Origin of the sequence: Microbacterium luticocti DSM 19459, assembly GCF_000422405.1 — a bacterium.
In the GTDB taxonomy this organism is placed as follows: Bacteria; Actinomycetota; Actinomycetes; order Actinomycetales; family Microbacteriaceae; genus Microbacterium; species Microbacterium luticocti.
In genome coordinates this window covers 1-57,671 of the sequence record NZ_AULS01000004.1, presented here as the reverse complement: position 1 = coordinate 57,671, position 57,671 = coordinate 1, and the positions used below count along the sequence as shown (strand labels likewise).

Sequence of the window (57,671 nt, the reverse complement as noted above, 5' to 3'; positions counted from 1 at the left end):
GGCCGCCTCGGCGGCACCGCGGCCCCACCGGAACGGCGACACCGTGCGGTCCCCGGGAATCCAGAACCGCCAGGGAAAGGCATCCGTGCCCGCCACGCCCGCGATGCCGACCCGCGGACCCGACGCCACCGGGTCGACCGGCTCGTCGCGCAGCAGCAGCCGCGCCACGGCGCCGCCGTGCGGCACCGGCTCGACGATGTCGATGCCATCGTGCAGCGCGTGCCGCAGCCCGAGCGCGTCGCCGAGCCGTCCCGGCCCGCGCGCGAGCTCGCGATCGGTGCGCGCGGCGATCCGGCGCGTGCGCGCGATCTCCACCCCCTCGACGATCTCGCCGGCGCGCAGCAGCACCCCGCCGGCCTCGCCCTCGGGCCCGCACACCACATTGGCGCACGAATGGATGCCGTGGCTCAGGTACACGTACAGATGGCCCGGCTCGCCCCACATTGTCGCGTTGCGGCGGGTGTATCCCATGCGGGCGTGCGAGCCGGGGTCGGGCACCGGCCCGGTGCCCTTGCCGTGGTACGCCTCGACCTCGGTGATCCGCACGGCGACGGTCGCGGCATCCACCGTCACGAAGAGCACACCGCCGAGCAGCCGGGGCGCGACGAGCAGGGGCAGGTCGTGCAGCTCGGCGCGGGTGGCGGGGCGCAGGGATGCCGCGGGCGCAGCGTCGGTGTGAATCTGGGTCATGGCGTGCTCGGGCGGGGCGCCCGGCATCCACGATACGCGCGCGGGGCATACCGCGGCGCGCGGATAGACTCGCGCCATGCCGCTGGTCTACCTGTGCGTGCGCCCCGAAGCCGACGCCGCGCGCGCCGAGCATGCATCGTTCCGCGCCGAGACCGGGCTCGGCGACGACCTCGACGTGCACGATCTGACCCGCGCGCCGCTGCCGGGCGATGCGATCGACCGGTGGTCGGGGTTCGTGGTGGGCGGCAGCCCGTTCAACGTGTCGGACCCCGAATCGGCCAAGTCCGACCTGCAGCGGCGCGTCGAGGCCGACCTCGAACGCGTGGCCGCCGCGGCGGCCGATGCCGAGACGGCGGCGCTGTTCACCTGCTACGGCATCGGTGTGGTGACGCGGATGCTGGGCGGTGAGGTCTCGCGCGCGTTCCCCGAGCCGACCGGCCCGGCCACGGTGGGACTCACCGCCCACGGCGAGCGCGACGCGGTGACCGGCGGCCTCGCGCACACGTTCACGGCCCTGTCCGCGCACAAGGAGGGCGCGGGCGCGGTACCGCCGGGCGCGGTGCTGCTGGCGACGAACGAGGCGTGCCCGGTGCAGGCGTACCGCGTCGGCGAGCGGCTGTATGCGACGCAGTTCCACCCCGAGTCGACGCCGCTGTCGTTCGTGGAGCGCATCACGATCTACCGCGACGGCGGCTACTTCGATCCGGCGGAGTACGACGCCATCGCCGATCGGGTGCGGGCGACGCCGGTGACCGAACCGGGGCGGATGCTGCGGGCCTTCGCCCGGCTCGTCACCGAGGCCTGATCGGCCGGGGCCAGGGCCGAGGCATGATCGGCCGGAACCTCGGCCGGGGCCAGGCCGAGGCATCCGTCACCCACGCCGTGCAGCCCGAGCCGTGCACAACGGCGGGGATTTTCCGCGACACGCCGCGCCAGCGGCGGCCAGGCCCGGCGTGTCGCCCGAAATCTCCGCAGTTGTGTACACGACCCGCGGCCAGGCCGCTTCGTCTCGCGGGCACGCCGCGCGGGCACGAGGCCAGACCGAACCCCCCCTCACTGCGAGGGCGGCGTGGGCACCTGGCACCACGAGATGCCGAATCCGTGGAAGCTGCCCACCTCGCGGGCATCGCCCAAGTCGACCACGTGGGTGATGACGGTGTGGGGCATGGGCAGCAGGTAGTCGTCGTAGTCGTTGTGCACGGTGTCGGGGGCGACGGCCACGGCGGCGTAGCGGCCACTGGGTGACACGCACGTCTGCAGCACCGCGTCGGTGGGCGGGATCTCGAGCACCGCCCGGGCGGTGCCGTCGGCGGCGACCCGGTAGATGCGGGTGCCCTCGGGCACACCCTGGCCGGCACCCGTGCCCCCCGCGACATCGAGCACGGTGTACGGACGCACCGATCCGCCCGCCTCACCGGCGACCGGCACCACGACCCCCATCCGCCCAGGCACGTCCCGTCCGTCGGCGCGGGCGCCGGGCAGCGGCTTCTGCGTACCGTCGGTGAGGTCGACCATGCTCATGCCGTCCGCCTTCTCGACGACGGCGACCGACGAGCCGCGGGCGATGCCGTCGATGGCCGCGCCGGTACCCAGGTCGGCGGCATCCTCACCGCCTGCCGCGGTCAGCAGCATCCGCCCGTCGTAGGTGAGGATCAGGATGCTGTCGCTGTCGGGCACGAATCGCCAGTCGACGACGCGCTTCTCGTTTCCGGGCACGTCGACCGGTTGCGGTGGAGTGTGTGCGGCGGCGTCCTTCAGCGACGCCGTGTACAGCCGGCTCTCGCGCGCACCCGCCGTGCCGAGGTCGGCGTCGGAGTAGGTGTAGCCGATCAGCTCACCGCGGTCGGCGGTCTGCAGCGTCGACACGGTACCGTCTCCGGGCAGTGGCAGGTCGCGGCGGTGGCGCCCGTCGAGGTCGGTGACCACCAGTGCGGCCTTGCCCTTGCCGTCGAGGGTCGAGACCACCAGGTGCGAACCGGTGGCGCGGAAGTCCTCGATGTGCGGATCGGTGAACACCGGCTGCGGGTCGCGGCCGGCCAGGTCGGTGCGCAGGATGCGGTCTTGTCCGTCGCCGCGCTGCAGCAGGTAGACCGCCAGCTGCGGCGTGCGGAACCGCTCGGTGACGGTCGTCACCGGTCCCCCGCCGAGACCTGTCACGTCGCGGAACCGCACCGTGTACTCGGTGTCGTCGTGCAACGGCAGGGTGAACCGCACGCCCATGGCGCGTCCCGACGTGTCGACCGTGAACGCGGCGGCGGGGCTGACCGTCACCTGGGCGGGAGTCAGCTCATGCAGCGACTGGTTCATCGTGACGATGAGTCGCGCGCCCGACGCGTTGGCCGCGGCATCCGGATCGATCTGCACCGCGGTGACCCGCGGGCCCTGCGCGGTTCCGGCCGCGGCACCGGCCAGCCCGAGCACCGCGAGCACGCCGAGGACCGCCGCGAAGGTGCCCGCGAACGCCCGCCCGCGCCGGCGCCGCGACGCGGCGCGCCGGGTGCGCGGCTCAGTACTCATACGGGTCCTTGGGCTCGGGGATCGGGGACACCTGGGTGGCGGCGATCTGCAGGGTTCCGGATGCCGTGGACCGCACCGTTCCGGTGACGGTGACCCACTGCCCGGTCGCGGGGGCGTGGCCGGCGGCGGCGATCGGCACGCGCGCCGGCTGCGCGTCGATCACGCAGTGGGTGATCACGAGCCGGGTGAGGTCGAAGGTGCCGTCCTTCGCGGGAGTGACGAACCCGGTCAGGGTGACCTTGTCACCTTCGAACGCGGCCGGGTCGGTCGCCGTGGCGAACACGCTGGCCCAGTCGCCGACCCCGAACTTCGCGGTGTCGCCGTGGGTGGCGAGGGTGACGATGTCGGCTCCGGCGAACAACGGCGCCGCACCGACGTCGCGGGTCTGCGCGATCTCGGCCGAGAGGGCGGCCGGCGGCAGCAGCAGCACCGACAGCATGACGGCGGATGCCACGGCCCCGCCCGCGATCGCGACCGCCGCCGACACCGGCCGACGTGGCCCGGAGTGAGCGTCGTGCGGAACGGGGCGTGCACGACCCGACCGACGCGGCCGGGCTGCCGGGGGCCGGGCGTTGCGCGCCGCGGGGCGTCCACGACCCGGCCGACGCGGCCCGTTGGGAACGGGGCGTGCATAACTGCGGGGATCTTCCGCGACACGCCGGTCTTGCGCCTCCGTGCCCGGCGTGTCGAAGAGAATCCCCGCAGTTGTGCTCACCTGTGCGCGGTCGCCGCCGTGGTCGTGGCCGTCGCCGTGGTCGTGGCCGTCGCCGTGGTCGTGGCCGTGGTCGGCCTCGGCGCCGAGTGGCAGCAGAAAGCTCAGCACCGCGCCGATCAGCAGCAGCACCGCCATCGGGACCGCGAACCAGTTCGACGACGGGTTGATGTACAGCGCGAGCCGACCGGTGGCCGCCAGTCCGAGGGTCACGACGGCCAGGCATGAGGCGAGCCCCGCGCCGAGCCAGCGGTTCCACACCGCCGCGCTACGCGACAAGGTTCACCCCCACCGCGATCGCGAACGCCGCCAGCACCACGGTGACGACCATGCCGGCGAGCACCCTGGTGGTGAACGTGGTGCGCAGCAGCACGAGCATCTTGACGTCGACCAGCGGCCCGACCAGCAGGAACGCGACGATCGACCCCGGCGTGAACGTCGACGCGAACGACAGCGCGAAGAACGAGTCGACGTTCGAGCAGATCGACACGATCATCGCGAGCATCACCATCGCCACGATCGACAGCACCGGATTCGATCCGATCGCCAGCAGTGCGTTGCGCGGCACCAGTACCTGCACCGCTCCGGCCACCGCCGACCCGATCACCAGGGCAGGCATCACGGCGCGCAGTTCGACGAGGAACTGCGCGAGGCTGCGCCGCCACCGGCTGCCGGGCTCGTGCACGACCAGCTCGCAGGTGTCGCGGAAGCGGTCGGTGAGAAGACCGTCGGGGTCGGGATGCCGGCTGTAGATCCAGCCGATGAGGTTCGCGATCAGGTACCCGGCCACGAGCCGGGCGACGAGGATGCCGTCGCCGAACCCGAATGCCTGGTGCGTGGTGATGATGACGATCGGGTTGACGATCGGCGCGGCGATCAGGAACGTGAGGGTCTCGGGCACGGTGAACCCGCGCATCAGCAGGCCGCGCGCGAACGGCACGTTGCCGCATTCGCACACCGGGATCACCATGCCCAGCAGCGACAGCACCGCCCGCCGCGCCCAGGCCCGCCGAGGCATCCATCGTTCGATGGCGCCGGGCGGGATCCACACCTGCACGACGATCGAGAGCACCACACCGAGCACGACGAACGGCAGCGACTCGATGAGCACGCTGATCGCGAGGGTGAGTCCGTCCTGCGCGCGGGTCGGGATGCCGGGCATCAGCGCGGGTGCGAGGGCGTTCAGCGCGAACAGCACCGCGATGACGGCGAGCCCGACGCCGAGCGCAAGGGGGCCGCGCCGGGCCGCGAGCCGGCCGGAGCGGCGGGTGGCGGTCGTCGCTCCGGTCGCGGCATCCGTCCGGGTCACGTCAGCGGGAGTCCTGTGCGTCGGCCGCGCGGTCGGTGCAGTCGGGGCAGAGGCCGAAGATGTCGACGACGTGCTCGGCCTGGGTGAAGCCGTGGGCGGCGGCGGTGGCGTGTGCCCACTGCTCGACGTCGGTGGCGGCGATCTCGACGGTGCGGCCGCACCCGCGGCAGATGAGGTGGTGGTGGTGGCCGGGGCTGGTGCACGCGCGGTACAGGCTCTCGCCCTCGGGGCTCTGCAGCGAGTCGGCGTCGCCGGCCGAGGCCATGTCGGCCAGCGCCCGGTAGACGGTGGCCAGGCCGATGCCGGTGTTTTCGTCGCGGAGGGTGGCGTGCAGCGACTGCGCACTGACGAAGCCGGATGCGTCGGCCAGGGCCTCACGCACGCGCTCCCGCTGCCAGGTGTTCCGCTGGGCCATGCTCAGAGTCTAGGCCGGGCGACCTCCCGGCGGCCTGGGAGAGGGCGCGGGCAGGCCGGGCGGCCGCGGGCAGGCCGGGCGGGCGGCCGGTCGTTGACACGGCGCGCCGGGCCGTCCTACAGTCGGACGCGCAACGGGTACGGCGCGATCGGGGGGTGAGGCCGCACCATGATCGGACGACGACACGGGCGTCGCGCGCGGTTTCTCGCGGTGACGGCGCTGGCCGGGGCGGCGCTGCTTCTCGCCGGGTGCACGGCCACCGCATCCGAGACTCATCCGGGTCTGCTCGACGCGAAGGACATGCCCTTCGAGGCCACGCACGCGGGCGACATCGACCGGCCCGACATCCTGACGCAGCTCGGATCGCAGTCCTGCCTCGGCATCGAGCAGGGCGTGCTGTACGACGCCGGCTGGAGGGTCGCGGCCCGCGACTTCTACAACTCGACCGAGGACTGGCACGTGCAGTCGGCCGAGTTCACCCCGAAGACGCAGGGGGATGCCGCGGGTCTGACGAAGGTCGCCTCCGCCGCGACGGACTGCATCGGCCGCAGCACCGACGTCGACGTCGAGACGCTGACGCTCGCAGACGGCGAGTACGGCTATCTCGTGCGCGCCGCCGACGGCTCGTTCGACGCGGCACGCGGATACCGTTCGCTCTCGGACGGCCGGCTCGCCCAGGTGAGCATCACCAAGATGCCCGCGGACGCCGGCGACCCGGGCGACGTGCTGGAGCGGCTGCTCGAGAAGACCTCGTAGCCAGACGATGCCGACCGTGAGGCAGGCTCCGACGCATGGTGTCGGGGTGGAGCAGGTTTGGGAACCCTGCTCCACCCCGACGGGTCCACCCGCAGTCCTCAGCCGGTGGTCTTACGGCGTCCGGCCAGCAGCAGCGAACCGCCGCCGATCAGCAGCGCGAGCGCGGCGGCGACGGCGCCGTACGCGATGGTGCCGCCAGTACGCGGAAGCATGTCGGCCGGCTCACCAGGGGTCTGGCCGCCCGGGTCGGTGGCCACAGGCTGCTCGACGATCACCACGCCGGCGTCCCACGTCGGGTCGATACCTTCGGTGGCGGCGATCTCGCGGTAGGCGTAGTCGCCGGTCAGCGCCTGGTTCGTGTCGTCGAGCACAATGGTGCGGGTCAGCCCGTCGGCCGGGTTCGCGTCCGAGTCGACCGCATCGTCCGATCCCGTGTCGCGGGGGGTGAACTCATACATCGTGCGCTGCCGGTCGGTCAGCGTGAACCGCACCTGGTAGGTGCCCGCCGGCAGCCCGTCGAACACGTACCGGCCGTGCGCGTCGGTGGTCGTCGTGCCGACGACCTCGCCGTCCTGCAGCAGGTCGACTCTCACCCCCGCCAGGGGCTTCTCGCCCGCGTCCTGCACGCCGTCCTCGTCGGCGTCGATCCACACCACGTCGCCGATGGCGTAGGTCTTGGTCACGAACCCGAAGTCCAGCGTCGGGTCGCGGTCTCCGTCCTCGTGCAGGTCGCCCGGCTCGGTCGCCGCCTGCCAGCTCGACGAGTCACCGGCACGATCGCCCTGCGCCGCCGTGGTCGGCACGTACGGCCGCAGCGCCTCGGCCGAGGCATCCCGGTCGATGCGCACCGTGTAGGTCTGCCCGTCGGCGAGCGCCGGCAGGTTCTCGAACGTGTACTCGCCGTGCGCGCCGGTGGTCACCGGACCGACGGGGGTGCCGTCCACATCCGTGACCGGCTGCCCGTCGGGGCCGACCAGGGTCAGCACGACGCCGGGGATGCCGGGCTCATCGGCATCCTGCCGCCCGTCGCGGTTCGTGTCGACCCAGACGTAGTCGCCGACCGACACCGACTTCTGCGGCACGATGGTCGCCGTGGTGTCGCCGATGCGATTCACGATCGGGGCCGACGCGTCGGTGATCCGCACCGCGATGTAGGCGGCGATGGGTGCGCCCGCCTCGAGTACGGTGCCGTCCTTCTGGTGCAACGTCACGGTGCCGGCGGCGGCGTCGTAGGATGCCTCGATGTTGCCGCCGATCTCGACCGGCCCGTTCGTCGGGTCGGCCGCGGTGGCGGCGTTCTGCTCGGTCACGAAGCCGAGGAACTCGGCCGCGGCGGGCAGCACGTCGGTGACCGGCACGATCACGACGTGGTTGTACGAGCCGTGGGGGATGAACTCGACGCGGTACACGTAGGTGTCCTGCACGAGATGGCCGGCGCCGTCCATCCTGGCCTTGAGGGTGTCGACCCACTCCTTTGCCGCACGGTCGTAGACGCGCTTGCGCACCTCGGCCTCGTCGCCGTACGAGGTGGCTTCGGCGGTCGTGTCCGACCAGTACAGCGGCGTGTCGTCGGCACCGAACAACGTGGCCTTGTTGGTGATGGTCTTGGTCTGTTTGCCCTCGAACGGCACGGTGGTCAGCGCGAGTCGCGCCTGGAACGCCTTGTCGGCCCCGCGGGCGGTGACCACGGCTTTGCCGGCCTCGCTGAGTGCGATCACCAGGTTGCCGTCGGTGTCCGTGCTCAGTGCGAAGTCCGCGGCATCCAGCGCCTGACCGTCGTAGCTGCCCGTGATGGCGACCGTCGCCGGGTCGGTGAGGTCGAAGACGTCGGTGTCGACATAGTCGACGATGCGGCTGGTGCGCATGTCGATGCCCTTGTCGGCGGCGACGGCCAGCGTGTAGTGCACGGTGACGGTGTCGCCGGGGTCGACGGTGGTCGTCTCGGCGGCGCCGGTCTTGGTGAACACGGTCGAGTCGTTGAGACCGCCCGCGGTGTCGGGCAGCTGCACGAGGGTGACGTCGCGGGTGGCGGTGTAGGGTCCGCCGTCGCGGTAGGCGAAGGCCGCCTGGTTGCGCAACCGGTAGGGGGTGGCATCCTCGATCGAGGTGCTTCCGGCTTGGTCGAGGCCGGCGACGGTGTGCACGAGCGCCTTCGCGTGGATCGTCGCGTTCGTCGCGCTGCTGCGACCGACGTTCACGAGCAGCTGCTGCCCGTTCACGCAGAACTGTCCGACGTAGGCGTCACCGGCGAACGCGGCGGCGTCAGGGCAGGTGGTGGCCTCGGTCAGGGTGAGGCCATCGGCGGTGACGGCATCGTCGGCCGCGGTGTTCCACGTCGCCTGCGTGGGCAGGCTGTCGCTGATCACGACGTTGCGGTCCAGTGTGAAGGCCGCGTTGTGCCCGTCCCACTGGCGCAGGTCGGCCTTCAGCGTGTAGGTGATCTCGGCCGGTGGCGTGAGCGTGCCGTCCTCGGCGGTGGTGACGTTGCGGCCGGCCCAGTCCGAGGTCTTGCCGAACGCCTGGCCGATGTTCACACCGGCGACGGTGCCGCGCACCCGGATGGATGCCGTCCGCTCGGTGCCGTCGAAGGTCGCGGTGTTGGTCAGCTGGATCTCGAAGCTGCCGGTGCCTCCGTTCAGCGCGTCGTACTTCGCCTGCAGGGCGTTCCGCAGCGCGGCGACGTCGGTGACCTTGGCCGTGTAGGTGAGGGTGAGCATGGACGGGCCGGGCACGTCGACGGTGCCGGCGAAGGAGGAACCGGTCACGGTGGGGGCGAACGCGTACGGCGCGGTGGTGCGGTTCAGGCCGTCGGCATCCCAGCTGACCAGCTGGCCGGCGAACGAGCCGGCGACATACCCCAGGCCGGCGGGCAGCGTGTCGGTGATCGGGACGTCGGTGCGGGCCGCGGCGGAGTTCAACTGCAGCGTGTAGCCGAGCTCCTGGTCGGCGATGGCGGGGTCGAGCACGACGGTGCCGTCGGCGTCGACGCTCACGAACCGGTCGAGGTTGCCGGGCGTCGCGCCCTTGCCCGACCCGTCGGTGACGTCCGCGAACCGGTCGCCGTCGTTGCGGACGATGACGTCGACCGAGTTCTCGTCGCCGTCGATGCTCCAGGTCAGCTGGTCCTTGGTGCTCTTGCCGACGGGGTTCACCACGAAGTCGAGGTCGAACACACCCTGGTTCACGTCACTCGGCCACGGGTCCCGGAAGGTGACCGAGACCCGGTTGCCGTCCTGCGCGACCTGCGCGATCGCGGTGTTGGCGGCGGGCACGCCGGTGACGGTCACGTTCGCGCCCAGGTCGAACACGACGGTCGAGCCGGGGGTGACGTCATTGTTGTACTGCACCCGCAGGGCGAGGGTGTCGCCCTCGTCGACGACCTGCGTGCCGTCGTAGGTCTCGCCGTTCAGCAGGACGCTCGAGGTGATGCCGGTGGTCGCGGCCTGGGCCGCCTGGCCGAGGCCGATGACCGAGGCGATCGCCACCAGCAGGGCCAGGCAAACGGCCAGCGGCCGTTTCAGCGGTGAATCGGGACGACGCCGAACGTCGCGTGTGGCAGTGGACAAGAGTTCCCCCTCTGATGTCGTCTGACCTGGCCATGCTGGTGCAGGCGAGGGGGCCGGGATGCCGCGGGCAGCGGATTTCACCCCGGATGCCGCGGAATCTGGTCCCGGGGTTAGTACCGCTGCGCGTCGTCGCCGGAGCCGGGCCCGTCGAGCAGCCCCAGCTCGACGGCGACGGCGACGGCCGCATGTCGGGACGACACGCCGAGCTTGCGGTAGATGCCCTGCAGCTGCGTCTTGACGGTGTGGGGCGACACTACGAGAGACCGGGCGACGTCACGGATGCTGCCGGGCCCGTCGAGCGCCGCCAGCACGACGCGTTCGCGCGGGGTGAGCGTCACCGACGGGGTGCCGACGGCCTGGCGGGCGCCGGCTGGAACACCGAGGTACCCGTGCAGGGCGCGCGGGTCGCGCTCGCGGGCGAAATCCGACAGCATCCGTCTGTCGCGTGCCGGCAGCAGCGCGACGTGCAGCCTCGGGCCGTAGTTCTCCCAGGCCAGCGCCGCCGCGGTCAGCCACGACCACGCCCAGTCGGTCTCGCCGCGTCGCAGTGCGGCGACCGCGCCCACCGTCCAGAGGTCGGCACGGGTGCGGATGGTGTGCCCGCCCAGCCCGAGCTCGGCATCCGTCTGCGCCAGCGCGTCGCCGTCACGGCCTTCGGCCAGCAGCCGGGCGACCCGCGCCGCCGACAGTTGCTCGCGCTGCGGCGGCAGCTCGTCGAGCAGCCGGGCAGCCGCCGGGATGTCGCCGACGACGATCCAGGAACGGGCGAGGGCGGCGTGCAGGTGGTCGGTGGCGATGTTGTCGCCGATCGACGGCGGCCGAGGGCCGGCCAGCTCGCGGGTCACCCGTTCGGCTTCGGCGCCGGCCTGGCCCAGGCCGTGACGGCTCAGCACCGAGAGCGCGGTGAGGAACGGCCAGAACTCGGTGGTCGGCGTGCAGCAGTCGGTGTCGCGCAGCACGTCGAGCGCTCCCGCGAAGTCGAGGGCGTCGAGCCGCTCGAACACGTCCGCGATGACGCCGAACGCGTTCAGATAGGTCGCCTTGAGCGCGGGGGGCCAGGCGTCCTCGTCCACCGAGCGACAGTAGGAGCGAGCGCGCACGAGGTCGCCCGCGAAGGCGCTGGCCCCCGCGGCGTAGACGATCGAGTAGTTGCGCGAGGCCGGATCGGTGCACATCCCGGCCGACCGGCCGCTGACGGCGATCGCCTCTTCGATACGACCGCCCAGCAGCAACGAGTACCCGAGCTGGCGCAGGATCGTGCCCAGGTGCTCGCCGTACCGCGTGACGAGGTCACCGCTGAGTTCGTCGAGTGAGTGCACCACCTCGGCGCAGGCCCGGGTGGACTCGGGGAACTCGAACGCCAGCCGGTGCGAGATCGCCCGCATCGCGGCGAGCGAGAACGCGTCGATCTCGGGGTCGAGGTATGAGGCGTTCACCGGGGAGGTGATCGCGATGCGGAACACGCGTGGTGCCTCCAGGCGCAGGCCGGTGTTCGTCGCGAGCGCGAGCCCCAGCCCGAACGCGAGCATCGGGTAGGCCGACAGCGCCTCGGCCGGCACCCGGCGCAGCGGCGCCAGGAACCGGTCGGTGATGTAGCAGTCGGGGTTGCCGACCACGAGCGAGACATACACGCGGTCGGCGAACGCGTAATCGCCGCCATCGATGGCCGATTGCAGCGCCTGGTCGATGTCGTCGTGTTCGAACAGCCAGCGGGCCGTGTCGGCGCACAGCCGCCGGAACCTGTCGGGGTCTTGGGCGGCACGGGCCCGGAAGGTGTCGCGGATGGTCTCGACGTACTGGAAGACGGGATGCCGGCGGGCGTACGGCACCCATCTGCCGAAGCCGTTGCGTTCGAGCGTCTGCAGCAGCGGCTCGGCCTCGACCTGTCCGCTCAGCCGCTCGGCGAGCTCGACGTCGACGTAGGGCGCGACGGCGGTGTCGGCCACGAACTGCGCGGCGACGGCATCCGGCAGCATCGACTCGAGCCGCGCCGCGACGATGGCGTCCCACTCCATCGAATCGACCTGCGGGATGCGCCCGAGCTGTGCCAGCGCGAGCGCGACGGCGCACACGGTGAGCGGGAAGCCCTTGGTCGCGGCGGTCACCGAGCGCGCCAGTCGCACGTCGTCGAGACCCGCCCGCGCCGCGATCAGCAGGCGGACCTCATCGGAGGTGAGCGCCAGCTCGGCGAGCGAGACGACGCGGACCACGCCTTCGCCACCGGCGTCGAACTCGGCCAGTGCGGTGCCGGCGCGGGTGGTGACCAGCACGCGCAGGTCGGGCACGGTCCGCACCAGGCGGGCGATGTCGGCGTCGACGTCGGCCTGTGCCGGGCCGAGATGTTCGTATGCGTCGAGCACGAGCGTCACCGGCCCCGTCTGCGACAGCAGCGGCGCGACGACCCGCACCGGGTCGGCGGCGGCGTTGAGCTGTTCGACGATGCGGGCGAGGGTCTCGGGCCGGCGGCTGAGCCGGCGCCCGCTGGCCACGGCGTGCTGCCAGAACGCGTATCGGCTGGTCACGCCCGGGCTCAGCGAGACCCAGACGACGCGGGCGTCGCTGTGGGCGCATGCGGCCCAGCTGCGCAGCAGCGTCGTCTTGCCGCTGCCGCTCGGCCCCTGCACGATGCACACCCGCACCGCCGGCGCGTCGAGGATGCGGTACAACCGTGGTCGGTCGATGACCCCGGCGATCGCGGCGGCATCTTCCGCCATCGCGGTCGGGGGGCGTGCGGCGGTCGCGACGTCCCCAGTGTTGGCACGAGCGTCGGTGCGAGTGTCGGCGACCATGTCGCCGCGATGGACCATCCTCGGTTCCCTCCCCCAGTGCGCAGGATGCGCCCGGGCGCGGCCCGCGGCATCCCTGGGTCGAGTCTGGCACAGGCGCGCGGTGCCCGTCCCAGCACGGGGGGCCCGCGCTACGCGAGCACGCGGGTGGTGCGGTCGCGGGCGGCGCCGATGCCGCGGCAGATCAGGTAGATCACGAACGAGATCGTGGTGATGTAGGGGCTCACCGGCAGCTGACCCATCACCGCGAGCAGGATGCCGCCGACGGCCGAGACGAAACCGAAGACCGCGGCCAGCACCGGCACCGCAAGCGGCCCCGCGGCCACCCGCATCGCGGCGGCGGCCGGGGTGACCACGAGCGCCATCACCAGCAGCGCCCCGATGATGTGCACGGCGACGGCGACGATCAGTCCGAGCAGCAGCATGAACCCGAGCGACACCCACCGGGTCGGCACACCACGCGCGGCGGCGGCCTGTGGGTCGAGCGAGTCGAAGCGCAGCGGGCGCCACATCAGCAGCATCCCGACCAGCACCACCGCGCTGATCGCGACGAGCCACCCCAGCTGCGCGTTCTGCACGGTGACGATCTGGCCGGTGAGCAGGCTGAACCGGTTGGCGCTGCGCCCCGGGTACAGCGACAGGAACAGGATGCCCAGGCCCAGGCCGAACGGCATGAGCACGCCGATGATCGAATTGCGCTCGCGGGCGCGCGCGCCCAGCCACCCGATGAGCGCCGCGGCGATCAGCGATCCGACGATGGAGCCGGTGACCACATCCACCCCGAGCAGCAGGGCGGCGGCGGCGCCCGCGAACGACAGCTCACTGATGCCGTGCACGGCGAACGCCATGTCGCGCTGCATCACGAACACGCCGATGAGCCCACCGACCAGGCCCAGCAGCGCCCCCGCCCACAGCGAGTTCGCCACCAGTGCGAGGATCGCGCCGTAGTCGGGCAGGCCGCCGAACATCGCGTCGCCGATGTCGGACCAGTTCATGCCGGCTCCCCGTCGTGATGGTGGTGGGATGCCTCGGCGTCGGGCGCGCCGACCACGACCAGCCGGTTGCCGGCCCGCAGCACGAACACCGCCGCGCCGTACAGGTCGGTGAGCACGTCGCTGCGCAGCACATCGCGCGGGGCGCCGAGGGTGAACCGGCCGCCGGCCAGGTACAGGATGCGGTCGACCTTCTCGAGCACCGGATTGATGTCGTGGGTGACCAGCAGCACCGCGGCCTCGTTCTCGCGGCGGTGCCGGTCGATCATGCGCACCACGGCCTCTTGGTTGGCCAGGTCGAGGCTGGTCAGCGGCTCGTCGCACAGCAGCAGCTTGGGGTCGTCGGCGAGCGCCTGCGCGACGCGCAGCCGTTGCTGTTCGCCGCCGCTGAGCCTGCCCACCGGGCGGTCGGCGTACGCGGTCGCCCCGGCGGCCTGCAGCAGTGCGTCGACGCGGGCGCGGTCGCCGTGGCGCGGGATCGGCAGGCCGAACCGGTGCCCGTCGATGCCCAGCTTCACCAGGTCGCGGGCGCGCATGGCGGTGTCGGGCGGCAGCGGTCGCTGCTGCGGGATGTAGCCGATGGCACGGTTTCCGGCACGTCGCACCGGTTCACCGAGTGCGGTGATGCGGCCGGCGCTCAGCCGCTCCAGCCCGAGGACGGCCCGCAGCAGCGTGGTCTTGCCCGACCCCGACGGCCCGAGCACGGCGATCAGCTCGCCGGGCCGCACCTGAAGGTCCAGCCCCGACCACAGCTCGCGGTCGCCACGGCTCAGCGCGGCGTCGGCGATCACGAGGGGGGAGCCGGTGGGGGGCGGGGTGCTCACCGCCCCAGCCTAGTGATAACCGTTCTCACCGGCATCCCTCTCGCCCGCGCCGTCGCTCAGCCCAGAGCCTTGGCGAGGGCGTCGGCGTTGGCCTGCATCCAGTCGAGGTAGGTGCTGTTCTCGGGCACCAATTCAGAGAACTGCAGCACCGGGATGCCGGCATCCTTCGCCGCCGCCACGACCTGCTCGGTCTCGGGCCCGCCGGCCTGGGCGTTGGTGATGACGAGCTTGACCTGCGCGTTCTGGATGAGGCGCAGCGCCTTCAGCAGCACGGCGGGCGGCACGTCTTGACCCTCTTCGACGGCCTCGCTGAACGCGTCGGGCGTCTCGTCGTCGAGCTCGGCGCGCTCGGTGAGGTAGAGCGGCAGCGGTTCGGTGACGAAGATGGGGGCGTCGTGGTGGCTGCGGTCGATGCCGGCGAGGGTGTCGTCGATGCGGCCGATGCCGGCGTCGAACGCCTTGGCGTTGGCGGTGAAGTCGGCCGCGCCGGCGGGGTCGAGGGCGGCGAGCTTGGCGGCCAGCGCATCGGCGAGGGCGGCCATGGCCTGCGGGTCGTAGAAGACGTGCTCGTTGACCTCGCCGTCGTCGTCCTTCTTCTCGTCGGCGTACTCGGTCGAGTAGTCGACGGCGGTGAGCACGTCGGCCGTGGTGCCGGACGCTTTCACGAGCCCATCCATGAACGGGTCGTAGCCGCCGCCGTTGACGAGGACGAGCTGGGCGCGGCCGACGGTGAGCTGGTCGCGGGCGCTCGCCTCGAACTCGTGCGGGTCTTGCGTCTGCGACGCGATGAGCGAGGTGACCTCGACGTGGTCGCCGCCGATCGCCTCGGCGATCGAGCCGTACACGTTGGTCGAGGCGACGATCCGGATCGCGCCGTCGCCGGGGGTGGAGGCGCCGGTCGGGCCGGTCGAGGGCGCAGTGCTGCAGCCGGCGAGAACGGCGACGGATGCCGCGACCGCCGCGGCCAGGATCGTTCGGGTCTTCATACCCCCAGACTAAGCGTAATGAGAATCATTCTCAAATTGAAACGCCGGGGCGCGACACGGATGCGGCCCCGACCCGACGCGAGCCGCCGGCTCAGTCCAGCAGCAGCGCGGGCTCTTCGAGGATCGAGGCGACGTCGGCGATGAACCGGCTCATGCCGTCGCCGTCGACCACGCGGTGGTCGAACGACCCGGCCACGGTGGTGACCCAGCGCGGCCGCACCTCGCCGTCGACGACCCAGGGCTTCTGCCTGATCGTGCCCAGGGCGACGATGCCGGCCTCGCCGGGATTGATGATCGGAGTGCCGGCATCCATGCCGAACACGCCGATGTTGGTGATCGTGATGGTGCCGCCCTGCTGGTCGGCGGGCGTCGTCTTGCCCTCGCGCGCGGTGACGGTCAGCTTTTCGAGAGCGCGGGCGAGCTCGCGCAGCGAGAGGTTCTGCGCATCCTTGACGTTCGGCACCAGCAGCCCGCGCGGGGTGGCCGCCGCGATGCCCAGGTTGACGTAGTGCCGCACCCGGATCTCGGCGCCGTCGGCCGTGTCGACCCACGCCGCGTTCACCATGGGCGTGCGCCGCACGGCCCAGATCACCGCGCGCGCCATGATCAGAAGCGGCGACACCTTGATGTCGGCGAAGTCGGGCGAGGCCTTCAGTCGCTTCACCAGCTCCATGGTGCGGCTGGCGTCGACGTCGGTCCACACCGTCACGTGCGGCGCGCTGTAGGCCGACCCGACCATCGCGTTCGCCGTCGCCTTGCGCACCCCCTTGACCGGGATCGTCTCGGTGCGCTCGTCGTCCTGGGCTGCGACCGGAATCGTCTCTTCGCGCACGGCCGACCACTGTGGCGTCTGGATGTTGCGGAACACGCTCGCCTGCGACGCGTGCTTGAGCACGTCGTCGCGGGTGACCTCGCCGGCGGTGCCTGACGGGGCGACGTCGGCCAGGTCGACGCCGAGGTCGCGCGCGAGCTTGCGGATCGGCGGCTTGGCCACCACGCCCACCGACGCCCGCACCGGCCGCTCGGCGGGCTTGCGTCGCCGTGAGCTCACCGGTCCGCCGGTGCCGTAGCCGACCAGGACCGCGCCCTCGGGCTCGGGCGGGGTGACGGGTTCGCCGTGCTCGCGCTGTCCGACGACGACCGGGCCGGGCGCGGTCGGTGCGGCTGTGGCATCCGTCGTCTCGATCGTGATGATCGGGGTGCCCACGTCGACGGTGCGCCCCTCGTCGACGAGCATCTCGCCGACCGTGCCGGCGAACGGTGACGGCAGTTCGACGAGCGATTTGGCGGTCTCGATCTCGACGAGCACGTCGTCGACGGCCACCGGGTCGCCGGGCTGCACCCGCCAGGTGACGATCTCGGCCTCGGTCAGGCCCTCCCCCACGTCGGGAAGCACGAAGGTCTGGGTGGTCATGTCGTTGCGTCCTTTCCGGATGCTCTACACCCGGTCGTCAATAGGCCAGCGCCCGGTCCACGGCCTCGAGGATGCGGTCGGGGTCGGGCAGGTAGACGCCCTCGAGCTTGGCGGGCGGGAACGGCGTGTCGAAGCCCGAGACGCGCAGCACCGGCGCCTCGAGCGCATAGAACGCCTCGGTCATGACGGTCGCGGCGACCTCACTGCCGACCGACACGAACCCGGGCGCCTCTTGCGCATAGACCATGCGGCCGGTGCGCCGGATCGAGTCGAGCACCGGGCCGTAGTCGATCGGCGACAGCGAGCGCAGGTCGACGACCTCGCACGAGACGCCTTCACCCTCGGCGAGCGCGGCCGCCTGCAGCAGCGTGGTCACCATGGCGCCGTGCCCGACGAGGGTGACGTCGGTGCCGCGGCGCACGATGCGCGAGGCGTGCAGCGGCAGGGCGGGCGCGGCCTGGTCGACCTCGCCCTTCTGCCAGTACTTCGCCTTGGGCTCCAGGAAGATCACCGGATCATCCGACGCGATCGCCTGCTGGATCATCCAGTACCCGTCGTTCGGGGTCGACGGCGACACCACCCGCAGGCCGGGGGTGTGCGCGAAGTACGTCTCGGGGCTCTCCTGGTGGTGCTCGACGGCCCCGATGTGGCCGCCGTAGGGGATGCGGATCACGACCGGCATGCGCAGCGCGCCCTCGTGCCGGTTGGTGATCTTGGCCAGCTGGGTGGTGATCTGGTCGAACGCGGGGAACACGAACCCGTCGAACTGGATCTCGATGACCGGGCGGAATCCGCCCATCGCCAGGCCGATCGCGGTGCCGACGATGCCGGATTCGGCCAGCGGGGTGTCGAGCACGCGCTGCTCGCCGAAGGATGCCTGCAGTCCCTCGGTCACCCGGAACACGCCGCCGAGCCGCCCGATGTCCTCGCCCATCAGCAGCACACGGTCGTTCTCTGCCATCGCGCGGCGCAGCCCGGCGTTCAGGGCCTTGGCGAAGGGCATCGTCTGGATCTCGGTCGTCGCCGCGGTGGATTCGCCGCTCATCGGGCGCCCTCCTCGAAGGATGCCTCGTAGTCGGCCAGCCACTGCTTCTCGCGCTCGATCAGCGGATGCGGCTCGGAGTAGACGTGGTCGAACATCACGTCGGTGGAGATCGGTCCGAGCGCGGTGGTGCGCTCGCGCACGTCGTCCGCCGCGGCGGAGGCCGTGGCATCCACCTCGTCGAAGAACGCGTCGGATGCGCCCCGGGTGCGCAGGTAGGCGCGCATGCGGGCGATGGGGTCGCGCCGCGCCCAGGATGCCTCTTCGTCCGAGGTGCGGTACTTGGTGGGGTCGTCGCTGGTGGTGTGGGCGCCCATGCGGTAGGTGACGGCCTCGATGGCGCGGGGGCCGGCGCCCGAGCGCGCCTGGTCGAGCGCACGGCGGGTGACCGCGTAGCTGGCGAGCACGTCGTTGCCGTCGACGCGCACCGAGTCGATGCCGTAGCCGGGGCCGCGGCGGGCCAGCGGCACCCGCGCCTGGGTGGCGACGGGCACCGAGATCGCCCATTGGTTGTTCTGCAGGAAGAACACCTCCGGGGTCTGGTAGCTGGCCGCGAACACCATCGCCTCGTGCACATCGCCCTGGCTCGAGGCGCCGTCGCCGTAGTAGACCATGACGGCCTGGTCGCGGTCGGGGTCGCCGGTGCCGCACGCGCGGTCGAAGACCAGGCCCATCGCCAGGCCGGTCGCGTGCAGGGTCTGCGAGCCGAGCACGAGGGTGTAGATGTGCGTGTTGCCGTGCGCGGCGGGGTCCCATCCGCCGTGCGTGAGGCCGCGCATCAGCCGGATGATGTCGAGCGGGTCGACGCCGCGGATGGTGCACACCACGTGCTCGCGGTACGACGGGAAGATGTGGTCCTGGGTGCGGGCGGCGCGGGCCGAGCCCACCTGGGCGGCCTCCTGACCGAGGGAGGGCGGCCACAGCGCGAGCTGGCCCTGCCGTTGCAGGTTGGTGGCCTGCCGGTCGAAGGCGCGCACCACGACCATGTCGCGGTAGAACTGCTCGCAGTCGGCGTCGGTGAGCCCCTCGATGAGGTCGAGGTAGGGCTCGGCCGCCGCGTTCGGCGCGAAGGTGCCGTCGGCGTTCAGCACCTGCACCGGGCCGTTCGCGTCGGCATCGTGCAGGCCCGGGGGCGGGGCGTCGGTCGAGGTCACCGTTCCACGCTAATGCCTGCCACGGCGCCGGACTGTCAGAGATCCGACAACGGATGGGGCGGGCTGCTGGACGTTGCCCACAGTCCGGGCCCGGGGTCCGGGCGCGGGGCAGGGCCGGTTACCGCGCGCGGGCGGTGTGCGCGTCGGGCAGGTCGTCCATGACGGACCGGGCGATCTGCAGCACCCGGTCGATCGATTCCTCTTCGCCGACCGAGATGCGGATGCCGTCGCCGGCGAACGGGCGCACGACGCAGCCGTCCTGCTCGAAGCGGGCCGCGGCATCCATCGTCTGCGCGCCGGTGGCGAGCCAGACGAAGTTGCCCTGGGCATCGGGGATGACCCAGCCCTGATCGCGCAGGGCGTCGGCGAGGCGGTCACGGCGGTCGGCGATGACGCGCACTCGCTCCAGCAGGTCGGCCTCGGCGTCGAGGCTGGCCAGGGCCGCCTCTTCGGACTGGGCCGTGACCGAGAGGGGCACGGCGGTGGAGCGGGCGGCGTCGAGGATGCGGCGGTGGCCGATCGCGTAGCCGACGCGCAGGCCGGCCAGGCCGTACGCCTTCGAGAAGGTGCGCAGCACGACGACGTTGGGGTGGCCGGCGATGCCGAGCTTGGTGAGTCCGTCGACGGCGTCGGGGTCGGTGACGAACTCGGCGTACGCCTCGTCGAGGATGACCAGCAGGTCGGCCGGGAGCTTGCCCAGGAACGCCTCGAACTCGGCCTGGCTCACGGTCGGGCCGGTCGGGTTGTTCGGGCTGCAGACGATGACCGCGCGGGTGCGGTCGGTGACGGCGGCGGCCATGGCGTCGAGGTCGTGGCGGCTCTCGGCGCTCAGCGGCACCTCGACGGGGGTGGCGCCGGCGATCAGCACCAGTCCCGGGTAGGCCTCGAAGCTGCGCCAGGCGTAGACGACCTCATCGCCGGGGCCCGCGGCGGCGAGCATGAGCTGCGAGAGGATCGACACGCTGCCGGCGCCGATGTGCACCTCGTCGGGCTGCACCCCGAACCGCTCGGCGAGTCGGTGACGCAGGCGGGCGGCCGTGGCATCCGGGTATCGGTTGACCCCCACGGTGCGGCGCAGCGACTCGACGACCGCCGGCAGCGGCTCGAACGGGTTCTCGTTGCTGGAGAGCTTGAACGCGTCGGCGCCGGCCTGGCGGCCCTGCTTGTAGGGCGGCAGTGCGGCGATCGCGGGGCGGATGCGGACGGGAACGTCTTCGGTCACGGTGATGAGTCTACGAGTTCGGGCGGCACGGCCGGGGGGATGGGGAAATGTGCCCATGGAACCGCTGCACCCAGCGCGGATAGCGTGCAGGGGCGAACGGATGACGCGGCCGCACGGCGCGTCGGGCAGGCGATCCGCGATGTGGCCGATGAGATCAACGCCCACGGGACCGGCACGGTGATGATCGACGGGTACACCGACTCCGTCGACTCGGATGCCCACAATCAGACGCTGTCCGAGGCCCGCGCGCGCTCGGTGCTGAAGGCTCTCACGCCCCTCGTGACGACCGGGGTCGCGTTCGAGACGGCCGGCCACGGCGAACAGGATCCGGTCGCCGACAATGCCACCGCCGAGGGGCGGCAGCTCAACCGCCGGGTGACGGTGTCGTTCGCGACGAAGGGTGGGGAATGACCAACCGGATGCCGCGGCGCGCTGCCGCATCGGCCCTCGGCACAGCCGCGGCGATCGGCCTGATCGTGGCGCTCGCGGGCTGCACCTCCACATCGACGCCCGACCCGTCGCACAGCCCGTCGCCGACCGCGCTGAGCGTCGACCAGGTCGCGAAGAAGATCACCGACGCCTCGGTGCCCACCACCTCGATCGCACACACCGACGGCACCATCGACTCCATCGACGACACACCGGTCACGATCGACGTGGTCGCCCTCGACGCGCTGCCCGACTCGACGCTGCTCGAACTGCGCATCGCGACCACGTCGGGCGCAGAGGCGCGAGTCAACTCCTTCCAGTTCGCGGTCACGCCGTTCCAAGACACCCGCAATATCGGGCTCGTCGACGCCGCGAGCGGCAAGACCTACCGCCCGTACACGTTCACGAACGCGCGGGACAGCAGCGGGCAGAAGACCGGATGCCTCTGCGACACGCTTCCCGACAGCTCCGACGGCGACGGCGTACTCGTGTCGATGATCATGCCGCCGCTTTCGGAGCGAACCGACAGGGTCGATGTGACGATCCCGGGATTCACGACGATGAAGGACGTCCCCGTCTCGCGGGGGTGAGCGGGCCCACCCCCGGGTGCTCCGGGTCCTCGCCCCACGGGCGCCGCCATGTCAGACTGGGCCGCATGCGCTTCATCATCCGTGTCGTGATCAACGCGTTCGCCATCTGGGTCGTCACGCTCATCCCCGCGCTGACGGTGACGGTGATCCCGTTCGAGCCGGGCGAGACGCTGCAGCTCGTGCTGACGCTGCTGGCCGTGGGCGCGATCTTCGCGATCGTGAACACGATCATCGGCACGGTCATCCGCATCGTCGCATTCCCGCTGTACATCCTGACGCTCGGGCTGATCTCGCTCGTGGTAAACGGGCTGCTGCTGTGGCTGACCGCGTGGCTCACGCACTGGTGGAGCTGGGGCCTGCGCATCGAGAGCTTCTGGTGGGGTGTGCTCGCGGCCCTGCTGATCTCGATCATCAACTGGATCTTCGGCATCATCCTGCGCCCGCAGCGCAAGCGCTGAGTCGGGCCGAGGCCCCTTACCGCCGCATCCGACCCCTCACGCCGCGACGGCCGCCGCCACGGGCTCGACCTCGGCGACGCGGCGCCCGACGAACCGCTTGAGCCCGACCAGCACAAGCGCGGTCACGACGGTGCCGGCCAGCAGCGCCAGGAGGAACCCCCAGATCGGGTCGATCGCGAAGAACACGAAGATACCGCCGTGCGGGGCGCGGGAGGCCACGCCCAGGCCCAGGCACAGCGCCCCGGTCACGGCTCCGCCGACGAGGTTCGCGGGGATCACCCGCAGCGGGTCGGCCGCGGCGAACGGGATCGCGCCCTCGGAGATGAACGACAGCCCGAGCAGCCAGGCCGCGGCGCCGTTCTCGCGCTCCACGACGGTGAATCCGCGGCGGTACAGCACGGTCGAGGCCAGCGCCATGCCCAGCGGCGGCACCATCCCCGCGCACATCACCGCGGCCATGATGTGGAAGCTCGCCGGCGTCTGCGCCGCCAGCCCCGCGACCGCGAACGCGTACGCGGTCTTGTTCACCGGACCGCCCAGGTCGAAGCACATCATGAGCCCCAGGATGATGCCGAGGCCGATCGCGCCGGCGCCGGTCAACCCGTTCAGGAACCCCGACAGCTGCGTCATCAGCCACGCGATCGGCGCGCCGAGGATCAGCAGCATCAGCCCACCGGCGACGGCCGAGGCCAGCAGCGGGATGATCACCACGGGCATGAGCCCCCGCAGCCAGCGCGGCACGGCCGGCTTGCCGATGAGGTACGCGACGTATCCGGCGATCAGACCGCCGACCAAGCCCCCGATGAACCCGGCGTTCATGAACACGGCGACCGATCCGGCGACGAATCCGGGCGCGATGCCCGGCCGGTCGGCGATCGCGAAGGCGATGTAGCCGGCGAGCGCGGGCACAAGGAAGCCCATGCTGATCCCGCCGACCTGGAAGGCGATCGCACCGAGGTAGTAGACGAGCCCCTCGGGCGGCAGATTCCAGATCGCATAGTGCTGCAGCGTGTACACCGCATTGCTCACGCCGTCGTCGCCGTGACCCAGCGCGATGCCGTACCCACCCAGCAGGAACCCGATCGCGATCAGCAGCCCGCCGCCGGCGACGAACGGGATCATGTAGCTGACGCCGGTGAGCAGGATGCGCTTGATGCGCGCGCCACCGGACTCGGTGGCGGCCTCGCCGCTCGCGGCGGCCTCGCCGGTGACGCGTTCGGCGTGGGGGTCGGATGCCGCGGCCACCGCGTCGTGGATGAGCGTCTCGGGCCGTTCGATGCCGGCCTTGACCGACGCGCGCACGACCGGTTTGCCGGCGAACCGCTGCGGCTCACGCACATCGACGTCGACGGCGAAGATGACGGCGTCGGCGGCGGCGATGACGTCGTCGGGCAGCGCCTTGTATCCGCTCGAGCCCTGCGGCTCGACGGCGAGGTCGACGCCCGTCTTCTCGCCCGCGGCGGTCAGCGCGTCGGCGGCCATGAAGGTGTGGGCGATGCCGGTGGCGCAGGCGGTCACCGCGACGATGCGGGGGCGGGGGCCGGATGCCTCGGCGGTCGCCTCGTCGGTCGCCTCGTCGGTCGCCTCGGTCGAGGCATCCGTCACCGCGGTGCCCGCGGCATCCGTCGGCTCTTCTTCTCCGATCGCGACGCGCACGATGTGCACGACGTCGTCGGGGGTGCGCGCGGCGCGCAGGCTCGAGGTGAAGTCGTCCTGCATCAGGCTGCGGGCGAGCTTCGACAGCACGGCCAGGTGCGCCTCGGCCGCGTCGGCGGGCGCCGCGATGAGGAAGACGAGGTCGGCGGGGCCGTCGTCGGCGCCGAAGTCGACGCCGGGCTTCAGCCGCGCGAACGCGAGCGCGGGCTCGGTGACGGCGGGGCTCTTGGCGTGCGGGATGGCGATGCCGCCGGGCAGGCCGGTCTCGTCCTTCTGTTCGCGTGCCCACGCGTCGGCGAACAGCGCGTCGGCGTCGGTGGCGCGGCCCTCGGCCACGACCCGGGCGGCGAGCGCGCGGATGACGGCGGCCTTGTCGGCGCCGAGGTCTTCGTCGAGGGCGACGAGGGTGGGGGTGATGGTGTGTGACATGGTGACCTCCGTGGTCGACTCAGAGTGGGATCCGCGTGACGGCGATGTCGTCGGCGGGAAGATCGTGCGGCGCGGGCACCATGGTCCCGGGGAGGGATGCCGCGGCCGCGCCGTGGCGCACGGCCGAGGCCAGGCAGGCGGCGGGATCGTGTCCGGCGGTCTCGGCCAGCAGGTAGCCGGCCAGTGAGCTGTCGCCGGCCCCGACCGTGCTGCGCACCCGGATCGGCGGCGGCGCGGCGGCGTAGGCGGCGTCGGGGGTGACGAGCACGGCGCCGTGCCCGCCGAGGGTGACCAGCGCCGCGCCGACCCAGGTCGGGACGAGGGCGCGGGCCAGGTGTGCGGCGTGCCGGGCAAGGCCGTCGCCTGGATCCAGCGCCGTGCCGGTGAGCTCGGCGAGCTCGTCGTCGTTGGGCTTGACGAGATCCGGGTGGGCGTCTGCGACGGCGGCGTGCAGCGCGGCGCCCGAGGCGTCGACCGCGACGCGCGGGGCGGCGTCGCCCCAGCGGCCGCGCACGGCGTCGATGACCCGGGCGTAGAAGTCGTAGGGCACGCCGGGCGGCAGCGACCCGGCGAGCACGAGCCAGTGGGCGTTCTCGGCGGCCGCGACGACCACGGCGGCGAGGGCGTCGAGCTCGGCGGCGGACAGCGTGGCGCCGGGCAGGTTGAGCTTGGTGGTGACGCCGTCGGGGTCGGTGATCGCGACGTTGGCGCGGCAGTGGCCGGTGACCGGCACCGGCCGGATGCGCAGACCGGCGGCGGCGAGCACCGACCGGTACGGGTCGTCGTCGGCGAGCGGGAGCACGGCCAATGCCGGGGCGCCGGCCGCGGCCAGCACCCGGGCGACGTTGATGCCCTTGCCGCCGGCGTCTTCGCGGGCGGATGCCGCGACCTGTACGGCGCCCGGCTGCAACGGTGCGCGCAGCACGATGGTGCGGTCGAGCGAGGGGTTCGCCGTGACGGTGACGATCATGCGATCCACACCTCCACGCCGGCGGCGGTCAGGGCTTCGGCGAGATCGCCGGGGGGAGCGGCATCCGTCACCAGCACGTCGACGTCGTCGAGGCGGGCGAAGCGCACGAGCGATTCGTCGCCGAACTTGCTGGCGTCGGCGACGACGACCACGCGGCGGGCGGCGGCGACGATGGCCTGCTTGACCGCCGCCTCTTCGGGGTCGGGTGTGCTCAGACCGAAGCCGGCCGAGACGCCGTTGGTGCCGACGAACACGACGTCGGGGCGCAGCGCGTCGATCGCGCGGACGGTGCCGGCGCCGACCGCGGCGGCGGTGACGCCGCGCACGCGGCCGCCGACGACGGTGAGGGTGACGCCGTCGGCGGTGGCGAGGATCGGGGCGAGGGTGAGGGAGTGGGTGACGACGTCGGCGGTGCCGCCGACGGCGGCCAGCCGTGCGGCAAGCCGTTCGGCGACGGCGGCGGTGGTGGTGCCGGCGTCGAGGAAGACCGATCCGCGAAAGCCGTCGTCGAGCACGGCGAGGGCGCGGTCGGCGATGGCGGCCTTGGCGCCGGCGCGGCGGTGGGTGCGGGTACCGATCGGGGATTCGACGGTGCTGCGCCGCTCGGGGGGAACGGCCCCGCCGTGCACGCGGCGCAGGGCACCGGCCTGCTCGAGGGCGTCGAGGTCGCGGCGGACGGTCTCGGTGGTCACGTCGAACCGCCGCGCAAGGTCGTGGACGCTGACGCGCCCCTCATCGGTGAGCAGCTGCTCGATGAGATCCTGTCGCTCCGTCGCGTACATGACACCTCCGTGTGGTTTCCCACACAGTACAACATGAAACAACAGAGATCAATGGTTTGTTTCTGTGGGATTCCAGGCCGGCGGCTGATGCTGTGGGTGTCGGGACGGACCTGCGCGGCGGCATCCGCGGGCCGCACGGCGGCATCCGCGGGCCGCACGGGCCGCATCGGATGTCGCGGGGTCGCGCGGCGGCATCGGATGTCGCGCGTGTCACACGACTGCGCCAGGAATCAGCGACTGCGCCGTCGGTCGTCGGCGCCATCGCCGCGATGTGGCGCAGTCGTGGTGCGGGCGGGCGTGGTCGGATGCCGCGGCCGGCGCCTGCGGGATGCCACACGCGGCGCGTGAGGCATCCATAGGTCCGGTGCCTACGCTGGGGCGATGCGCATCCGCACCATCGCGATCATCGCCGGCGGCGTCGTCGCCGCGGGCGTGGTGGTGGCGTTCGCGGGGCCGGCGTTCTACCGCGACGTGATCGTGGGGCCCGCGGCGCCCGCGCCGACGATCACGGGCACGGCTGCGGGGGCGCTGGTCGAGGCCGCGGATGTCGAGGGGGCATGGCGGGTGGGCTCCGGCTCGTACGCCGGGTACCGCGTCGACGAGGTGCTCAACGGCACCGACGTGACCGTGGTGGGGCGCACCGAGCAGGTCACCGGCGAGCTCACCGTGACCGACGGCGCGCTGACCGCGGCATCCGTCACCGTCGACGTCGCCTCGATCGCGACCGATCAGGGCAGCCGCGACTCGTATTTCCGCAACACGGCGATGCAGACCTTCCGGTATCCGACGGCGACGTTCACGCTGACCGAGCCGGTCGTGGCGTCGTCCGAGGTGCGCACCGGCGCGGCGCAGCGGGTCACCGCGACCGGCGAGCTGACCCTGGCCGGGGTGACACGTCAGGTCGAGGTGAGCATGCAGGCCGTGTTCGACGGCGAGCGCGCCGAGGTGGCCGGGAGCATCCCCATCACGTTCGCCGACTTCGGCATCGACGCGCCGAGCCTCGGCTTCGTGCGGGTCGAGGACTCGGGGGCCGTGGAGTTCTCGCTCGTGCTCGTGCGGTGAGCTGCGCCCGCCGCGATCGGAGGCGCGCGCGGTCACTCCACGAGTTCGACGGGGCAGGCGGCCACACCCCCGACCCCGCGTGCCAGCGTGCGGTCGGCGGTCAGCAACCGCGCGCCGAGGGCCTCGGCGAGGGCGACGTTGGTCGCGTCGTAGGCCGTCACGTTCGCGCGCAGCTCCCAGATGCGCTCGAAGAACGGCTGCGCCGGCCAACGCCGGGCCGGAAAGTCGCGCAGGTCGACGAGCAGGTTCGCGGCGCGGCTCGGCTCGAGCACGCCCGCGGCGACCAGTCCGCGCGCGACCGAGACCGTCTCGACATCGGCCAGATGCGGCAGGTGCAGGTCATCCGCATCGGCGCGCATCCGCGCGGCCGCGCGCTGCCCGAGCGGGCTCATCGTCAGCAGCTCGATGAGCACCGACGCGTCGACGACGAGGGTCACGCCGCGTCGCGCTCCGCGCGCAGGATGCGCTGCGCGCTCTCGCCCAGGTCGACGGACCCCCGCGCACGCACACGGTCGAGCAGCTCGTCGAGCGTCGGCTGTGCGGCATCGCGCGCGAGGATGCCCAGCGCGTACTCCGAGAGGCTGCGCCCGGATGCCGCGGCCCGTGCCTTGAGCGTGCGCCGCACGTCTTCGGGGATGTCCCTCACCTGTAGCGTCGCCATGCAGATCAGTCTACGCGCATGCAGAGTGCATGGGGGTGCCAGCCCGGCCAGGTGGGCCGAGCGACTGCGCAGGCCGCGCGACGGGGCAGCCCGTACGCTGCCAGTCACACGACTGCGCCAGGAATCAGCATCCGCGCCACCGATCGACGGCGCAGTCGCCGCGACAAGGCGCAGCCGAAACGCGATCGCGTGACGCCGAGGCATCCCGTACGTACAATGGTTGTACAGCAGCAGGAGGGTGAGTGCGATGTCGGAGTCAGTGACGCGACCGTCACGCAGCCAGCGGATCAACCTGCGGGCGACGGCGCGTCAAGAGGCGTTGCTGCGTCGCGCGGCCGATGCGACGGATCACACGCTGACCGATTTCATCCTCGACAGCGCGGTGGACCAGGCCCAGCAGGTGCTCGCAAGTCGACAATGGTTCGCCGTGTCCCCACAGCAGTTCGACGAGTTCGTGCGGATGCTCGACGAACCGTTGCCCTCGACCGAGCGGTTCCAGCGGCTGTTCTCGCGCCGGTCCCGCTTCGAACCGGCCGGATGACCGGGCTCACCGCACCGCGACGACTGATCCGCTCCGACGACCGTCGGTCGTTCCGCAGCGGCGCGGCCGATCTCGACGATTGGTTCCACAGGTACGCCTGGCAGAACCAGCTCGCGAACAACGCGGTGACCTATGTGCTCACGGATGGCGACCGGATCGCGGGCTTCTACTCCCTGGCGATGGCCGCGGTCTCGAAGGATGCCGCGCCGCAGGCTCTGGCGCGGCATCGACCGTCGCAGATCCCGTGCATTCTGCTCGCACGCCTGGCCGTCGACGCGTCATACCACGGTCAAGGACTCGGGTGGGAGCTCTTGCGCGATGCGCTGCTGCGCGCGGTGCAGCTCAGCCGCAGCATCGGCGCTGCTGCGGTTCTGGTCCATTGCCGCGACGACGCCGCCCGAGCCTTCTACCTGCACAACGGTGACTTCTTGTCGTCGCCTGTCGACGACCTTCACCTGATGGTGCCCATCGCAGCACTGGAGAAGTTCGTCGACTGACCGGCGCGGGGCCGCGCGCGCCCTCACGCCTCGCGCAGCACCTTCTCCAGGGCCTTGCCGCGCGCGAGTTCGTCGACGAGCTTGTCGAGATAGCGGATCTTCTGCATGAGCGGGTCGTCGATGTCCTCGACTCGCACGCCGCAGACGACGCCGGTGATCAGCGACGCATTCGGGTTGAGGTCGGCGGCGGCGAAGAACTCCTCGAGCGTGGTGCCGTCGTCGAGGTGGCGCTGCAGGGCCCGCTGGTCGAAGCCGGTGAGCCACCGGATGACCTCGTCGAGCTCGGCGACGGTGCGTCCCTTGCGCTCGACCTTCTGCACGTAGAGCGGATAGACCGACGCCATCGGCATCCGATACACGCGCTCGGCACGGTTCATGCCGACATGGTACGCCGGGCCTCCGCGGCCGCCTCGGCCGCCGCGCCTCAGCGCCGCTCGTCCGCGCAGTCCTCGGCGGAGCCGACGAGCATGCCCAGCCCGATCCCCAGCATCCACGAGTCTTTGCTGATGGCGGTGCCGGCCTGACTCGGCCAGACGCTGCCGGGCTTGCGCAGCGCGGGGGTGCGCAGGTACATGCCGACCAGGCCCGACGAGAACCCGGTGAGCGCCGCGCCGGCGAGCCACGTCGGCACGAACGGGATCAAAAGCAGCGACCCGACCGTGATCTCGGTGATCGCGAGTGTGCGCACGAACCGTGCCGCCGGGATGCGTCTCAGCATCGGATACGCGCCGGTCGCGGCGCCGTACAGCCCGGCGACCTGGTCGGGGCCGGCCTTCAGCTTCTCGATTCCGGAGTGCAAGATGTACGCGCCGGTGGCCAGCCGTGTCGGCAGGTCACGCAGCCGCATCCGGGACCCTGTGCCCATGACGACCTCCTTGTCTGCGCTGTGCAGAATACGCCGGATGCCGCGGCTTGGCGAGGGGCGCGGCATCCTCGCCGGCGAGTGCAGGCGCCCGGCCGGCGAGGGGGCGATGCCCCACGACTGCGCCAGGAATCAGCATCCGCGCCAACGATCGACGGCGCAGTCGCCGAATCGTGGCGCAGTCGTGTGACCGGGCGTGCCGCACCGTGGCGCAGTCGCCGAATCCTGGCGCAGTCGTGTGATCCGACGTCGCCGGGTCGAGAGGTACTCCGGGGTCGGGTGTTCCGCGCTACTTCGTCTGATTCGGATGCCGCGTGTGCACCTGCTCGAGGTGCACGACGCGGTTGACCACGAAGTACCAGATGCGGGCACCGCCCGACAGCTCGTACTGCCATCGCTCGTGCGACTGGCCACCACGCGTGATCACACCGAGCTCACCACGCAGGGGATGAACCGTTGACGTGTGTTGCAGCGGATGCTGCGTCAAGTAGTCCCACGCGTCAGTCAGAACGTTCCGTTGCGTCGCGCGCAGGTCGCGCCATCCGGCCTCTGCTTCACGTGTGGCGAACACGAGTTCGTACTCGGTGCTCTTCGTCGGGCGAACGACCCGGGTGTTCCGCGCCATGGATCAGGGGCGCTCGACCTGCGGCGGAATGTCGAACCAGGTGAGCTCCTCGCCTCCGAGACCCGCAGCCACGGCGGCTGCCGTGGAACGCCAGGAGGCGAGTTCAGCGGCGGCGAGATGTGCCTGACCGGTCGCGAACGATCCGCGCGCTGCACGGACCAGGTCGGCCGCACACTTCTCGCGATCAGTCGGCGAAAGTGCGAGCATCCAGTCGAAGCGATCCGCAAGACGGTCGGCCAGGGACCCTTCGTCATCGAGAGACGCGGCGATCAGCTGCGCGGCGAACTGCAGCAGGGAGTCTCGTGCGTCGGCCTCGGCCCGGGTCATCAGAACGAGGGCCTCGCCATCGCGACGAGTCACCTCGACGGGCGCATTCTCGGCGGCCGCGAAAACCGGCGCCGGCTGGCGGGACAACTCTGAAGACTGGAACGAACGACGCGGAAGTGTCGCTGTCATGCCCTCAGTCTACTTCAGAAGTAGTTCTGAAAACAAGCGGGCACCGTTGCGAGTGCAGAACACGCCCGATGCCGCGGCTTGGTGAGGGGCGCGGCATCCGCCGCCAGCGAGGGCACGCGCCCGGCCGGCGAGAAGGCACCGCCCCACGACTGCGCCAGGAATCAACATCCGCGCCACCGATCGGCGGCGCAGTCGCCGAATCGTGGCGCAGTCGTGTGGCCGGCGATGCCGCGGGGTGATGGTGCGAGTAGCGGCACACGATCGGATGACGATCACCGACGGGCTCGATCCGGAGATGTGCCGTCGACAGGCTGGATGACGCGGCCCGCGCCCCCGGCGGCCTCGACGCGCCGGTTCAGCCTGTCGACGGCCCGCTCAGGCCGGTCGCCGTCGGCGGGATCGCACGACGGGTCCGCCCGCACTCCGACGCGCAGCGAAGAATTCCCGCGACGATGTCGATTCCGCTCGCGCCCGTTCGACGCGATAGTGAGAGGGGACGAGAGATCCCCACCGAACAGGGAGCAGTCAGATGAAGCACATGCTGATCATGCGGGCCACGGCCGAGGCGGTCGAGGCGTACAAGGACGTCGACTTCAACGAGGTGCTGACCGCGATGGGAAAGTACAACGAGTCGCTGATCAAGGCGGGGGTGATGCTGGCCGCTGATGGTCTGGCCGACGAGCCCGGGTATGTCGTCGACTTCTCGGCGCAGCCGCCGGTCGTCAGCGACGGCCCGTACGGAGAGGTGCACGAGCTGTTCAACGGCTTCTGGATCCTGCAGACCGCCACGGCCGAAGAGGCCCTCGAGTGGGCGAAGCGCTGCCCGCTGGGTCCGGGCAGCAAGCTCGAGGTGCGGCGCGTGCACGAGGACGCGGACTTCGACGCGTTCGCCGACAACGAGTACGTGCAGAAGTCGAAGGAGTGGCGGGCCCAGGCCGAACAGGCGTGAGGGCGGGAGCACGCCGAGCGGAGCACCCATGGATGACACCCGGCGCACGGTCGAGGCCGTCTGGCGCATCGAGGGCGCACGGATCACCGCATCCGTCGCCAAGATGACCGGCGACCTCGGCCTGGCCGAGGATGTCACGCAGGAGGCGCTCGTCGAGGCGCTGGGGTCGTGGCTGCGGGACGGCGTGCCGCACAATCCGGGGGCGTGGCTGACCGCGGTGGCCAAGCGCCGCGCGATCGACACGTGGCGGCGGCGGGAGCGCCTCGACGAGAGGTACGCGGCGATCGCGCGGGCGCTCGACGAGGCATCCGACGACGACTGGCAGCCGATCGACGACGACGTGCTGCGGCTGGTGTTCACGGCGTGCCATCCGGCGCTGTCGCGCGAGTCGCAGGTGGCGTTGACGCTGCGGGTGGTGGCGGGGCTGTCGACCGACGAGATCGCGCGGATGCTGCTGACGAGCGTGCCGACGGTGCAGGCGCGCATCACCCGGGCGAAGAAGGCGCTGGCGGCGGCGCGGGTGCCGTTCGCCACGCCCGATCCGACCCAGTGGCGGGAGCGGCTGGGCGCCGTGCTCGGGGTGGTGTACCTGGTGTTCACCGAGGGGTATGCCGCGACGGCGGGCGAGCGGTGGGTGCGGCCCGACCTGGCCGACGAGGCGATCCGGCTCGGCCGAGTGGTGGTGGGGCTGCTGCCGCGCGAGCCGGAGGTGTGGGCGCTGGTGGCGCTGATGGAGTTCCAGCGGTCGCGGTTCGCGGCGCGGGTCGACGGCGCGGGGTCGCCGGTGCTGCTGGCGGATCAGGACCGGTCGCGGTGGGACCACGGGCAGATCCGGCGTGCGGTGGCGGCGTTGCAGCGGGCGGATGCTGTGGCTCGCGCGCGCAGGACCGGCCGGGGCGCGTACGCCCTGCAGGCGGCGATCGCGCAGTGCCATGCGGTCGCGCCGAGCGTGGCCGAGACCGACTGGGCGCGGATCGTCACGCTGTACGAGGTGCTGGGGCGCGTCGCGCCGAACCCGGTGGTGGAGCTGAACCGCGCGGTGGCGGTGTCGATGGCGCAGGGTCCGGCCGAGGCCCTGGAGATCGTGGACGCCCTTGCCGAGTCGGATGCGCTGCGCGGCTCGCACCTGGTGCCGAGCGTGCGCGGCGAGTTGCTCGCGCAGCTGGGCCGGGTGGACGAGGCACGGTCGGAGCTGCTGACCGCCGCGGCGCTCACCGCCAATGCCGCACAGGCACGCGTGCTCCGGGAGAAGACCGAGGCGCTCGGCCGGGACGGATGACTGTGCCAGGCAGGGCTGCCGTGGTGCGACGCGTCGGTCAGCGCCGGGAGAGGATCGAGGTCACCCTCAGGCGTCCGGAATGAATCCAGACGTCCGAGTACTCGATCGGGTGGTTGTTCGAGAGGTAGGTCACCTGTTCGAGGTACTGCACGGGCCGCCCCAAAGGGATGTCGAGCAGCTCGGCGACATCGCCCTCGGCAGCCTCGGCGCTGAAGGTGCGCCTCGCGCTCCCAATGTTGAGCGAATACCGGCCTTCGAGCGTTCCGAACAGGCTCTGCGTCTCGAAGTCGACGTTCTCGATGCCGGGCGCGAAATCGGTCCGGACATAGTTGTAGAGGAGGGTCACTGGTCCGTCCGCCGTGCTGCGAAGACGCACCAGGCGCAGGACTGCACCTCCGGCGGGCACCTCCAGCAGCGCCGCGACCGGGCGGGGCGGGACGATGAGCTCCTGCGCGATCACGCGCGTGGCCGTCTCGATGCCTTGCCGCGCGAAGTCCTCCGAGAGTGTGGTGAGCTTCTGCGCGATGGCGGGTTCGATCGTGGTCGATGTCACGAAGGTTCCGCGTCCGCGGACCTGTCGCAGCAGCCCCTCCTCGATGAGCGTGGTCATCGCTCGGCGCAGCGTGCCGCGGCTCACGCCGAGCTGGGTCGCGAGCTCGGGCTCGCTCTGCAGCCGGTAGTGGGCGGGCCACTCGCCCGACGCGATCTTCGCCCGGAAGCTGTCGGAGATCTGGGTGTGGATGGCGACCGGCAGCTCCCTCTGGATGTCGGTGTCGCTCGCGTGCGCGGGGCTCACGTGATCTCCTCGGCTGTGATGGGTTGCGCGATGGCGTATCACCATCCCTATCTCACTTCTGGGTGTGGATGGCGATACGCTACCGGCACGGGTGTCACTCAGTAGCTCGTCGTGTTCTCGTCCGCACTGTCGGTGATGATCGACAGCCCCGCGCTGGTGCCCAGCAGCACCGCTCCGGCCCGCAGCAGCTCGAGAGCCTGCCGGTAGCTCTTGATGGAGCCCGAGGCCTTCACCTTGACGTTCCCGCGGGCGCGGTCGACCAGATAGCGGATGCTCTCCGGGTTCGCCGTCTCGATCTGTCCGCTGGAGGCGTTCTTCAGGTACGCGGCACCCGCCTCCATGGCGAGCTCGACCGCGGCCTCCTTCTCGGCGTCGGTCAGCAGCGGGAGCTCCAGCATGACTTTCACTGGGATTCCGCTGGCGCGGACGACACCGGCGATGTCGTCCCGGAACTCGTCATACATGCCGCTCTTGAGCCAGCCGACCTGCACGCCGATGTCGAGCTGCGTGGCGCCCTGCTTCGCGATCTGCTCGGCCTCCGCCGCTTTTCCGGCGCTGGTCATGACTCCCACAGTGGGGAAGTCGAGGGCCGATGCGACCTCGATGCCGGTACCGGCGAGCTCGCGCGCGACGAGCGAGACCCAGGAGGCCGGGACCATGGCCGCGTTGAACCCGTGCTCGACGGCCTCGCGCGCATGCGCGATCATCTCGTCGCGCGTCGAACCGACCTCGATCTTCGTGTGCTGGATGAACGGCGCCATCTCCGCCGGGGTGAGGGTGAGAGGCTGGGCGGCACTCGTGTCTGTCACGTCAGGTCCTTCTTTCGATTGGGTTGGGGTCTAGAGCTTGGAGGCGTAGTAGTCGGGTGCGACGACGCCTTCGCCGCCGAACCACTTGGGCACGTCGACACCGCAGTACAGGCCGACGTTTCCCCAGGGCTCGAAGGCGCCTGTGCGGACGATCACCTTGGCCTGCGCGGCGAGCTGACCGAGCACGTCCGCATGCGGACGGGTGCTGAACTCCGCGTCGCCGAACCGCTCCCGCAGCCACGCGTCCAACCGCGGATTGTTCGTGGGGACCTCATCGGCCCGCACGACCCCCTCGACCACGAGCTCGTCGGCGATCAGCCCCAGCACCGTCCGCAGGTCGGGCAGGTTCTCGGCGACGGCCAGGTCGATCCGGTCGGCCGCCGGCGGGATGGGGAAACCGGCGTCGACCACCATGATCAGGTCGGTGTGCCCCAGCGTGGCGAGGGCGCCGCTGAGGGGCGCGTTGAGGATGCCGTGACGCTTCATGTCGTTCCTTTCGTCTCCGCCTTACGCGGCTTCGCTTCCGGCGCCCGTGGCGAGCGCCATGATGGACTCTTCGGTGGCCTGTGCGGTCTCGAGGATCCCGGCGACGCGGCCCTGGGACATGACGATGATCCGGTCGGTCGCCGTGAGCAGTTCGGGCAGATCGGATGACGAGCACACGATCGCAATCCCCCGGTCCGCGAGCTGGAACATCTCCTCGTAGATCTCGACCTTCGCCCCGACATCCACCCCTCGCGTGGGCTCGTCGAGCATCAGGACCTTCGGATCGATCGCCAGCAGTCGTGCAAGCAGCGCCTTCTGCTGGTTGCCGCCCGACAGGCTCGTGATCGGCTGCGACGTCGCGGCCGTCTTGACGTGCATCCTCTTCGCGAGGGTGCCGGCGTACGCGTCGAGATGACGACGCCGGAGCAGGCCAGCGCGGGAGAAGCGCCCGGTGACCAGCGCCCCGATGTTCTCGGCCACCGACATCGTGGTGAGCAGTCCCTGGGCCCGGCGCTCCCCGGGAAGGAAGCCGAGTCGGCGACGGACGCTCTTCGCCGGTGTGCGGGCGTCGTAGGCCTCTCCGAGTATGGAGACGGTGCCGCGACGGCCCGGGACGGCCCCGAAGATGTTCGCCAGCAGCTCGACACGGCCGGAGTCGGGCAGTCCGGCGACGCCGACGATCTCGCCGGGTCGGACGTCGAAGCTGACATTATCGTGACGCGGCCCGCTCAGACCGTCCACGACGAGCGCAGGGGCCACGTCCGCCGCCGTGGCCGCGTGCTCCCGCCCCGCGAAGTGCCCGAGCTCTCGACCCACCATCGCCGCGACCGCCCGCTCGGGGGTGACCTCGTCTCGCCGCCACGAGCCGACGTGCCGCCCGTCCCGCAGCACCTCGACGCGGTCGCACAGCGCGAAGACCTCCGGCATCCGGTGAGAGACGTAGACCATCGTGGTCCCCGCCTGCTTGAGCCGCCCCATCAGGTCGAACAGACGGTCCGATTCGGCCGGGGTCAGCATCGCCGTGGGCTCGTCGAGGATGAGGACCCGGCATCCGCGGGCGACGGCCCGCGCCACCACGACCAGCTGCTGGATGGCCAGGTCGAGACCGCGGAGCCCCGCGGACGGATCGATGTCGAGGCCGAGCTCGCCGAGGAGGTCGCTCGCGCGCTCCTGCATCCTGCGCTTGGCGGGGAAGAGGCGCGACCCGGGCTCGACGCCCACGAGGATGTTCTCCGCGACCGTGCGATCGGGCAGCAACGACAGCTCCTGCGGGACGATCGCGACCGAGTGCTTCGTGAGCACCGTGTTCGGGTCGTACGACGAGATCTGCTCGCCGAAGACCGTGATGCTCCCGCCGCTGGGCGGCTGCAGACCCGCGAGGATCTTCAGCAGGGTCGACTTGCCCGCGCCGTTTTCGCCCAGGAGAGCCGTGATCTCGCCTGCGGTGATGTCGAAGCTGACGTCGTCCAGGGCCTTGACGGGGCCGAAGCTGCGCGTGACCCCCTCGATCCGGACGGCGACTTCGCGAGGCGGCGCCTCACCGCTCTGCGACGGGAGCATCGTCCTCAGTCCTCCACCGTCGCCTCGGACAGGTTGTCCTTGGCGATGAACTGCGCACCGGTGTCGACGCCGGCGATGGCTGTACCGTTCTTCAGGAAGTCGGCGAGCACCTTGACCGCCTGGTAGCCCTGCTCGGTCGGGTTCTGGCTGATCGTGAAGGACACGACGCCCTTCTGGATGTACTCAACGGTGGCCGAGAGCAGGTCGAAACCGCCCATGGCGATCTTCCCGGCGTTGCCGGACTGGTCGATCCACTTCGCGGCGGCCGTCGTGGAGCAGCAGTCGAGACCGGCGACAGCCACGACGTCGGACTGACCGGCCATCGTCGATTCGACGGTGTTGTAGGCGGCGTTGGGCTCGTTGCCCACGTTCACGGGGCCGACGACGGTCAGCTTGCTGCCTTCGATGCCCTTCTGGAATCCGCTGAAGCGGTCGTGCGACCAGCCGGCCCCGGTGTCGAGGGAGAACACGACGACCTTGCCGGCCGTGTCCTTGCCGACCGTCTCGACGAGCTTCTCGGCCTCGGACTGCCCGGATGCTGTGAGGTCCTGGCCGACGAAAGCCATCTGCTTCGAGTCCGGGTTGTCGGTGTTGAACGAGATGATCGGGATGCCGGCGTCATACGCCTGCGCGATCACGGGCTTGAGCGCATCGCTGGACGCCGACGAGACCGCGAGTCCGTCCACGGACTTCTGCTGGATGAGGGTCTGCAGCTCGGACACCTGCTTGGCCGCGTCGCCGCCGGTTGGGCCGATGAGCTGCACGTCGACGCCGAGCTCGGTGCCCGCCTTCTGCATGCCGGCCTTGATGGGGGTCGCGAAGGCGAGCGACGGGTCGTGGTAGCTGAGCTTGATGCGCAGCGTCTCGCCATCGTCGATGCGCTTCTGGATGTAGTCGGCGAGATGGAACTCGCCGTCGCCGCCGGCGCCGGGCGCACCGGAGGTGATCGCGCCGCAGCCGGTTAGGGACAGGGCGGCCGCAGCGGCCAGGGCGCTCCACGCGATCAGGCGTTGGGCGCGAATACGGAGGGACATCGGTGCTCCTTTGATCCGAACTTCTTGATGATGGTGATGGGTGATGCGCCTCGTAGGCGCGACAGAGCGGGCCCGGGTAGCCGGCTCAGGCCTTGCTCTTCCGACGTTGCTGCCATGTGTCGGCCGCGACGGCGGCGATGATGACGAGACCCGTGATCACGGTCTGCCAGAACGACGAGATCCCGTTGATGTTGAGGATGTTCTGCAGGATGCCGATGAAGACGACGCCGATGATGGTCCCCCACATCGTCCCGGACCCGCCGAAGAGGGCCGCGCCACCGATGATGACAGCGGAGATCACGGTGAGCTCGAGGCCAGTGCCGGTCACGCCCTGCACGTAGGAGAGGAACGAGAGCCCCAGCACCCCGGCGACGGCGGCCGTGAACCCGGAGAGTGCGAACGCGGCCACCTTGACCGTCTTCACGTCGATGCCGACCAGTCGTGCGGCCTCCTTGTTCCCGCCGACCGCGTAGGTGTTGAACCCGAGTCGCGAGCGAGACAGCAGCACGATGCCGATCGCGGCCAGCACGACGAAGATCACGAACTGCATCGGGACGATCCCGAACAGCCGGCCCTGCCCGAGCAGGTTGAACTCGGCGACGCCGGGCCGGCTCGAGCTGAGCGAGATGGGGGCTCCGTCCGAGATCAGAAGCGCGACGCCACGGAACACGCTCAGCGTGCCGAGGGTGACGATGAAGCTCGGCACGCCGAGCAGGACGACCGCGAGTCCGTTCAGGATGCCGGCGACCGTGCCGACGGCGACGCCCAGCGCCGACGCGAGAGGCCAGGGCGTGCCGGCGGCGATCGCCATCCCGGTGCAGATCGCGGCCAGAGCGTAGATGGACCCGACCGAGAGGTCGATCTCGGCATTGATGATGACGAAGGTCGCACCGATCGCCATGATCCCGATCTGGGAGATCTGCTGTCCGACGGAGAGCAGGTTGCCCGTCTGGAGGAAGCTGGGCGAGAGGATGGCACCGAGGATGATCAGCAGCACGAGGGCCGCGAGCACGCCGACCTCGCGGGCGTGGAGAAGCTTGCGCGGGTTGAAGGCGGCACGGCGCGCGCTCACGGCGGTGGCGGTCATCGGTTCGCTCCGATCGGGAAGGGAAGATCAGCACGGGTCGGAAGCGCCGGGATGACTCCGGCGATCGTGACGGTGTGCGCGGCGGCATGCGCCGCGCCGCGGGCCGCGGCGGCCAGCTCCGCACCTCCGGCGAGACCGACCGCGAGTGCTGCGGTGAACGAGTCGCCGGCGCCGGTCGTGTCGACGACGTCCTCAACGCGGACGGGCGCCACGGCGGTCACGCCGTCGCTGGTGGCCAGCAGGGCGCCGGCCTCGCCGCGCGTGAGGATCACGCGTGCGCCCGACCGCGATACGAGGCGGGAGACCAGCTCGGCGTCGTCGAGTCCGTGATCCGCTTGGAGGCCGAGCAGCACGGGCGCCTCCGACTGGTTCGGGGTGACGACGTCGATGTACTTCCACGCCTCGTCAGGCAGGCGCTTCGCCGGTGCGGGGTTCAGCAGCGTGAGGGTGCCCTCCTCCCGCCCGATTCGGAGGGCTGCGACGACCGCGTCAAGGGGGATCTCCATCGAGACGACGAGGACGTCGGAGGAGGCGATCTCCTCACGGAAGGTCTCGACGGCGGAGACATCCAGCGCGTCCAGCGCACCGGGAGCGATGACGATACGGTTCTCGCCGCTGGGCTCCACGAGGATGAATCCCACCATCGTCGCCGCGTCCTCGACGACCACGACGTGCCGGCTGTCGACGCCCTCCCGCTGCCAGAGCTGTTTCGCGGCGACCCCGTAGCCGTCGTCGCCGATGGCGGTGAGGAACGATACGCCCGCCCCCAGCCGCGCGGCGCCGATCGCCTGGTTGGATCCCTTGCCGCCGTGCCCGTCGTCGAACGTGCCGTCGGAGAGAGTCTCTCCCGGAGCCGGCATCCGCGGCACTCGCATCGTCAGGCCGACGCCGTAGCTGCCGACCACCGCAATCTTCATTGATCCGCCTCGCCGCGTTTTGTATGTGGACAACTATGTACATGTACTATCCACGAGAGCGCCACGGATGTCAAGCCTGACTTCACCCACTAGTGGTGGTGAGGGAGTGTCGAGGTGCGGCTGATCCGAGTTTTCTTCGGGGCCTGTGGTGGGGTGGGGTCGCCGAGAATTGATGGCTCTTCGTAATCAAGGGTGTCGCGCTGGCGTGAAGCCCCGGCTTCGAGGAGGCTGCGCACGATGTCGTGGGTAAGGTTCCGGAACCCGAGCGCTGCGCCGCGGAGGTGCTCGAGGCGCCCGTTGATCGCCTCCGTCGGGCCGGTGCTGGTTCCGGGCCGGTCGAAGAACGCAAGGATGTCGGTGGCGCGTTGCTTCAACGTCCGACCGAGTCGGCGAATCTCGGTGAAAGCGGCGGGGACGCCGCTGCTGACAGCGTCGATCACCGCCTGCATCATCTGCTTGCCCTTGTTCTTGTCGGGTTCACGGTAGGCGGCGACGATGCGCTGGTAGATCCCCCAGGTCGCTTCGACCTCCACGTGCTCCTCGACTGCGAACACCGCGTCCAGCCGCGTGGTCTGCTTCTCGGTGCGGAGCCGGCGGTCCCCGACACACCCTCAACTGCGAAGAGCCCGATAACAGGGACCCGCAATCGCGGGGCGCGGCACCTGGCATCCTTGACAGATGACGCTTGCCCGCGACATCCCGAACGTCCTCGCCTCGTTCCGCACGAACCGACGCGACATGTGGACCCGCGCCGCCGACGAGTTCGCGTTCGAAGCCGAGCAAGCCATTCCGCTGTTGGCCGACATGGCCGAGGACTATGGCGCGAAGGATGTCATCCCGGTCGTGCGCAAGGCCATCGCGAGCACCTTCCGCGTGCTGATGCGGGCGGACGATTCGAACGGCAGCATCCAACTCGTCATCGCTGAGCTGCTGAACCTGCATGCCGAGCTGTGCGCGCAAGAGCCACCGGCTCCGGCGACGCTGGCGGCGTGGATCCAGAAGCAGCAGTTCGGTGAACTCGGCGAGTATTTCAGGATCGACGTCGCCGACTACGAAGAGGCCCTCGGCGAGCGCGGGCTCGCGCGCTTTCAGGAGCAGCTCGACAAGCGCTGCGCCGAGCTGTCGTCGTTCACCGAGAGCCCCGAGCTCGAGTTCAGCCACGACGACGGGTGGCACGCCCGGCACGCCCTGCGCTACAACCTGCAACGCCTCGCCGTGCTGCGCGAGGACGAAGAGGCGATCATCCGCACGCACGGCGGCGACCTGCCGCGGGCACATCTGCGCGCCGCCGCGGCGAAGGCGCTGGCCGAGGCCGGCTTCGTCGACCGCGCCGCCGACGTCGCGCACGAGGGTATGGACCTGCCCGGCGGTGACTTCCAGCAGCAGGAGTGCGGTGAACTCTGGGTTGAGCTGGTCTCGCGGGCGCGTCGAGCCGATGCCGCAGCCGCCGCGTTCGAGGTCTTCGAGCGCTGGCCGACCGCGGCGAACGCGCAGGCGTGGCAGGAGCAGGCCGGCGATGCGTGGCGGCTGAACCGCGAGGCGGCGATCGCTCGGATGCGCGAGCACGTGCGGGAACTCGTGTCGTATCTGCTCGCCGACGGCGACGTCGAACGCGCCTGGCGCGAGGCGTTGCAGGCAGCACAGGACGGCCGGTCGCTGCCGCCCGACTTGTGGGACGAGCTCGTCCGCCGCTACGCGAAGATCGACCCGGTTGCGGTGCTTCCGGTGATGGTGCAGCTGATCGACGATCGCCTCGTCGAGGCGAACACGCGCGTGTATCCCGGAGCGGTGCGGCGCATGACGACGCTGCGCGCGGCCGCCCGCGATGCCGGGACGCCCGAGTTCGCCGAGCGGTTCTTCGCCGAACTGCGCACCCGCCACGCACGCCGATCGTCGTTGATCGGGCGAATGGATGCCGCTGGCCCATGACGCTGTGACCGAAGCCCGGCGACGCGGCGACACGGTGCACGCCGGGTGCCGCGATCAGAACGGTGGTACGGAGTCGCCGTCGAACCGGCTGCGGACCGGGTGCGGGTGTTTCGCGTTCGGGGGGATGAGGGCGACGGGCTCGAATCGGACGGTGCCCGGTGGTCTGGTGTGGTGGACGCGGCCTGTCGGGGCGGTCCAGCGAAGGATTCCGCCGGGGAGTTGCTGAACGGCCCAGTCGGTCTCGTGTTTGAGCGTATGGTGCCGCTCGCAGAGGTGCTCGAGGTTGCACAGGCAGGTCGGCCCGCCGTCTGCGTACGCGACGGTGTGGTCGATATCGCATCTTTGGGCGGGGCGGCGGCAGCCGGGGAACCGGCACTGCTGGTCGCGGACCTGCAGGAACAGCCGCTGGCCGGTGTTGGGCCGGTACCGGTCGATGCTGACCGGCACCCCGGTGCACGGGTCGGTGAACACGCGCACCCAGGTCGGGGCGGCCGCGGCGAGGTGCTTCGCGGTGTCGTCGTCGATGGGCCCGAACCCGGCCACAGTCGCCCCGCCGACGGTCTGCCCTGCCAGCGCGGTGGCGGGCACGGTGACCTGCACGGTCGCGGTGATCGCTCCGAGAGCATCCTTCGCCTGTTCCGTGGTGCCGTGCCCGTCGGGAGCGCCGGTCAGCAGCAGGTCGCAGACCACATCCGCCATGATCTGCGCGTGCGTGCGCTCATCGAAAACCGGCGTCTCACCGGTGGCATCCATATCGGCCGACCCGTCATCGACCGCGCCGGTCTTCTCGGCCGCGCCGGCCTTCTCGGCAGCGCCGGTCACGGTGTCGGTCGTGCCGGACTTCTCGGCGGCTTCGGCTTCGGCCTTTTCGGCGGCGTTCTGTTCGCACAGTTCGGTGGCGATGTCGTGGATGCGGTTGTACGCTCCCACGCCTTGCGCGGTGGGCACGTCGACGGTGAGCCGGGTGATCCCCGGTTCCAGCTGCCGGACGGTGACCTTGCGGCGCTGCACCGCCTCGTGCACCCGCTGCTGGGTGCCTTCGGGGTCGAGCCGCACCACGAGCCCGTCCAGCGCGGGCTTCAGTTGTCCAGGGGTCATCTCGACGGCCATGTCGAGGGCGACCGCTTCGTATTCGCGGCGCACCGTGGCGTCTTGAATCTGGATCCCGGTCTCGGCGATCAGTGTCGCGTGTTCGGGTGAGATCTGCCCGCACGAGGCATCGCACAGCGTCTCGCGGAACTCGTTGTTCAGCACCCAGGCGAGCGAGACTTTGCGAGCGACCTGCCATTCACTCAACCGCAGCGCAGCGGCAAGTTCGGCATACACCTCCCGCAGCCCCAGTTCGGAAGAGGCCGTGATCGCGCCGACCCGGGCGCCGCGTTCGCGTTCTCGCTGCTGCACCAGGCCGGCGACGCGGTCGAAGAAGAACATCTCGGCCGCGAACGCGGCCGCCGTCCGCTGCCGGCAGCGGGTGATGTGGTCGACGAGTTCATCCAGGTCGGCGATCGCGCCGGGCAGGCTCACAGCTGGTGATACCGACATGCGCTCCACCCCCTTGGTTCCGAGCGACTGAATCCAGTGTATAGAACAGAGCAACGAATGGCAAGGGTCAGTGGGCTTGTTTTTCGAGGATTTTCGGCCGACGGAGTCCGCGCTGCACGTACGGCTCCCGTCTCACCATCGAACTTCATATCGAACACGACCACGGCCGTCGCGTCGCATGTGTGTCCAGGCCCATGCACAGCCGCTCCGTTCCTCTCAGCGCCATACCGGGGCCGCAGTCCTGTGAGCTCGCGAAAGGATGCTGCTGTTCCGTCGCCCCGCCGCGGTGCAGCACAGCACGCGACACCGTCATAGACCTGGAAGCGGCCGCCACCGACCGGCACTCACGTGGCGCATCGGCGGCGCGGGCGCATCGGCGCTGGATACGATGAAGAACGAACGAGGCAATCGACGGACCCAACCGTGTGCGCGGCGGAGGTCACAGACGGCAGGGCCCAGTCTCTCACCGGTACGCGGGCGCCGAGAAGCACGGGAGCGCAAGAAGCACGCGAGCGCCGACCTGATGACACGCGTGGCCGCTTCGGCAAGATGACGGCGTCGCATCCCGAATCACACCCTCGACCGTGCCCACGGCGAGCGCATCCCTATACCCTGAGGAGCCCACGGTGACCGTGAACCCCGCCCCCGCGGCATCCCTCACCGCACAGCAGCTGGATCGTGCCGTGGGCGCGGTGCTGGCGTCGGCGGCGGGCGATGCGCTCGGGTCGCAGTACGAGTTCGGGCCGGCGCTGCCCGACGAGGTGACGCCCGAGTTCGGGATGGGGCACTTCGGCCACGCGGTGGGCGAGTGGACCGATGACACGAGCATGGCGATGCCGATCCTGCAGGTGTTGGCGGCGGGCCGCACGCTCGAGCAGACCGACGCGCTCGACGAGATCGTGGCGCGGTGGCGGGAGTGGTCGCTGACCGCGAAGGACGTGGGCGTGCAGACGAGCGGCATCCTGTCGCGGCTGCACACGCCGACGGCGGATGCCGCGACCGCGCTGTCGCGGCAAGCACATCGCGCCGCGGGGCGCAGCGCCGGAAACGGGTCGCTGATGCGCACGGGCCCGGTGGCGCTGGGGTATCTGCACCGATCGCCGGCAGAGCTGGTGGCCGCGGCGGGCCGGGTGGCACAGCTGACGCACTGGGAGGACGACAACGTCGCCGCGTGCGCGATCTGGTGTCTGGCGATGCGGCACGGCGTGCTGACCGGCGAGCTCGACGTGCACGGTGCGCTGGACGAGTACATCGCCGTGCTGCGCGGCGCCGAGCCGCAGGGCGGGGCGGGCGGGCACGACGAGCCCGAGCATGTGCGCGACGTCGCGGCCGTCGAGGCGCGCTGGCGTTCACTGATCGACGAGGCTCTGGCCGCAGGCATCCATCCCCGTGACTTCCGGGCGCACAACGGCTGGGTGGTGCGGGCGTTTCAAGGGGCGCTGGCGGCGGTGGCGGGGTCGCGGTCGGTGACGGATGCTGTGGAGCGGGCGGTGCGCGGGGGCAATGACACCGATACGGTCGCGGCGATCGCCGGGGCGCTGGCGGGGGCGGTGTACGGGGGCAGTGCAGTGCCGTCGGCGTGGCGGCGCCGGCTGCACGGGTGGCCGGGCATCGATGCGAACGAGCTGGCGCGGCTGGCCGTGCTGGCGGCGCGGGGCGGTGCGGTCGACGCGCAGGGATGACCGATCGCGGCGCGGGTGCCGGTGGGGGTGGATCGGCTGGTCATGCGTTCAGGTGTCGGGCCCGGTCACGCGCCACCGCGCTCAGGACTTGATGTCCTCCAACTCAGCCTCAAGATCGACACCCGTGACATCCATGAGCTCATGAGCTGAGTCGGCCTCCACCTCGACCAGCTCGACCCGTTGGAGCCGACGCTCCACCGCGCGCGTCCGCCGGCCGGCCTCGGACACCGTGTTCTGCGCCGTCTGCAGCTGCTTCTCGAGTTTGGACCAGACCTGACCGTACTTCTGGAACTCAGCCTTGGCCGCGCCCAGCACCTGCCAGACTTCCGAGCTACGCTTCTCAATCGCGAGCGATCGAAATCCGACTTGCAGGCTGTTCAACAGTGACATCAGTGTCGTCGGCCCAGTGACGAGGATCCGCAGCTCACGCTGCAGACGCGCGGCGAGTCCTGGCCGGCGGATGACCTCAGCGAACAGCCCCTCGGTGGGAAGATACATCACAGCGAAATCCGTGCTGTACGGCGGTTGGATGTACTTCTGCGAGATGAGCCTCGCCTGCGTGAGGACCACCCGCTCGAGTTCCTTGCTCACGGCCTCGACCGTGACCTTGTCGCCATCTTCGTGCGCCTGAAGCAGTCGCTCGTAGTCCTCCTGTGGGAACTTCGAATCGATCGGAAGGTAGACGGGTGTCCCGTCCTCGTCCCGTCCAGGCAGCCGCACGGCGAATTCGACCCGCTCCGTGCCACCCGGCTTGATCGCGACATTCTCTTCGTACTGTCCTGGGGTGAGGATGTCCTCCAACTGGCGCGACAGCTGCACCTCGCCCCAACTTCCACGGTTCTTCACGTTCGTGAGCACACGCTTGAGTCCACCGACATCCGACGCGAGGGCCTGCATCTCGCCGAGGCCCTTCTGCACCTGTTCCAGCCGCTCACTCACGAGCGTGAACGATTCACCCAGTCTCTTCTCGAGTGTCCCCTGGAGTTTCTCGTCGACGGTCTCACGCATCTTCTCAAGCTTGGCCTCATTGCCGGCCCGCATCTTCTCGAGCTCCACGCGGAGCAGTTCTTGAAGTTCGGTGTGCTTTGCGGCGGTCGCCTTGTCGAGCTCTTGGATCCGGTCGGCGTTCTCCCGCAGTGACTTCGTCAAGCTCTCACGGAGCTTCTCATCGACGGTCTCGCGGATCTTCTCGAGCTTGGTGTCGTTGTCACGCCGGAGCGTCGTGAGATGGTCTTCGACTTCTGTACGGAACGCCGTCTGCCAGTCCGCCTGCGCCGCGCGCTCGGCGTCGAGCTTGGTACCGATCTCACCGACTGTGCGCCTGAGTTCCTCCTGATACTGCGCGTCACTCTGCTGACGGGCGAGACGATCCCGGTCCGCCTGTTCCCCCTGCGCCTTGGCCGCCCAGGCGAGGCGCCCGTCAAGCTGTTGCTGGCTCTGGGCGAGTGCAGCCAAGAGTTCCGCGCGTTGACCGGCCTGATCCTGACGGCTCCTACCTTCCAGCTCCCGAATGGCTTCGTATACGGGAGTGAGCTCCGCGGTCACACCGCCTCGAGGACGGAAGACGATGATGAGGATCAAGACCGTCGCACACAACAACAAGCCGATAATGCTGATAATCAGAGCAGCTGTTTCCACGGAACCCCTCCTTGAACGGCACGGGCACTACCTGAATGCGGCACCCTCCATTAGAACTCTCTCACACCCCTCCGACATCATCACAGCATGGCCGCCAAACCGGCTTTTCGGGCATCTGGTGGGGGTCATGGCGTGAGGCCGCCGGCGGCGAGCAGTATGTGTAGCCGGTAGTTGTGCCTGTTGCGGTAGCCGCGCGCGCCGGCGGTGGAGTTCGGTGATCCCGTTCGCGGCTTCGGTGCCGCCGTTGTTGGCGCGGTGGGTGGTGAAGTAGGCCAGGAACGCGTCGCGCCAGCAGCGGACGGTGCGGCCCGGGCGGGCGATCTCGGGAATCGGGGAGGTGCGGAACGTGTCGACGACCTTCTCGGCGATCGGCCGCCCCTCGGCAAGGTCCTCTTGGGGGTAGGCGAAGCGGAGGTGCTGCGCGCACTGCCGTACGACGAACACCTCGTCATGGGCAGATTCGGCTTCGATCGCGGTGGTCAGCCTGATCTGCTGTTTGGCGGTGAGGTTCTCGAGCCGGGACTGGTCCTCAGCGAGCTTCACGCGTTCAGGTTCGACAGCCAGCCACACCGTCTTCCACAACGTGCCCAACTGGCGGGCGAGCCCAGCGATGGTCGCGTGTTCGCGACGCAGTTGCCCGATCGCAGCGGCGACGGCACGCGTGGTGATCGACCCGCCCGCTGCGACCAGTGCCGGAAGCTGCTCGACGAACGTCTTCCGTGGGCAGCCCTCATCGACGCATCACCAGACCCGTTGCCGCCACACGATCCGCTCCCGCGTCGCGCCCAGGACATCGTGCAGCACGCGGTAGCGACGGCCCCGGCCGACAGCGACGACGCCGCACCCCGGCCACCCGGTCGGCGTCGAGGGGCTCGAGACCGTCACGACCAGCAGCCTGTCGCGACGGGCGACGTCCTCGGCATGGACGCCGTCGACGCCGAGCAGCAGATCGCAAGGTCGGACGTTGCCGCCGGAGTGGAGCACCAACCTCGCGTCCGCAGCGGGCACTGTATGCCTCACGCGAGTAGTTCGTGAGCGAGCCGATCCAACATCTGCACGAGCTCGATCGGCGTTCCATGCAGCGAGACAGCGTGGGCCACGATGTCGACGCCTGCCATCGGAATGGAGTATGTTCGCGGTTCAACCTCGCCGGAGGCATAGATAAGGTGCGCTCGTCGCAGACCAAAGGCGAGGGCGTACGCGACTGCCTGGTATATGTCCGCGTTCGGCGGCGACCCGTCGTTCGCGCCCCAGCTCTTGTACTTCGTGTCGGCGACGGCAACCGGTTCGCCCATCACGCGGAGAACGATGTCGGGCCGCAGGGGTATGCGCCTACCGTCATCGAACCAGCTCGAGCGATCCTGAAGATCGACGTCGTAGCGATGCGGTGAAAGCGTACGCGCGAGCCCTCGGCCGACGAATCGCTCGAACAGGTGTGCCGGCTCAACAAGGACCGTGCCCGCCCTGTGGAGCCCGCTCACCTGCGCGAACGACGTCGCGTTCAGGATCGCTCGAGCGATCTGCAGCGGGAACTGCAGGTACCTCGTCTGACGAGTCGCCGACGGCAACCGAATACTGATGCCGACCGGGAGAACTCCAACCTCGCTGAACAGGACGAGTAGCGCGTTTGCGCGGCGGCAGAGGTCATCGGAAAGATCCGCGAATCTCAGCACACGCCGGAGCGCGGTGTGAAGAATCCTGTTCTCATAGATGTCCTCGGTGAACTCATCCACAACGAGCGCGAGGGGAATCGGCATCCCCGGCCGAGAGTTCAGCTGGCGAGCGATGTCCCACCGTCCGCGGACGATGAGGGCGGTCTGCCGCTCTTCGCGGTACCCCTTGACCAGACCTTGCCGGGTCGCACCCTCGACCGCAGCGATGAGGGCCGATGCGAGCGCAGACGGCAACCCGGCATCCTCGTCGACCATCAGATTAGCGTCGAGCAGCGAAGTGTGCACGGCCCCCACAGAGGCCATGAACACCAGGTTGCGCAGCGGCACTTTCGGTCTGATCATGACGGTCGAATCGCCGACGACCACGCTCCCCACCTTGGAAACGTCGGAGACCAGCCATACCTGGGGTTCCTCGGTCGGCTCCACTGTGCACACGTCGAGCCCCCGCAGCGCGAGCGCTTCTGCCTGCGTCAGCGTGACACGCGTCGTACCAATCTCGTCGATGTGGACGGTATGCATCGGCCTGGTGAGCACGATCATGGCGAGACTCAGCGCGCACTCGCGGAGCGTGCAAGCCGGGCTATGATCGCCTCGAGCCCGAAACGCGCCCTCACGTCGACACCGGTGCCGTAGTGCCGCTCTTCGAGCAGGGGCAGAAGGCTCTCATCCCACGTTGCGCGCAGGTCCTCGTGTGTCAGGGTCTCAGGTCGGAGCAGATGACTCGGCCCGATCTTGTCGTCTCGGTTTCCGACAGCCCGATTGAGTTCCTCGAACAGTTGCGCCACGGGCAGCGTCTGCGGATGCTTCTGGCTCCAGCGTTCGAGAATCCCAGCAACGGGCGCGTCATCCGGATGGAGTTCGAAGAACGAGAAGCGGCGGCGCATTGCCGAGTCCAGCAGCGCAATCGACCTGTCGGCCGTGTTCATGGTGCCAATGATGAAGACGTTCGAAGGCAAAGCAAACGTGGTCGACCCGTCGATGCCGGAACCCTCGTAGAGCAGGCGGATCTCCTCGTCTCGGTACTCAAGCAGGTAGTACAGCTCTCCGAACACCTTCGACAGGTTCGCGCGGTTGATCTCGTCGATGAGCAGGATGTGCGGCTGATCGGGATTGGCGCTCGCTTGTTCGGCGATCGTCCACAGCGGTCCGTGCGAGAGTGTGAAGGCAAGTTGACCGTCGTTGTTTGTCTTCGGTCGATACCCCGCAAAGAAGTCCTCGTAGGTGTACGAGGGGTGGAACTGAATGCGATGCACCGATCCGCCCCGTGCCGTCACGGCTTCAGCGAGCGCCTTGGCGACGTAGGTCTTACCGGTGCCGGGCGGACCATAGAAGATGATCTGTCCACGGCGGTGCAGCGCGCGGAGGACAGCTGAGATCCAGCCTTCATCGAACAGGAGTTCGTCGGCCAGCTTGTGTGTGTCGATACCCCCCACCGTGAACGCTTTTCCGGTGCCGACCTGTCGCGTCTCTTGCTCAGGCTCGTCCCCGACTTCGGTCTCGGGCTCCGGCTGTGATGGTGCGGGATGCCAGACCGAATAGTACGGCTCGGCGTAAAGACCGACGGTGGCGTTGCTCTTCACCTGCAGGGCGATGATGATCCTCTGCAGGTCGACATCCCCGTCACCGCTTGACTCGCCGCCGATCTCTCCCGCAAACGCCTCTGCGATTCTTCGACGATCTTCGGGCGCAACGACTGGACCGAAGAACCCCGGGTGAGCAAGGTACATGAGGGAGTACCGCTGGGTGGGAAAAGCGTCGCCGGGAAGACTCTGCACGAGCGAACGCCAGGCGAGCGGTTCTCGGAGTGCCTCCTCTTGCGCATGTTCATCGAGGTCTTGCCAGGCGAGGGCCAGGTCGAGGATGAGCGTGACCGCCTTGACAATATTCGATTGCATCCCTTGACCTGGATTAAATGATCCACCGCTGAACGCCTCCTCGATCGTCCGTGGAATGACCACGGGGTGCTTCATAAGACTAAGCACGCTCTTGATCCGCTCAGTCTTGCGCGCCTGGCCGATAGCCTTGCTGATCGGCAGCACCTGCAGGGTGAGTACCTCGACCATCAGAAGGATCTCGTCGTCCGGCGCGCCGGCCAGTTGATTCGTGATGTTGTCGAGAAAATGCGTGGCCGTCACCGGCGCATTCGCCCAGCGATCGTGCAGCCTCTCCACAGTCGATCGCGACCAGATGTCGCGTCCCGGACTGAAGACGGACTCACCCGTCTTGAAGGCCAGTTCGAAGAAGTCGGCTGCGGCGCGAACAACCCGCCGCTGATAGATGTTGGCAGCCACCCACATACGCGGGAGCGCGTCGCGTTCCTCCTCCTGCGAGCGTGAACGCACCTCGCTCGACTTCGCACGCATCGCACGGAAGAACTCGTTGGTATCCGTTAGCTGATCCAGAGCCTCGGCGCCGGTACCGGTGATCTGCCAACGTCCGCTCCCGTCAGCAGCTTTGAGGAGCCATCCCGCGTCGACGAGGTCCTGAGACATCCAGTTCCAGTCCTTCTTGGCCCGTGACGCACCACCGGGCGTGGTTGCTTCAGCCTCGTGTGCGTTCAGGGGCCACTGCTTTTCGACCAGTTCCCAAACGTCACCAGCCTGCATCTCACCGCCCACACCGACGTGGTCCTTCAGCACCTGCAGAGTGGCACGGGTGCGCTCAGCGCGCCGGACTGGCTCTTCCATCAATGACCTCCATGGGGATGAAGCAGACACCAGAACATCTACCACACGCCCCAGACGCCGCAGCCCGTGATCGAGTTGCGGCGCTCGGCTCGAACCCCCTCGGTGCGTGACAAGATGTATGCCCCGGGATGAAGACACGAGGCACCGGTCTGGCAAGAACCACAAACGTGTCCTCAAGCGATCTTCCCGGCGCGACGTGAGGCGATCACGAGTGATCTGCGCCACGCAGATGACGTGACGGCGCCGCTCGACGCATGCCACCGTAAACGAACGCTGACCAGGGAGAATGATGGCACGGATACGCTCGCTTAAGCGCAGAAACCCATCTAGCCAGTTGCACCCTACAGAGGTGGATGCAACGTGGACCATCGTTAGAACGCCGACAGGTCCATATTTCGAACTCACGACCTATGGTTCGGATCAGCGCCAGTCGAAACCAAAGCCGAGCCAGACGTTTCAGCTCGATCGCCATATGGCTCAGTCGCTACGAGTCGCGCTGGACGAAGTGTTCGGCTTTCCGGACTCCCCCGCGTAACCGCCGCCCGACGACGGGGTGACCGAGTTCGGAGGACGCTCGTCCACATTGGACCTGAGGCGGCACGTCCCGTTCCGCCGATAGTCTCGATCCGGAGCTTGTCGCTGAGAGAAACCATTCAGGAGGGACCATGGCGTCAGACGTGCTGTCGGAGAGGATTGCGATCGTTCCGGGGTCGATCGTCGTCGTTCGGGATGCCACCTGGATCGTCATCAGCGTCGAAGAAACGCAAGGCGGTCGCCTCGTCCGCGTGCAAGGCTTGTCCGAGCTCGTGCGCGACACCACCGCCGCGTTCTATGACAGCCTCGACGAAATCGTCCCATTGGACCCGTCAGATGCGACTGTCAAGGCCGACGTCAGCCCCGGGTTCCGCCGCGCGAAGCTGTGGCTGGAGGCGACGATCCGCAAGACGCCAGTGCCGCTCGCCGACCCCGAGTTGACCGTGTCGACGCAGATGCTCGTCGACACGCTCGGCTATCAGAAGTCAGCGGTGCGCAAAGCACTCGACCCTGCGAACCTGAGGCCGCGCATCCTCCTCGCCGATGCTGTCGGCCTTGGCAAGACAATCGAAATTGGGATGATCTTGTCGGAGCTCGTCCGGCGAGGCCGGGGCGAGCGCATCTTGGTTGTGACGCCCAAGCATGTCCTTGAGCAAATGCAGTTCGAGCTGTGGACACGATTCGCGTTACCATTCGTGCGGCTTGACTCCGTCGGTATCCAGCGCGTCCGTCAGAAACTACCCGCCACCCGCAACCCGTTCTCGCTGTACAAGAGGGCGATTATCTCGATCGACACCCTGAAGCAGGACAAGTACAGGGCTCATCTCGCACGCCATCAATGGGACGCCGTCGTCATCGACGAATCGCACAACTTAACCGGCGCAACCCAGAACAACGCTCTCGCTCGGCTGCTCGCACCAAACACTGAAGCGCTTATCCTTGCTTCGGCCACCCCTCATAACGGCAAGAAGGAGTCGTTCGCCGAACTCATCCGGTTGCTCGAGCCGACAGCCGTGACTCCCTCGGGAGACGTCATTGATTCCGAGGCGCAGCGCCTCATCGTGCGCCGCCACCGACACAGCCCCGAAGTCGCCCGCGAGGTGGGCGCGCAGTGGGCCGAGCGGCTGCCACCGCAGAATCTCCTTGTCCCGGCGAGCCCAGCAGAGGACGCAATCGCTGCGGAGCTGTCCGCGGTCTGGCTGCACCCGCAGACGAGTTCTCCATACTCCGGCGACAATAAGGGCCTCTTCCCGTGGACGCTCGCGAAGTCCTTCCTTTCGTCCGCCGCGGCACTGCGCGAGACCGTTCGCGAAAGGATGAAGCGGCTCGGTCCCGTGCCGACTATCGCACAGCAGCGCGAACTGGACGCACTGAAGCGCCTCCTGGCGCTCGCTGATGGCGCCCTCGCCGCGCCCTCGGCGAAGTACACAGCGTTGCTCGACTACTTGCGGGGCATCGGTATCGCTGCGGGAAGTAGCGAACGCGTGGTCATCTTCTCTGAGCGAGTCCCCACGCTCAAGTGGCTAAGCGCACAGCTGCAAAACGACCTCAAGCTCAAGCCGGACCAGGTCGAGATACTCCACGGCGGCCTCACCGACGTCGAACAGCAACGCATCGTCGAGAGCTTCAAGAAGTCGTCGTCGAAGATCCGCGTATTGATCACGGGCGATATCGCGTCCGAAGGCGTCAACCTTCATTCCCAGTGTCATGAGCTGGTGCACTACGACATCCCGTGGAGCCTCATACGCATCGAGCAGCGTAACGGCCGCATTGATCGGTACGGGCAGACGAAGCGTCCGCAGATCACGACGCTCCTGCTCTCTCCATCCGACGAGCGCTTCTCGGGCGATGTGCGAGTCATCACCCGTCTCGTCGAGCGCGAGCGCGAGGCCCACACGGCCCTGGGCGACACCGCCTCGTTAATGGGTAAGTACGATGCCGATGCTGAGGAGCAAGCAATCGCGCAGGTCTTGGCCCGTGGCACGGACTTCGACGAAGTTGTCCCGACCGTCGCACAGGCCCTAACCGGCGGGGACACCGTCGCCGCCCTGCTCGCCCGGATTGCTGGTGGAGGCCAGGATGCGCCCGCCGGGCCCGCTGTCATCTCGGTCGACCCGTCGAGCGGCCTGTTCGCTGAGCCAGTCGCGTTCCTCTCCGAAGCCCTTCACGAGGTGTACGTCACTCCGGCCGCGGCTCCTGGGCAGAGCGCTGGCGAAGGGGGTGTGGAGTGGCGGTCTCACCCGGAGCACGGCACGGTATCACTGATTCCGCCGCGCGACCTTCGCGCACGTCTCGAGGTTCTGCCACAGTCCTATCTGCAAGAGCGCAAAGTCGCCAAAGGCCTCACCTTGGCGACGACCGAGTCGCGTGCGAACGCTCTCCTTGCCGACGCACGTGAGGACAAGACCAGCTCGAGCCTATGGCCCGAGGCCCATTTCCTCGGCCCACTGCATCCCACTCTCGAGTGGGCTGGCGATCGCGCCCTCGCACGGCTGGGTCGCAACGAGATCTTCGCGATGCGGGGAGATGTCGCTGTTCCGACCCTCTTGCTGGTCGGGACCCTCACGAACCGTCGCGGACAGATCGTCGCGGCATCATTCATGACTGCAGAGTTCCCTTCATTGACGGCCTTGCATCCGTTCGTCACTCCTCACGGCTCGGCGCGCGAAGCGATCTCGGTACTCGGCATCTCCTCTCCGCTCGTCAACAGACAGACCCCGGTCAACACGGATGCACTCACGGCCCTCGTCCGGCCGGCGGTAACAGCCGCTCATAGCGTGCTCGACGGCATCGCCGACTCTGCAGCTGCCACCGTCGAGGAGCGTGTGGACGCCTGGTCGTCGCGCATCAATGACTGGGATGAAGAGGCCGCGGCGATGTCGCAGATCCACGGCCTTAGACAGCGCCGCGACACCGTGGATCGCGAACGCGCCATCGCCGACTCGATGAAGCCCGACCAGCGTCTGGTGAGGCCGCTCACGGTCGTCTTGCCCGCAGAGGAGAACTGAAATGCAGTGGGATGCGTTCATCGTCGGTGAAGAGTGGATCTCTGAGCACTTCTTCACGACCGATGCCACGAAGCAGTCGTTCCAAGCAGAAGTGATCGCGCTGCGCAAGCGATGGAACGAAGAGGCCGAGGATGGGCACGAGACCTCGCGCTCGCGCTTCCTGACGCTGCGCGGGGCGCTTGCCGCTTCCCTAGCGACGCTCGCCGAGTCTGACGGCTCCACTGCGCGCGACCAGATCTACATGCCGCTGCGTGCCGCGCTGGGGTATGACGGGGGCGGGCAGTCCGTCACAGTCAACGGGCCGGTGACGTTCATCGGGGATGCGGCATCTGACACACCCCCTACTCTCGCCGTGATCGACGCGAAGCCCGTCGAGGCGATCGAAGACCTGCTGCGTAAGCATCACGACTCGCTCTGGGAGCCGTATGCCATCGACGAGAATGACACGCACCCCCTCACGGAGGTGCCGCGTCTGCTGTCCAGCCTGTTCGTCACGGATGACGGTCCGACCTTCGCGGTCGTGCTCGCCGGCAGGTGGGTGCTGGTGGCCGAGCGCGAGCGGTGGCCCGAAGGCCGCTACCTGGCCATCGACCTGCAGCTCGTCGCCGACCGCAACGACCAGTCCCGTGCGGGTGAGATCGACCGCACGATCGCGTGTCTGCGCGCGGATGCGTTCATCGAGGATGCGGAGAACACGATCTGGTGGACGCGCGTTCTCGAGGCGTCGCGTCAGCACGCGGTGGGTGTCTCGAAAGACCTGCGCGAAGGGGTGCGGCGGTCGATCGAGATCATCGCCAACGACGTGGTCCAACGTCGTGCACATCTCGGCCTCACTCCGTTGCCCGCCAGTGAGGCCGACGTGCTCGGCAAGCAGGCACTGCGGTTCCTCTACCGCATCCTGTTCCTGCTCTATGCCGAAGCCTCGCCCGAGCTCGCTGTGCTCCCCGTTGGCGCCGGCGAGTATGCCGAGGGGTACAGCCTCGACCGCCTACGTGAACTCGTGTTGGTCGACATCGCACATGATGATGCGGCATCCCGACGCACGCACTTCTACGACTCGCTGAGCGTGCTTTTCCGCATGGTCGACCGTGGTAACGGCGAGCCGCTGGCAACTGATGGCTCACTCCCTGAGGGCCTCATCTTCAATCCCCTCAAGGCCGACCTGTTCCGGCCGCAGGCGACGGCGCTCATCGACGAGGTGGGACTTGGAGACCGGGCGATGCAGCGCGTACTCGAGCACCTGCTGCTGACGAAGCAGAGCAAGAAGTCCGACCGGGGCTTCATCTCGTACGGCGAACTGGGCATCAACCAGCTCGGTGCCGTGTACGAGGGGCTGATGTCGTACACGGGCTTCTTCGCAGAAGAAGACATGTACGAGGTGGCGAAGGACGGCGACTCGTCGAAGGGCTCGTGGGTGGTGCCTGTCGAGCGGTCACGGGGCCTCGCCGACAAGGACTTCGTGAAGACGGATGACGCGGTCACGGGCATGCCGAAGCCGGTGCTGCACGCCCGGGGCAGCTTCGTGTTCCGGCTGGCCGGCCGCGAGCGCCAGCAGTCGGCGTCGTACTACACGCCGGAGGTGTTGACCCGTTTTGTCGTGTCGCAGGCGCTAGAAGAACTGCTCGATCAGGACGGCCACACCACGACAGCTGATGAGATCCTGCAGCTCACGGTGTGCGAGCCCGCCCTGGGGTCCGGAGCATTCGCAATCGAGGCGACACGGCAACTGGCGGACGAATACCTCAGTCGCAAGCAGCGAGAACTCGGCAAGAAGATCGATCCCGAGAGGTACGCAGCAGAGCTCCAGCGCGCGAAGGCGTCAATCGCTCTCCACCAGGTGTACGGAGTCGACCTCAACGCGACCGCCGTCGAATTGGCTGAGATCTCGCTCTGGCTCGACACCATGGTCGCGGGGCTCTCAGCACCCTGGTTCGGTCTGCACTTGCGGCGCGGCAACTCGCTGATCGGTGCACGACGGGCGACGTTCTCGCGGCACCAGCTCGAGTCGCGCACGTGGCTCGGCGACGTGCCGACGGATGTGCCGCTCGGTGACGACACCCATGGTGGCATCCATCACTTCCTTGTTCCCGCGCCCGGGTGGGGTGCTGCGGTCGACGCGAAAGAGGCCAAGACCCTCGCTCCCGAGGCGCGGATCGCCTTGAATACCTGGGCGAAATCGATCAAGCGCAAGCCAACAAAGAGGCAACTCGATCGTCTAGGGACCCTTGCGCGACGGGTTGAGACGCTCTGGTCGTTCGCGCTGCGACGGCGCCAGATCGCCGAGCGGGAGGCCCGGCGTGAGATCCGGCTCTGGGGTCAGCCCGAGCATGAAGGTGACCACGCGGGACCGCAGCCGGTGCAGCGCGATGAGATCGAGCGCACTTTGGCGGCACCTGACAGCGCGTACCAGCGGCTTCGCCGGGTGATGGATGCCTGGTGCGCGATGTGGTTCTGGCCGTTGACCGACGAACTGGTCGACGGTGCTGTGCCTCCGTCACTCGATGAGTGGATCGAAGGGTTGACGTTGCTGCTCGGCGAGCACACCGAGGCGCGCTCGCGCAGCAAGTTCGCCGCGACCGAACTTGAGTTGCCGAGCGAGTGGCACGCGCTGACAACGGCCGAAGAGATCGATCTGAGCTTGGCGAACGCGCCAGCTGTGCGAGAGGTGCTCGAATCGACGCCGTGGCTGCGGGCCACCGAGCGCATCGCTGCGCGCCACGGGTTCTTCCACTGGGAACTCGACTTCGCGCACATCTTCGCCGACAACGGTGGTTTCGACCTACAGGTCGGGAACCCGCCGTGGGTGCGCCCGCGATCCGACGTCGACGCACTTCTCGCCGAGGCTGACCCCTGGTGGCAGCTCAAGTCGAAGTCCACGGCTGCGCAGGACAGGGAGCATCGCGAGTTCGCACTGTCCATCGCCGGTATGCGAGATCTTGTGGTGGACGGCACGACCGATGTGGCGTGCACTGCCGCGTACCTCGGATCCGTAGCGCAGTACCCGCATCTCGTCGGGCTGCAGCCCGACCTCTACCGCTGTTTCATGGAGCAGACGTGGCGGCACGCCGGACCTACAGGTTCGGTTGGGCTGATCCACCCCGAGACCCACTTCACCGATGAGAAGGCGGGGCGCCTGCGGCGGGCAACGTATCGACGACTTCGACGGCACTGGGCATTCGTCAACGAACTGACGCTGTTTGACGAGGTCCATCACCTCGTGAACTACGGAATTCATGTGTATGGGGCGTCGCGTCATCCGGACTTTCTGCAGGCGTCGTCGCTGTATCATCCCGACACAGCTGTACGTTCCCTCTCCCTTCTCAGGAGCGAACATGATGGTTCGGGTGCTGAGCCGGGGTTGAAGGATGAGGAGGGTCGCTGGGATCTGCGTCCGCACGCCAGCCGCATCCAGCACGTCGACGAGGACACCCTCCGCACCTGGCACGCGATCCTGGAGACCGACGACGTACCCATCGCCCAGACACGCATGGTCTACACCGTCAACAAGTCCACCGCCGCAGTTCTCTCCAAACTGGCTGCTGCACCCCGCATCGGTTCACTTGGGCTGCAGTTCTCGGCTGGCTGGCATGAGACGAATGACAGAGCCAAAGGCTACTTCGATGTCGAGTGGGGTGTGCCTGAATCGTGGGATCAGGTG

At 69.4% G+C, this 57,671-nt stretch carries 50 protein-coding genes and 1 pseudogene (1 of these 51 running past the window's edge); 14 read left to right on the top strand and 37 right to left on the bottom strand.

Annotated features, from left to right (window positions below):
* On the bottom strand, positions 1-690 hold the 5' portion of the coding sequence (locus H577_RS15400; RefSeq protein WP_051191819.1) for a DNA-3-methyladenine glycosylase. The gene continues 39 nt to the left of window position 1, outside the view; 690 of the gene's 729 nt are visible here — the first part of the coding sequence; it begins with the start codon at positions 688-690; its stop codon lies off the left edge, out of view.
* Positions 691-766: 76 nt separating this feature from the next.
* Between H577_RS15400 and H577_RS0106410 the strand changes: the two genes are divergently transcribed.
* Entirely contained in the window at positions 767-1,495 is a 729-nt protein-coding gene (locus H577_RS0106410; protein ID WP_029145257.1) for a glutamine amidotransferase-related protein, read from the top strand.
* Between the two features lie 248 nt (positions 1,496-1,743).
* Here H577_RS0106410 and H577_RS0106405 read toward each other — a convergent pair whose 3' ends face one another.
* The 4 genes from H577_RS0106405 to H577_RS0106390 are packed head-to-tail and all read right to left on the bottom strand — an operon-like array spanning position 1,744 to position 5,643.
* On the bottom strand, positions 1,744-3,207 hold the full coding sequence (locus H577_RS0106405) for a hypothetical protein (protein WP_029145256.1): 1,464 nt from the start codon (positions 3,205-3,207) through the stop codon (positions 1,744-1,746).
* On the bottom strand, positions 3,197-4,198 hold the full coding sequence (locus H577_RS0106400) for a TIGR03943 family putative permease subunit (protein ID WP_029145255.1): 1,002 nt from the start codon (positions 4,196-4,198) through the stop codon (positions 3,197-3,199). The genes H577_RS0106405 and H577_RS0106400 overlap by 11 nt, the downstream gene beginning before the upstream one ends.
* Positions 4,188-5,228 (bottom strand): permease, encoded by a 1,041-nt coding sequence (locus H577_RS0106395; RefSeq protein WP_029145254.1) that lies wholly within the window; start codon positions 5,226-5,228, stop codon positions 4,188-4,190. Before H577_RS0106395 ends, H577_RS0106400 begins: the two co-directional genes overlap by 11 nt.
* Position 5,229: 1 nt before the next feature.
* Positions 5,230-5,643 carry a Fur family transcriptional regulator gene (locus H577_RS0106390; RefSeq protein WP_029145253.1) on the bottom strand — a complete coding sequence of 138 codons (414 nt, stop codon included), beginning with the start codon at positions 5,641-5,643 and terminating at the stop codon, positions 5,230-5,232.
* Between the two features lie 168 nt (positions 5,644-5,811).
* On the opposite strand from H577_RS0106390, the gene H577_RS0106385 reads away from it, so the two are divergent.
* Entirely contained in the window at positions 5,812-6,399 is a 588-nt protein-coding gene (locus H577_RS0106385; protein WP_029145252.1) for a hypothetical protein, read from the top strand.
* 98 nt (positions 6,400-6,497) lie between these two features.
* Here H577_RS0106385 and H577_RS0106380 read toward each other — a convergent pair whose 3' ends face one another.
* The 9 genes from H577_RS0106380 to H577_RS0106340 form a co-directional block, all read right to left on the bottom strand.
* Positions 6,498-9,965: an SdrD B-like domain-containing protein gene (locus H577_RS0106380; protein WP_156876571.1), complete on the bottom strand. Its 3,468-nt coding sequence runs from the start codon at positions 9,963-9,965 to the stop codon at positions 6,498-6,500.
* 110 nt (positions 9,966-10,075) lie between these two features.
* Positions 10,076-12,679 carry an NACHT domain-containing protein gene (locus tag H577_RS0106375; RefSeq protein WP_169566261.1) on the bottom strand — a complete coding sequence of 868 codons (2,604 nt, stop codon included), beginning with the start codon at positions 12,677-12,679 and terminating at the stop codon, positions 10,076-10,078.
* A 203-nt stretch (positions 12,680-12,882) separates the two neighbouring features.
* Entirely contained in the window at positions 12,883-13,746 is an 864-nt protein-coding gene (locus H577_RS0106370; protein WP_029145249.1) for a metal ABC transporter permease, read from the bottom strand.
* Complete coding sequence (locus tag H577_RS0106365; RefSeq protein WP_029145248.1) at positions 13,743-14,567, bottom strand: metal ABC transporter ATP-binding protein; 825 nt, start codon at positions 14,565-14,567, stop codon at positions 13,743-13,745. Before H577_RS0106365 ends, H577_RS0106370 begins: the two co-directional genes overlap by 4 nt.
* A 56-nt stretch (positions 14,568-14,623) precedes the next feature.
* Positions 14,624-15,553: a metal ABC transporter solute-binding protein, Zn/Mn family gene (locus H577_RS0106360; protein ID WP_029145247.1), complete on the bottom strand. Its 930-nt coding sequence runs from the start codon at positions 15,551-15,553 to the stop codon at positions 14,624-14,626.
* 91 nt (positions 15,554-15,644) lie between these two features.
* Positions 15,645-16,967: a dihydrolipoamide acetyltransferase family protein gene (locus H577_RS0106355; protein ID WP_029145246.1), complete on the bottom strand. Its 1,323-nt coding sequence runs from the start codon at positions 16,965-16,967 to the stop codon at positions 15,645-15,647.
* 37 nt (positions 16,968-17,004) lie between these two features.
* A complete protein-coding gene (locus tag H577_RS0106350) occupies positions 17,005-18,012 on the bottom strand; it encodes an alpha-ketoacid dehydrogenase subunit beta (RefSeq protein WP_051191818.1) in 1,008 nt (335 codons plus the stop codon).
* On the bottom strand, positions 18,009-19,163 hold the full coding sequence (locus H577_RS0106345) for a thiamine pyrophosphate-dependent dehydrogenase E1 component subunit alpha (protein WP_245570345.1): 1,155 nt from the start codon (positions 19,161-19,163) through the stop codon (positions 18,009-18,011). The genes H577_RS0106350 and H577_RS0106345 overlap by 4 nt, the downstream gene beginning before the upstream one ends.
* A 118-nt stretch (positions 19,164-19,281) precedes the next feature.
* Positions 19,282-20,385: a histidinol-phosphate transaminase gene (locus H577_RS0106340; RefSeq protein ID WP_425411313.1), complete on the bottom strand. Its 1,104-nt coding sequence runs from the start codon at positions 20,383-20,385 to the stop codon at positions 19,282-19,284.
* Positions 20,386-20,469: 84 nt separating this feature from the next.
* On the opposite strand from H577_RS0106340, the gene H577_RS15395 reads away from it, so the two are divergent.
* From H577_RS15395 to H577_RS0106325, 3 genes are all read left to right on the top strand, one after another.
* A complete protein-coding gene (locus tag H577_RS15395) occupies positions 20,470-20,796 on the top strand; it encodes an OmpA family protein (protein ID WP_051191817.1) in 327 nt (108 codons plus the stop codon).
* Complete coding sequence (locus H577_RS0106330) at positions 20,793-21,404, top strand: hypothetical protein (protein ID WP_029145242.1); 612 nt, start codon at positions 20,793-20,795, stop codon at positions 21,402-21,404. Before H577_RS15395 ends, H577_RS0106330 begins: the two co-directional genes overlap by 4 nt.
* Before the next feature lie 65 nt (positions 21,405-21,469).
* The gene (locus H577_RS0106325; protein ID WP_029145241.1) at positions 21,470-21,862 is read left to right on the top strand and encodes a phage holin family protein; all 393 of its coding nucleotides are present in this window, start codon (positions 21,470-21,472) and stop codon (positions 21,860-21,862) included.
* 36 nt (positions 21,863-21,898) lie between these two features.
* On the opposite strand, the gene H577_RS0106320 is transcribed toward H577_RS0106325, so the two are convergent.
* The 3 genes from H577_RS0106320 to H577_RS0106310 are packed head-to-tail and all read right to left on the bottom strand — an operon-like array spanning position 21,899 to position 25,699.
* Positions 21,899-23,947 carry a PTS fructose transporter subunit IIABC gene (locus tag H577_RS0106320; RefSeq protein ID WP_029145240.1) on the bottom strand — a complete coding sequence of 683 codons (2,049 nt, stop codon included), beginning with the start codon at positions 23,945-23,947 and terminating at the stop codon, positions 21,899-21,901.
* A 19-nt stretch (positions 23,948-23,966) separates the two neighbouring features.
* Positions 23,967-24,917 (bottom strand): hexose kinase, encoded by a 951-nt coding sequence (locus tag H577_RS0106315; protein ID WP_029145239.1) that lies wholly within the window; start codon positions 24,915-24,917, stop codon positions 23,967-23,969.
* Complete coding sequence (locus tag H577_RS0106310) at positions 24,914-25,699, bottom strand: DeoR/GlpR family DNA-binding transcription regulator (protein ID WP_029145238.1); 786 nt, start codon at positions 25,697-25,699, stop codon at positions 24,914-24,916. The genes H577_RS0106315 and H577_RS0106310 overlap by 4 nt, the downstream gene beginning before the upstream one ends.
* 381 nt (positions 25,700-26,080) lie before the next feature.
* Between H577_RS0106310 and H577_RS0106305 the strand changes: the two genes are divergently transcribed.
* Positions 26,081-26,761 carry a YceI family protein gene (locus H577_RS0106305; RefSeq protein WP_029145237.1) on the top strand — a complete coding sequence of 227 codons (681 nt, stop codon included), beginning with the start codon at positions 26,081-26,083 and terminating at the stop codon, positions 26,759-26,761.
* Between the two features lie 32 nt (positions 26,762-26,793).
* Here H577_RS0106305 and H577_RS0106300 read toward each other — a convergent pair whose 3' ends face one another.
* Positions 26,794-27,198 carry a type II toxin-antitoxin system VapC family toxin gene (locus H577_RS0106300; protein ID WP_029145236.1) on the bottom strand — a complete coding sequence of 135 codons (405 nt, stop codon included), beginning with the start codon at positions 27,196-27,198 and terminating at the stop codon, positions 26,794-26,796.
* The gene (locus H577_RS0106295; protein WP_036284071.1) at positions 27,195-27,422 is read right to left on the bottom strand and encodes a FitA-like ribbon-helix-helix domain-containing protein; all 228 of its coding nucleotides are present in this window, start codon (positions 27,420-27,422) and stop codon (positions 27,195-27,197) included. The genes H577_RS0106300 and H577_RS0106295 overlap by 4 nt, the downstream gene beginning before the upstream one ends.
* 247 nt (positions 27,423-27,669) lie before the next feature.
* Here H577_RS0106295 and H577_RS0106290 point away from each other — a divergent pair, with 247 nt between their 5' ends.
* Together H577_RS0106290 and H577_RS0106285 are read left to right on the top strand one after the other, a co-directional pair.
* Positions 27,670-27,963, top strand: a complete 294-nt coding sequence (locus tag H577_RS0106290) for a type II toxin-antitoxin system TacA family antitoxin (RefSeq protein ID WP_029145234.1) — start codon at positions 27,670-27,672, stop codon at positions 27,961-27,963.
* The gene (locus H577_RS0106285; protein WP_029145233.1) at positions 27,960-28,460 is read left to right on the top strand and encodes a GNAT family N-acetyltransferase; all 501 of its coding nucleotides are present in this window, start codon (positions 27,960-27,962) and stop codon (positions 28,458-28,460) included. Before H577_RS0106290 ends, H577_RS0106285 begins: the two co-directional genes overlap by 4 nt.
* A 23-nt stretch (positions 28,461-28,483) precedes the next feature.
* On the opposite strand, the gene H577_RS0106280 is transcribed toward H577_RS0106285, so the two are convergent.
* The 4 genes from H577_RS0106280 to H577_RS0106265 all read right to left on the bottom strand — a co-directional run bounded on the left by H577_RS0106280 (position 28,484) and on the right by H577_RS0106265 (position 30,403).
* A complete protein-coding gene (locus H577_RS0106280) occupies positions 28,484-28,837 on the bottom strand; it encodes a DUF2200 domain-containing protein (protein ID WP_029145232.1) in 354 nt (117 codons plus the stop codon).
* A gap of 47 nt (positions 28,838-28,884) precedes the next feature.
* Positions 28,885-29,325, bottom strand: a complete 441-nt coding sequence (locus H577_RS0106275; protein ID WP_245570344.1) for a hypothetical protein — start codon at positions 29,323-29,325, stop codon at positions 28,885-28,887.
* Between the two features lie 286 nt (positions 29,326-29,611).
* A complete protein-coding gene (locus tag H577_RS18210) occupies positions 29,612-29,749 on the bottom strand; it encodes a hypothetical protein (RefSeq protein WP_342664743.1) in 138 nt (45 codons plus the stop codon).
* A 201-nt stretch (positions 29,750-29,950) separates the two neighbouring features.
* Positions 29,951-30,403 carry a hypothetical protein gene (locus H577_RS0106265; protein WP_029145229.1) on the bottom strand — a complete coding sequence of 151 codons (453 nt, stop codon included), beginning with the start codon at positions 30,401-30,403 and terminating at the stop codon, positions 29,951-29,953.
* Between the two features lie 529 nt (positions 30,404-30,932).
* Between H577_RS0106265 and H577_RS0106260 the strand changes: the two genes are divergently transcribed.
* Positions 30,933-31,352, top strand: a complete 420-nt coding sequence (locus H577_RS0106260; protein ID WP_029145228.1) for a YciI family protein — start codon at positions 30,933-30,935, stop codon at positions 31,350-31,352.
* A 28-nt stretch (positions 31,353-31,380) separates the two neighbouring features.
* The gene (locus tag H577_RS0106255; protein WP_029145227.1) at positions 31,381-32,631 is read left to right on the top strand and encodes an RNA polymerase sigma factor; all 1,251 of its coding nucleotides are present in this window, start codon (positions 31,381-31,383) and stop codon (positions 32,629-32,631) included.
* A gap of 37 nt (positions 32,632-32,668) precedes the next feature.
* On the opposite strand, the gene H577_RS0106250 is transcribed toward H577_RS0106255, so the two are convergent.
* The 8 genes and pseudogenes from H577_RS0106250 to H577_RS0106215 form a co-directional block, all read right to left on the bottom strand.
* Entirely contained in the window at positions 32,669-33,427 is a 759-nt protein-coding gene (locus H577_RS0106250) for a GntR family transcriptional regulator (RefSeq protein ID WP_036284069.1), read from the bottom strand.
* A 98-nt stretch (positions 33,428-33,525) separates the two neighbouring features.
* A complete protein-coding gene (gene deoC / locus H577_RS0106245; RefSeq protein WP_029145225.1) occupies positions 33,526-34,236 on the bottom strand; it encodes a deoxyribose-phosphate aldolase in 711 nt (236 codons plus the stop codon).
* Between the two features lie 30 nt (positions 34,237-34,266).
* Positions 34,267-34,722: a D-ribose pyranase gene (rbsD, locus tag H577_RS0106240; protein ID WP_029145224.1), complete on the bottom strand. Its 456-nt coding sequence runs from the start codon at positions 34,720-34,722 to the stop codon at positions 34,267-34,269.
* A gap of 21 nt (positions 34,723-34,743) precedes the next feature.
* The gene (locus H577_RS0106235) at positions 34,744-36,282 is read right to left on the bottom strand and encodes a sugar ABC transporter ATP-binding protein (RefSeq protein WP_029145223.1); all 1,539 of its coding nucleotides are present in this window, start codon (positions 36,280-36,282) and stop codon (positions 34,744-34,746) included.
* A 5-nt stretch (positions 36,283-36,287) separates the two neighbouring features.
* A complete protein-coding gene (locus tag H577_RS0106230; RefSeq protein WP_029145222.1) occupies positions 36,288-37,316 on the bottom strand; it encodes a substrate-binding domain-containing protein in 1,029 nt (342 codons plus the stop codon).
* Between the two features lie 85 nt (positions 37,317-37,401).
* Complete coding sequence (locus H577_RS0106225) at positions 37,402-38,403, bottom strand: ABC transporter permease (protein WP_029145221.1); 1,002 nt, start codon at positions 38,401-38,403, stop codon at positions 37,402-37,404.
* Complete coding sequence (locus H577_RS0106220; protein ID WP_029145220.1) at positions 38,400-39,320, bottom strand: ribokinase; 921 nt, start codon at positions 39,318-39,320, stop codon at positions 38,400-38,402. Before H577_RS0106220 ends, H577_RS0106225 begins: the two co-directional genes overlap by 4 nt.
* A 203-nt stretch (positions 39,321-39,523) precedes the next feature.
* Positions 39,524-39,910, bottom strand: a pseudogene (locus H577_RS0106215) (transposase); the annotation flags it as partial.
* A gap of 88 nt (positions 39,911-39,998) precedes the next feature.
* On the opposite strand from H577_RS0106215, the gene H577_RS0106210 reads away from it, so the two are divergent.
* Positions 39,999-41,249: a DUF6880 family protein gene (locus H577_RS0106210; RefSeq protein ID WP_029145218.1), complete on the top strand. Its 1,251-nt coding sequence runs from the start codon at positions 39,999-40,001 to the stop codon at positions 41,247-41,249.
* A 54-nt stretch (positions 41,250-41,303) separates the two neighbouring features.
* On the opposite strand, the gene H577_RS16930 is transcribed toward H577_RS0106210, so the two are convergent.
* Positions 41,304-42,791 carry an HNH endonuclease signature motif containing protein gene (locus H577_RS16930; RefSeq protein ID WP_156876570.1) on the bottom strand — a complete coding sequence of 496 codons (1,488 nt, stop codon included), beginning with the start codon at positions 42,789-42,791 and terminating at the stop codon, positions 41,304-41,306.
* Positions 42,792-43,417: 626 nt separating this feature from the next.
* Between H577_RS16930 and H577_RS15385 the strand changes: the two genes are divergently transcribed.
* Positions 43,418-44,473 (top strand): ADP-ribosylglycohydrolase family protein, encoded by a 1,056-nt coding sequence (locus H577_RS15385; RefSeq protein ID WP_051191814.1) that lies wholly within the window; start codon positions 43,418-43,420, stop codon positions 44,471-44,473.
* Between the two features lie 81 nt (positions 44,474-44,554).
* Here H577_RS15385 and H577_RS0106195 read toward each other — a convergent pair whose 3' ends face one another.
* From H577_RS0106195 to H577_RS16920, 5 genes are all read right to left on the bottom strand, one after another.
* Positions 44,555-46,111, bottom strand: a complete 1,557-nt coding sequence (locus tag H577_RS0106195; RefSeq protein ID WP_029145217.1) for a DNA recombination protein RmuC — start codon at positions 46,109-46,111, stop codon at positions 44,555-44,557.
* Positions 46,112-46,138: 27 nt separating this feature from the next.
* Positions 46,139-46,654 carry a transposase gene (locus tag H577_RS18065; RefSeq protein WP_029145216.1) on the bottom strand — a complete coding sequence of 172 codons (516 nt, stop codon included), beginning with the start codon at positions 46,652-46,654 and terminating at the stop codon, positions 46,139-46,141.
* Between the two features lie 198 nt (positions 46,655-46,852).
* Entirely contained in the window at positions 46,853-47,095 is a 243-nt protein-coding gene (locus H577_RS18055; RefSeq protein ID WP_036284067.1) for a hypothetical protein, read from the bottom strand.
* A gap of 32 nt (positions 47,096-47,127) precedes the next feature.
* A complete protein-coding gene (locus H577_RS16925; protein ID WP_051191812.1) occupies positions 47,128-48,324 on the bottom strand; it encodes an McrC family protein in 1,197 nt (398 codons plus the stop codon).
* Positions 48,325-48,332: 8 nt separating this feature from the next.
* Complete coding sequence (locus H577_RS16920; RefSeq protein WP_169566259.1) at positions 48,333-50,471, bottom strand: AAA family ATPase; 2,139 nt, start codon at positions 50,469-50,471, stop codon at positions 48,333-48,335.
* Between the two features lie 665 nt (positions 50,472-51,136).
* Between H577_RS16920 and H577_RS0106170 the strand changes: the two genes are divergently transcribed.
* On the top strand, positions 51,137-54,013 hold the full coding sequence (locus H577_RS0106170; protein ID WP_036284055.1) for a helicase-related protein: 2,877 nt from the start codon (positions 51,137-51,139) through the stop codon (positions 54,011-54,013).
* Position 54,014: 1 nt separating this feature from the next.
* On the top strand, positions 54,015-57,671 hold a 3,657-nt coding region (locus H577_RS0106165; RefSeq protein WP_029145214.1), incomplete at its 3' end, for an Eco57I restriction-modification methylase domain-containing protein.

Excerpts from the sequence above, each read along its gene's own strand:
- H577_RS0106295 (WP_036284071.1), bottom strand. The coding sequence starts at position 27,422 with ATGGCGACGCTACAGGTGAGGGACATCCCCGAAGACGTGCGGCGCACG.
- H577_RS0106290 (WP_029145234.1), top strand. The coding sequence starts at position 27,670 with ATGTCGGAGTCAGTGACGCGACCGTCACGCAGCCAGCGGATCAACCTG.
- H577_RS0106210 (WP_029145218.1), top strand. The coding sequence starts at position 39,999 with ATGACGCTTGCCCGCGACATCCCGAACGTCCTCGCCTCGTTCCGCACG.
- H577_RS0106305 (WP_029145237.1), top strand. The coding sequence starts at position 26,081 with ATGCGCATCCGCACCATCGCGATCATCGCCGGCGGCGTCGTCGCCGCG.
- H577_RS0106235 (WP_029145223.1), bottom strand. The coding sequence starts at position 36,282 with ATGCTCCCGTCGCAGAGCGGTGAGGCGCCGCCTCGCGAAGTCGCCGTC.
- H577_RS0106255 (WP_029145227.1), top strand. The coding sequence starts at position 31,381 with ATGGATGACACCCGGCGCACGGTCGAGGCCGTCTGGCGCATCGAGGGC.
- H577_RS0106315 (WP_029145239.1), bottom strand. The coding sequence starts at position 24,917 with ATGATCGTCACCGTCACGGCGAACCCCTCGCTCGACCGCACCATCGTG.
- H577_RS0106320 (WP_029145240.1), bottom strand. The coding sequence starts at position 23,947 with ATGTCACACACCATCACCCCCACCCTCGTCGCCCTCGACGAAGACCTC.
- rbsD (WP_029145224.1), bottom strand. The coding sequence starts at position 34,722 with ATGAAGCGTCACGGCATCCTCAACGCGCCCCTCAGCGGCGCCCTCGCC.
- H577_RS0106405 (WP_029145256.1), bottom strand. The coding sequence starts at position 3,207 with ATGAGTACTGAGCCGCGCACCCGGCGCGCCGCGTCGCGGCGCCGGCGC.
- H577_RS0106355 (WP_029145246.1), bottom strand. The coding sequence starts at position 16,967 with ATGACCACCCAGACCTTCGTGCTTCCCGACGTGGGGGAGGGCCTGACC.
- H577_RS0106285 (WP_029145233.1), top strand. The coding sequence starts at position 27,960 with ATGACCGGGCTCACCGCACCGCGACGACTGATCCGCTCCGACGACCGT.
- H577_RS0106225 (WP_029145221.1), bottom strand. The coding sequence starts at position 38,403 with ATGACCGCCACCGCCGTGAGCGCGCGCCGTGCCGCCTTCAACCCGCGC.
- H577_RS16930 (WP_156876570.1), bottom strand. The coding sequence starts at position 42,791 with ATGTCGGTATCACCAGCTGTGAGCCTGCCCGGCGCGATCGCCGACCTG.
- H577_RS0106385 (WP_029145252.1), top strand. The coding sequence starts at position 5,812 with ATGATCGGACGACGACACGGGCGTCGCGCGCGGTTTCTCGCGGTGACG.
- H577_RS0106265 (WP_029145229.1), bottom strand. The coding sequence starts at position 30,403 with ATGACAGCGACACTTCCGCGTCGTTCGTTCCAGTCTTCAGAGTTGTCC.
- H577_RS16925 (WP_051191812.1), bottom strand. The coding sequence starts at position 48,324 with ATGATCGTGCTCACCAGGCCGATGCATACCGTCCACATCGACGAGATT.
- H577_RS0106390 (WP_029145253.1), bottom strand. The coding sequence starts at position 5,643 with ATGGCCCAGCGGAACACCTGGCAGCGGGAGCGCGTGCGTGAGGCCCTG.
- H577_RS0106330 (WP_029145242.1), top strand. The coding sequence starts at position 20,793 with ATGACCAACCGGATGCCGCGGCGCGCTGCCGCATCGGCCCTCGGCACA.
- H577_RS0106260 (WP_029145228.1), top strand. The coding sequence starts at position 30,933 with ATGAAGCACATGCTGATCATGCGGGCCACGGCCGAGGCGGTCGAGGCG.
- H577_RS0106230 (WP_029145222.1), bottom strand. The coding sequence starts at position 37,316 with ATGTCCCTCCGTATTCGCGCCCAACGCCTGATCGCGTGGAGCGCCCTG.
- H577_RS0106360 (WP_029145247.1), bottom strand. The coding sequence starts at position 15,553 with ATGAAGACCCGAACGATCCTGGCCGCGGCGGTCGCGGCATCCGTCGCC.
- H577_RS0106375 (WP_169566261.1), bottom strand. The coding sequence starts at position 12,679 with ATGGCGGAAGATGCCGCCGCGATCGCCGGGGTCATCGACCGACCACGG.
- H577_RS0106170 (WP_036284055.1), top strand. The coding sequence starts at position 51,137 with ATGGCGTCAGACGTGCTGTCGGAGAGGATTGCGATCGTTCCGGGGTCG.
- H577_RS0106220 (WP_029145220.1), bottom strand. The coding sequence starts at position 39,320 with ATGAAGATTGCGGTGGTCGGCAGCTACGGCGTCGGCCTGACGATGCGA.
- H577_RS0106275 (WP_245570344.1), bottom strand. The coding sequence starts at position 29,325 with ATGGGCACAGGGTCCCGGATGCGGCTGCGTGACCTGCCGACACGGCTG.
- H577_RS0106350 (WP_051191818.1), bottom strand. The coding sequence starts at position 18,012 with ATGAGCGGCGAATCCACCGCGGCGACGACCGAGATCCAGACGATGCCC.
- H577_RS0106280 (WP_029145232.1), bottom strand. The coding sequence starts at position 28,837 with ATGAACCGTGCCGAGCGCGTGTATCGGATGCCGATGGCGTCGGTCTAT.
- H577_RS0106310 (WP_029145238.1), bottom strand. The coding sequence starts at position 25,699 with ATGTACGCGACGGAGCGACAGGATCTCATCGAGCAGCTGCTCACCGAT.
- H577_RS0106370 (WP_029145249.1), bottom strand. The coding sequence starts at position 13,746 with ATGAACTGGTCCGACATCGGCGACGCGATGTTCGGCGGCCTGCCCGAC.
- H577_RS0106410 (WP_029145257.1), top strand. The coding sequence starts at position 767 with ATGCCGCTGGTCTACCTGTGCGTGCGCCCCGAAGCCGACGCCGCGCGC.
- H577_RS16920 (WP_169566259.1), bottom strand. The coding sequence starts at position 50,471 with ATGGAAGAGCCAGTCCGGCGCGCTGAGCGCACCCGTGCCACTCTGCAG.
- H577_RS0106325 (WP_029145241.1), top strand. The coding sequence starts at position 21,470 with ATGCGCTTCATCATCCGTGTCGTGATCAACGCGTTCGCCATCTGGGTC.